56 protein-coding genes and 1 pseudogene are annotated in these 57,671 nt (G+C 43.7%); 13 read left to right on the forward strand and 44 right to left on the reverse strand.

From position 1 onward, the window contains the following. Positions 1-148: 148 nt before the first annotated feature. Positions 149-484: pseudogene (locus EZV76_RS07555) on the forward strand (zinc-dependent peptidase); the annotation flags it as partial. Between the two features lie 494 nt (positions 485-978). Here the strand turns inward: EZV76_RS07555 and EZV76_RS07560 are convergent. From EZV76_RS07560 to EZV76_RS17760, 44 genes are all read right to left on the reverse strand, one after another. Then, entirely contained in the window at positions 979-1,431 is a 453-nt protein-coding gene (locus EZV76_RS07560) for a pyridoxamine 5'-phosphate oxidase family protein (RefSeq protein ID WP_036378982.1), read from the reverse strand. A 178-nt stretch (positions 1,432-1,609) separates the two neighbouring features. Continuing rightward, entirely contained in the window at positions 1,610-2,791 is a 1,182-nt protein-coding gene (locus EZV76_RS07565) for a phospholipase D-like domain-containing protein (RefSeq protein WP_136565978.1), read from the reverse strand. 2 nt (positions 2,792-2,793) lie between these two features. After that, positions 2,794-4,053, reverse strand: a complete 1,260-nt coding sequence (locus EZV76_RS07570) for an MFS transporter (RefSeq protein ID WP_136565979.1) — start codon at positions 4,051-4,053, stop codon at positions 2,794-2,796. Then, positions 4,053-6,200, reverse strand: a complete 2,148-nt coding sequence (locus EZV76_RS07575) for a copper-translocating P-type ATPase (protein WP_136565980.1) — start codon at positions 6,198-6,200, stop codon at positions 4,053-4,055. The genes EZV76_RS07570 and EZV76_RS07575 overlap by 1 nt, the downstream gene beginning before the upstream one ends. Positions 6,201-6,212: 12 nt before the next feature. Further along, positions 6,213-6,944 (reverse strand): PPK2 family polyphosphate kinase, encoded by a 732-nt coding sequence (locus EZV76_RS07580; RefSeq protein WP_036378977.1) that lies wholly within the window; start codon positions 6,942-6,944, stop codon positions 6,213-6,215. Positions 6,945-6,955: 11 nt separating this feature from the next. After that, a complete protein-coding gene (locus EZV76_RS07585; RefSeq protein WP_036378974.1) occupies positions 6,956-7,249 on the reverse strand; it encodes a hypothetical protein in 294 nt (97 codons plus the stop codon). 3 nt (positions 7,250-7,252) lie between these two features. Next, positions 7,253-7,906 carry a hypothetical protein gene (locus EZV76_RS07590; RefSeq protein WP_051947118.1) on the reverse strand — a complete coding sequence of 218 codons (654 nt, stop codon included), beginning with the start codon at positions 7,904-7,906 and terminating at the stop codon, positions 7,253-7,255. After that, complete coding sequence (locus EZV76_RS07595) at positions 7,903-8,796, reverse strand: ribose-phosphate pyrophosphokinase (RefSeq protein ID WP_136565981.1); 894 nt, start codon at positions 8,794-8,796, stop codon at positions 7,903-7,905. The genes EZV76_RS07590 and EZV76_RS07595 overlap by 4 nt, the downstream gene beginning before the upstream one ends. An 8-nt stretch (positions 8,797-8,804) precedes the next feature. Continuing rightward, positions 8,805-10,307 carry a thymidine phosphorylase family protein gene (locus EZV76_RS07600; RefSeq protein ID WP_036378969.1) on the reverse strand — a complete coding sequence of 501 codons (1,503 nt, stop codon included), beginning with the start codon at positions 10,305-10,307 and terminating at the stop codon, positions 8,805-8,807. A gap of 3 nt (positions 10,308-10,310) precedes the next feature. Further along, positions 10,311-11,687, reverse strand: a complete 1,377-nt coding sequence (locus EZV76_RS07605; protein ID WP_036378967.1) for an MBL fold metallo-hydrolase RNA specificity domain-containing protein — start codon at positions 11,685-11,687, stop codon at positions 10,311-10,313. A 15-nt stretch (positions 11,688-11,702) separates the two neighbouring features. Next, a complete protein-coding gene (locus EZV76_RS07610) occupies positions 11,703-11,957 on the reverse strand; it encodes a hypothetical protein (protein WP_136565982.1) in 255 nt (84 codons plus the stop codon). A 27-nt stretch (positions 11,958-11,984) separates the two neighbouring features. Continuing rightward, a complete protein-coding gene (locus EZV76_RS07615) occupies positions 11,985-12,824 on the reverse strand; it encodes an ATP cone domain-containing protein (RefSeq protein ID WP_036378964.1) in 840 nt (279 codons plus the stop codon). Next, entirely contained in the window at positions 12,817-13,371 is a 555-nt protein-coding gene (locus tag EZV76_RS07620) for a potassium channel family protein (RefSeq protein ID WP_051947117.1), read from the reverse strand. Before EZV76_RS07620 ends, EZV76_RS07615 begins: the two co-directional genes overlap by 8 nt. A gap of 13 nt (positions 13,372-13,384) precedes the next feature. Further along, on the reverse strand, positions 13,385-14,215 hold the full coding sequence (locus tag EZV76_RS07625) for a universal stress protein (RefSeq protein ID WP_036378961.1): 831 nt from the start codon (positions 14,213-14,215) through the stop codon (positions 13,385-13,387). 25 nt (positions 14,216-14,240) lie between these two features. Beyond that, complete coding sequence (locus EZV76_RS07630) at positions 14,241-15,236, reverse strand: 2-hydroxyacid dehydrogenase (protein WP_036378959.1); 996 nt, start codon at positions 15,234-15,236, stop codon at positions 14,241-14,243. Between the two features lie 22 nt (positions 15,237-15,258). Further along, on the reverse strand, positions 15,259-16,539 hold the full coding sequence (locus EZV76_RS07635) for an MgtC/SapB family protein (RefSeq protein ID WP_236640884.1): 1,281 nt from the start codon (positions 16,537-16,539) through the stop codon (positions 15,259-15,261). Further along, on the reverse strand, positions 16,539-17,621 hold the full coding sequence (locus EZV76_RS07640; RefSeq protein ID WP_136565984.1) for a site-2 protease family protein: 1,083 nt from the start codon (positions 17,619-17,621) through the stop codon (positions 16,539-16,541). The genes EZV76_RS07635 and EZV76_RS07640 overlap by 1 nt, the downstream gene beginning before the upstream one ends. After that, positions 17,618-19,975 carry a hypothetical protein gene (locus EZV76_RS07645; RefSeq protein ID WP_136565985.1) on the reverse strand — a complete coding sequence of 786 codons (2,358 nt, stop codon included), beginning with the start codon at positions 19,973-19,975 and terminating at the stop codon, positions 17,618-17,620. The genes EZV76_RS07640 and EZV76_RS07645 overlap by 4 nt, the downstream gene beginning before the upstream one ends. A 7-nt stretch (positions 19,976-19,982) precedes the next feature. Continuing rightward, the gene (locus tag EZV76_RS07650; protein ID WP_036385910.1) at positions 19,983-20,951 is read right to left on the reverse strand and encodes a 6-phosphofructokinase; all 969 of its coding nucleotides are present in this window, start codon (positions 20,949-20,951) and stop codon (positions 19,983-19,985) included. Positions 20,952-21,077: 126 nt separating this feature from the next. Beyond that, positions 21,078-22,376, reverse strand: a complete 1,299-nt coding sequence (locus EZV76_RS07655; RefSeq protein WP_136565986.1) for an acetate/propionate family kinase — start codon at positions 22,374-22,376, stop codon at positions 21,078-21,080. A gap of 14 nt (positions 22,377-22,390) precedes the next feature. Continuing rightward, positions 22,391-22,612, reverse strand: a complete 222-nt coding sequence (locus EZV76_RS07660; RefSeq protein WP_036378951.1) for a hypothetical protein — start codon at positions 22,610-22,612, stop codon at positions 22,391-22,393. Between the two features lie 24 nt (positions 22,613-22,636). Beyond that, positions 22,637-25,177: an alpha-glucan family phosphorylase gene (gene glgP / locus EZV76_RS07665; RefSeq protein ID WP_136565987.1), complete on the reverse strand. Its 2,541-nt coding sequence runs from the start codon at positions 25,175-25,177 to the stop codon at positions 22,637-22,639. Between the two features lie 43 nt (positions 25,178-25,220). Continuing rightward, on the reverse strand, positions 25,221-26,117 hold the full coding sequence (locus tag EZV76_RS07670; protein ID WP_235855480.1) for an alpha/beta fold hydrolase: 897 nt from the start codon (positions 26,115-26,117) through the stop codon (positions 25,221-25,223). Positions 26,118-26,160: 43 nt separating this feature from the next. Continuing rightward, a complete protein-coding gene (locus EZV76_RS07675; RefSeq protein WP_201741840.1) occupies positions 26,161-27,855 on the reverse strand; it encodes an alpha-amylase family glycosyl hydrolase in 1,695 nt (564 codons plus the stop codon). A gap of 7 nt (positions 27,856-27,862) precedes the next feature. Further along, positions 27,863-29,233, reverse strand: a complete 1,371-nt coding sequence (locus EZV76_RS07680; RefSeq protein ID WP_036378947.1) for a dicarboxylate/amino acid:cation symporter — start codon at positions 29,231-29,233, stop codon at positions 27,863-27,865. Positions 29,234-29,249: 16 nt separating this feature from the next. After that, positions 29,250-30,311, reverse strand: coding sequence for a class I fructose-bisphosphate aldolase (locus EZV76_RS07685; RefSeq protein WP_136565988.1), 1,062 nt, complete (start codon positions 30,309-30,311; stop codon positions 29,250-29,252). 9 nt (positions 30,312-30,320) lie between these two features. Continuing rightward, the gene (locus EZV76_RS07690; protein WP_036378943.1) at positions 30,321-31,334 is read right to left on the reverse strand and encodes a type II glyceraldehyde-3-phosphate dehydrogenase; all 1,014 of its coding nucleotides are present in this window, start codon (positions 31,332-31,334) and stop codon (positions 30,321-30,323) included. Beyond that, the gene (gene nhaA / locus EZV76_RS07695) at positions 31,331-32,641 is read right to left on the reverse strand and encodes a Na+/H+ antiporter NhaA (protein WP_231562577.1); all 1,311 of its coding nucleotides are present in this window, start codon (positions 32,639-32,641) and stop codon (positions 31,331-31,333) included. The genes EZV76_RS07690 and nhaA overlap by 4 nt, the downstream gene beginning before the upstream one ends. Before the next feature lie 22 nt (positions 32,642-32,663). Further along, the gene (locus EZV76_RS07700; RefSeq protein ID WP_051947539.1) at positions 32,664-34,028 is read right to left on the reverse strand and encodes an NAD(P)/FAD-dependent oxidoreductase; all 1,365 of its coding nucleotides are present in this window, start codon (positions 34,026-34,028) and stop codon (positions 32,664-32,666) included. 119 nt (positions 34,029-34,147) lie between these two features. After that, complete coding sequence (locus EZV76_RS07705) at positions 34,148-34,606, reverse strand: universal stress protein (protein WP_036378941.1); 459 nt, start codon at positions 34,604-34,606, stop codon at positions 34,148-34,150. A gap of 28 nt (positions 34,607-34,634) precedes the next feature. Next, complete coding sequence (locus EZV76_RS07710) at positions 34,635-35,348, reverse strand: lycopene cyclase domain-containing protein (RefSeq protein ID WP_036378939.1); 714 nt, start codon at positions 35,346-35,348, stop codon at positions 34,635-34,637. A gap of 4 nt (positions 35,349-35,352) precedes the next feature. Next, complete coding sequence (locus EZV76_RS07715) at positions 35,353-36,147, reverse strand: AlbA family DNA-binding domain-containing protein (protein ID WP_051947114.1); 795 nt, start codon at positions 36,145-36,147, stop codon at positions 35,353-35,355. Positions 36,148-36,293: 146 nt separating this feature from the next. Continuing rightward, a complete protein-coding gene (locus EZV76_RS07720; RefSeq protein WP_036378938.1) occupies positions 36,294-36,569 on the reverse strand; it encodes a DUF5676 family membrane protein in 276 nt (91 codons plus the stop codon). 74 nt (positions 36,570-36,643) lie between these two features. Beyond that, complete coding sequence (locus EZV76_RS07725; protein WP_036385892.1) at positions 36,644-37,090, reverse strand: hypothetical protein; 447 nt, start codon at positions 37,088-37,090, stop codon at positions 36,644-36,646. Between the two features lie 39 nt (positions 37,091-37,129). Continuing rightward, complete coding sequence (locus EZV76_RS07730) at positions 37,130-37,345, reverse strand: SHOCT domain-containing protein (RefSeq protein ID WP_036385890.1); 216 nt, start codon at positions 37,343-37,345, stop codon at positions 37,130-37,132. Between the two features lie 39 nt (positions 37,346-37,384). Continuing rightward, positions 37,385-37,603 (reverse strand): SHOCT domain-containing protein, encoded by a 219-nt coding sequence (locus EZV76_RS07735; protein ID WP_036385889.1) that lies wholly within the window; start codon positions 37,601-37,603, stop codon positions 37,385-37,387. A 27-nt stretch (positions 37,604-37,630) separates the two neighbouring features. Then, on the reverse strand, positions 37,631-37,846 hold the full coding sequence (locus tag EZV76_RS07740; protein ID WP_036385886.1) for a heavy-metal-associated domain-containing protein: 216 nt from the start codon (positions 37,844-37,846) through the stop codon (positions 37,631-37,633). Positions 37,847-37,860: 14 nt separating this feature from the next. Next, positions 37,861-38,124, reverse strand: a complete 264-nt coding sequence (locus EZV76_RS07745) for a hypothetical protein (protein WP_081894146.1) — start codon at positions 38,122-38,124, stop codon at positions 37,861-37,863. A 30-nt stretch (positions 38,125-38,154) separates the two neighbouring features. After that, positions 38,155-38,667 carry a hypothetical protein gene (locus EZV76_RS07750; protein ID WP_136565989.1) on the reverse strand — a complete coding sequence of 171 codons (513 nt, stop codon included), beginning with the start codon at positions 38,665-38,667 and terminating at the stop codon, positions 38,155-38,157. A gap of 24 nt (positions 38,668-38,691) precedes the next feature. Then, entirely contained in the window at positions 38,692-38,964 is a 273-nt protein-coding gene (locus tag EZV76_RS07755) for a cytochrome c (RefSeq protein WP_036385885.1), read from the reverse strand. Between the two features lie 65 nt (positions 38,965-39,029). Beyond that, on the reverse strand, positions 39,030-40,187 hold the full coding sequence (locus tag EZV76_RS07760) for a putative porin (protein WP_136565990.1): 1,158 nt from the start codon (positions 40,185-40,187) through the stop codon (positions 39,030-39,032). Next, the gene (locus EZV76_RS07765) at positions 40,184-40,591 is read right to left on the reverse strand and encodes a c-type cytochrome (protein WP_136565991.1); all 408 of its coding nucleotides are present in this window, start codon (positions 40,589-40,591) and stop codon (positions 40,184-40,186) included. Before EZV76_RS07765 ends, EZV76_RS07760 begins: the two co-directional genes overlap by 4 nt. Positions 40,592-40,666: 75 nt before the next feature. Next, on the reverse strand, positions 40,667-41,248 hold the full coding sequence (locus EZV76_RS07770) for a helix-turn-helix domain-containing protein (RefSeq protein ID WP_136565992.1): 582 nt from the start codon (positions 41,246-41,248) through the stop codon (positions 40,667-40,669). A gap of 166 nt (positions 41,249-41,414) precedes the next feature. Continuing rightward, entirely contained in the window at positions 41,415-41,834 is a 420-nt protein-coding gene (locus tag EZV76_RS17760; RefSeq protein WP_439107732.1) for an HYC_CC_PP family protein, read from the reverse strand. A 550-nt stretch (positions 41,835-42,384) separates the two neighbouring features. Between EZV76_RS17760 and EZV76_RS07775 the strand changes: the two genes are divergently transcribed. The 12 genes from EZV76_RS07775 to EZV76_RS17060 all read left to right on the forward strand — a co-directional run bounded on the left by EZV76_RS07775 (position 42,385) and on the right by EZV76_RS17060 (position 57,651). Then, on the forward strand, positions 42,385-42,801 hold the full coding sequence (locus EZV76_RS07775; protein ID WP_036385878.1) for an HYC_CC_PP family protein: 417 nt from the start codon (positions 42,385-42,387) through the stop codon (positions 42,799-42,801). Positions 42,802-42,905: 104 nt separating this feature from the next. Beyond that, positions 42,906-46,742, forward strand: a complete 3,837-nt coding sequence (locus EZV76_RS07780) for an efflux RND transporter permease subunit (RefSeq protein WP_136565993.1) — start codon at positions 42,906-42,908, stop codon at positions 46,740-46,742. Position 46,743: 1 nt separating this feature from the next. Continuing rightward, entirely contained in the window at positions 46,744-47,967 is a 1,224-nt protein-coding gene (locus EZV76_RS07785; RefSeq protein WP_090294896.1) for a TolC family protein, read from the forward strand. Between the two features lie 4 nt (positions 47,968-47,971). Beyond that, the gene (locus EZV76_RS07790) at positions 47,972-49,813 is read left to right on the forward strand and encodes an efflux RND transporter periplasmic adaptor subunit (protein ID WP_036385873.1); all 1,842 of its coding nucleotides are present in this window, start codon (positions 47,972-47,974) and stop codon (positions 49,811-49,813) included. Between the two features lie 25 nt (positions 49,814-49,838). Next, on the forward strand, positions 49,839-52,295 hold the full coding sequence (locus tag EZV76_RS07795) for a multicopper oxidase domain-containing protein (protein ID WP_036385870.1): 2,457 nt from the start codon (positions 49,839-49,841) through the stop codon (positions 52,293-52,295). Then, a complete protein-coding gene (locus tag EZV76_RS07800; RefSeq protein WP_136565994.1) occupies positions 52,296-53,603 on the forward strand; it encodes an APC family permease in 1,308 nt (435 codons plus the stop codon). 131 nt (positions 53,604-53,734) lie between these two features. After that, positions 53,735-54,364, forward strand: coding sequence for a DUF3347 domain-containing protein (locus EZV76_RS07805; protein ID WP_119618909.1), 630 nt, complete (start codon positions 53,735-53,737; stop codon positions 54,362-54,364). Further along, positions 54,365-54,823 carry a heme-binding domain-containing protein gene (locus tag EZV76_RS07810; RefSeq protein ID WP_036385864.1) on the forward strand — a complete coding sequence of 153 codons (459 nt, stop codon included), beginning with the start codon at positions 54,365-54,367 and terminating at the stop codon, positions 54,821-54,823. 339 nt (positions 54,824-55,162) lie between these two features. Further along, the gene (locus EZV76_RS07815; RefSeq protein WP_136565995.1) at positions 55,163-55,660 is read left to right on the forward strand and encodes a YybH family protein; all 498 of its coding nucleotides are present in this window, start codon (positions 55,163-55,165) and stop codon (positions 55,658-55,660) included. Continuing rightward, a complete protein-coding gene (locus EZV76_RS07820) occupies positions 55,660-56,361 on the forward strand; it encodes a PepSY domain-containing protein (protein WP_067035945.1) in 702 nt (233 codons plus the stop codon). The genes EZV76_RS07815 and EZV76_RS07820 overlap by 1 nt, the downstream gene beginning before the upstream one ends. Before the next feature lie 303 nt (positions 56,362-56,664). Next, the gene (locus tag EZV76_RS07825) at positions 56,665-57,222 is read left to right on the forward strand and encodes a helix-turn-helix domain-containing protein (RefSeq protein ID WP_313790835.1); all 558 of its coding nucleotides are present in this window, start codon (positions 56,665-56,667) and stop codon (positions 57,220-57,222) included. A gap of 204 nt (positions 57,223-57,426) precedes the next feature. Continuing rightward, on the forward strand, positions 57,427-57,651 hold the full coding sequence (locus EZV76_RS17060) for a heavy-metal-associated domain-containing protein (protein WP_161594393.1): 225 nt from the start codon (positions 57,427-57,429) through the stop codon (positions 57,649-57,651). The last annotated feature ends 20 nt before the right edge of the window (positions 57,652-57,671 follow it).

The raw sequence follows: 57,671 nt of genomic DNA on the forward strand, positions 1-57,671 counted from the left end.
TTTTAACAAAAAAAGCACTTAGACTTTTTACAGATAGATCTAATCTAAAGGTGGTCCACTTTGGCCCGGCGCGGGTGGGTCACTTTCGTCCGGCCAGCTATGGTCACTTTAACCCGGCGAGGGTGGTATACTATGTCCGGCGTTTCCATTATACCATGGTTTTGTGAACCAAAGTGATAAAAGCAATACCGGCATACACGAATTTGTACACCTTTTAGATAAGCTTGATGATTTTGCAGATGGTATTCCGGAAAGATTATTAGAGCATCAATATACCATACCTTGGATAAATTTGATCCATAAGGAAATGGAAGCGATAAACAGTGACCATTCTGATATTCGAAAATATGGTGGAACAAACGCTGTTGAATTTTTTGCAGTTGCTTCAGAGTATTTTTTTGAACGTCCAGATTTACTCAAAAAAAAACATCCAGAACTTTATAACATGTTGGTTGTGTGCTTTATGCAGAATCCTGAGGCCTGAATTCATAATTGAATTATATCATTTGCAATTGATCAATTTTAAAAGCTGATTCGTAGATGCCCCAATCTTTTTATGCTTACCTCCCAAACCAGGATCGTTTAATAGTATAATAACCTTAATTTTAAGCAGCAAGGGCAAATGTGATTAACAGTTAAGAGTGATTTCTCTAAATTTTGCGTGAATTTGGGTTCTGTTTGTGGTTATGAATCCTTTCAGGAGATAATAGGTCAGATTTGGTGTCGGGATCCAATATAATGTTCCGATCTATTGCTTTAGGGTCATTAAAATGTCCCAGAATGGTTTTGCCACAATACGCCGTGAGCTTAATTTTCTTCAATTATTAGATTAGAGATTACTTAGACCTTAAAAATCGTATTCCAATTTTAAACGAATTTTGGCCTTGTTTAATTTTTTTTAACCACGTTAAAATCTTTTCGTTTCTCATTTCGGAATCCTATGATTCAAAAAGATGGTCTCTTTTTGAAATCTATCTTTTATTTTTTTCTTCTTTTACCCGACATTTCTAGTATTTTGATTTGAAAGACGACTGGAATGCCATTAGCAGATGATTTACTGGAAAATTCATTGATGAACCCTACCTCTCTGTTTTCTTTTCTACGGATAATGTCCTTCACGCCTTCGGTGAATAGATGTAATTTTTGTTTGGCACTACTGCCTCGAATTTCTTCGAATGTACCTTGTAACATGACCGATTCCCAATTGGATATGGATTGCACTTGTTCGACTTGAACGGCAACCGATTTGTTGGCTCGCATCGCATCGATTTTATGGCCTTCCGAGGTATAGCTAATGATCGTATTGTCCGTAGGGTCAAAATAATAGGTAAAGGGAATCACATGGGGCTTCCCTTGCCATAGATAGGCCAAGTGGCCGAGGTAATTGTTCCTGAGTATGCGTTCGATCGCGTTTGGTGTTAAATCTGTCATTATTAATGTATTTCAATATTACTAATCGTTTTATATGTATGGTGCCTAGCGCAGTTACAGTTTGCATTCCGCCACTGATTGTATATTTCCTTATTTTAGGTTCTTGTGCCGTATGGTTTGCTGCTCGGGTCGTAAAGACAGATAAACGAGCCCAACCATTTAACCACTTGCCAACATATTATAACCTATAATTTTTCAAAAACCTTAAATGCGGAAGAAAGGTCAGAAAAAGCATAATCGTTCGTACCATTTGGTAAAAAATCCAATTACCCAACTTATTGAATATACCGGCTCTTTGTCTTAGACTCCCCTTTGTAATTTCGCTACACTCGCTTATAACTATTTCAAAGTCAGCCCGAAGGTTTTCGGCAAATTCTACTGAGTGAACCTCTACGTTCATTTCAATGCTGCCATAGCAACTAAGACTGTTCAAGTTAAATGAGCCTATGGTAGACCATTTGTTATCAACCACCGCAGCTTTACCGTGTACTACGGATCTGTTCCATTCAAAAATTCTCATATGATGGTCCAAAAAGGAGGAGTACAAATGTTCGGTTGCCCGCCGCACCAACGGCACATCGCTAATACCCGCTAAGATCACCGTTGTTCTTATTCCTCTTCTACAGGCCTTTTTCAAAGCCTTTGCCAATCTGCTTCCAGGCAAAAAATACGAGCCCACGATTACTATTTCCTTTTCGGCATGAATGAAGGCGTTCGTGTAGGCATCACAGACTTCTGTTTTTCGCTGCAGCCAGTCGTTTTGTAAAATTCCCACCAGTGCGCTACCGGCCGAATGTAACACTGGCGGTATTTTTTTTGAACTCCCCTTTTTGAAAAAGTAATCGCTACATAATATTTGTAGATTTTCAGCTGCCGGGCAGTTCAACTGAACGGCATAGTCCAACCAAGGTTCCGAACCTGTCGTTCCGTGGTATTTATCGGCAATATTGATTCCGCCTATCAATGCCATTTTTTCATCGGCGACCACAATTTTATGGTGCATCCGCCTACCGATATAAAAATTGTTCAGAGAGAATAAAGGCGAAAAAAAACGAAGTAAAATACCATGCTGCACCAAATCTTGGGCAAAACTATTGGGTAATGCAGCGCTACCATAGGCATCCAATAAGACATATACCTTTACCTTTCGTTGAGCGGCTTTCTTCAAACAGGAGGCTATACGGTTTCCCGTATCATCGTTTTCAAAAATGTAGGTCTGTATATGGATTTCTTTTTCTGCCTTATCGATTAGCTTTTCCAGCCTTAAAAAATAGTCTTCTCCCGAACGAACCAATTCAACATATTTCGAATTGTCAGCAGCATTTTGAAGTGCTGTTTTACTACATTTTCTATGATCCATCCCTATAGTTTTTTATGCTGGTCAGCCAATAAGGGCGCGTCAATCCCTTTATTTGGTCGCTTCAAAAAGTAAACCAGTCCCATAGCACCAAAAATGGTTGCACCGGCAATAATAAAAGGGTAATAAAACCCACCAGCTATCAGCCAAGTCCCCAATACCGGGCCCAAAATCTGTCCGATGCTGTTCGTGGAACTTTGAATGGATATATTCCTTCCCGTATTATCCCGGGAAATCAAAGAAACTGCCGAAAGCAGGTTTGGTGTCACCATGGCTCCCCCAGCTGCGAAAATTATTATGGTACCGTAAATGTATAGTTCACCGCTCACAAAGGGGAAGACAATTAACGAAACACCGGATATTAATAACCCTAATGTTATTTGCTGTTTTGAGGTCAGCATTTTTTCGCCATAGGTCGCGAACACAGGCTGCAAAATGGCCATTACAGAACCACAGAGCATAAAACCGATACCCACCTGATTGGTTGTAAATGCCAACTCATCCTTCCCATAAATTGAAAACACGGTCTCAAACAGGGTAACCACAAACTGTATCGCAAAGGATAGGAGCAACAAAATGATAAAATAGTTACTCAGGGAAAAACTGAATTTGACCGCCTCAGAAACAATACGTTTTTTTATTTCGGTATTCTTCAGCCATTTTATGATTATCAGTAATACCACAAAGCCCAAAAGAGCGGCCAAAATAAAGGGAACCGAAAAACGGTCTAAGTGGAACACCCCAAAAGAGTATGTATAATGTAGGTTCGTTTGCGACAGAAATCCCCCCAGAACAGGGCCAAATATCACCCCGGAACTGATAGCGACCCCAGACCAGGCCATTATTTTGGTCCTTCGCTTTTCAGAGGTAATATCACTTAAATAGGCATTACTGACCGGAATGACCGCTGACGTAAAGATGCCCCCTATGATACGGCCTATATATAGCATCGACAGAGAAGTGGCAAGACCGGTTAGCAAGTTCATCACGACAAAACCTACAAGCCCCAATAGTATTATAGGTTTACGGCCGTGTTTATCGGAAAGCTTGCCCCAGACGATAACGAACAAGAGCTGGAACAACGGATAAATACTGGTCAACATTCCGATATGGAAGTTGATAAGGTCCGTATCCAGATTGTCTTTTAAAGCCAGCCTTTCGGTATAATATGGGAGGGTAGGCAATAAAATGCCGTAGCCCAACATCACTACGAACAAACTCAATAAAACTAGGAATATTCTACCGAGTTTTTCTTTCCTGTTCATCAGTTGCTTCCGATTTTTCTTTTTAACAATTGAGCGTTTATGGCAACAATGATGGTACTCAAGCTCATAAATACGGCACCTACTGCTGGCCCCAACACAAATCCTGAAGAATATAAAACCCCAGCGGCCAACGGTATGGCCACAACGTTGTAGCCTGTTGCCCACACCAAATTCTGGATCATTTTGTTATAGGTGGCTTTACCGAACAATATCAGATTGGCGATATCTTTTGGGTTACTGTTTACCAAAATGATATCGGCGGTTTCCGCGGCAACATCGGTACCGGAACCAACAGCAATTCCTACATCAGCTTTTGCCAATGCAGGTGCGTCATTGACCCCATCTCCCGTCATGGCCACAAACTCTCCTTTGCTTTCCAGCTCTTTTACGATTTCCACTTTTTGATGGGGTAGCACCTCGGCATAATACCCATCCAAACCAAGTTTGTCACTCACAGCCTTTGCGGTTTTTTCATTATCGCCCGTAGCCATTAAGACTTTGATGTTATTCTTTTTGAATACTTTGATGGCATCGGCAGATTCTGGCCGTATTTCATCGGCCAGTGCAATATATCCTGCTAATTTTCCATCTATCAGAACAAAAACTACGGTCTCTGCGGCATCACTATAGGCATCTTCGGTAATTTGGATTTTTTCATCCCGAAGATATCCCGGACTTACTACCTTGACCTTCTTACCCTCTACGATTGCCTCTACACCCTTGCCCGTTATGGCGTTGAAGTTTTTGGGCTTTGGAATCTCGATGTCCTTTTCTTTGACCTTTTTGATGATCCCCACGGCGATGGGGTGTTCGGAGCTTAGTTCCAGAGCACTGGATAACCTCAGAATTTCATCTCTGGTGTACAATTCGTTCACTGATTCAATTCGGGTCACCCCAAAATCACCTTTGGTCAATGTTCCTGTTTTATCAAACAATAAAGCCGATATTTTTCGGGATTCTTCAAAGGCCGTTCTGTTCCGGATCAATAAACCATTTTGGGCAGATACCGCTGTAGATATAGCGACAACCAACGGAATGGCAAGACCGAGCGCGTGTGGACAGGCAATGACCATGACCGTTACCATTCTTTCCAATGCAAAAACAAATGGGAAACCTAAAATCAGCCAAACCGCGAGTGTCCCAAAGCCAATGGCCAATGCAATATAGGTCAGCCATTTGGCCGCCCGATCTGAAAGGTTCTGCATCTTCGATTTCGTGCGCTGTGCCTCATCGACCATCTTGATCACCTTGTTCAGGTAACTGTCCTTTCCAGTATGCTCTACCTTTACCCTTAAGGTACTATTGCCATTTATGGAACCTCCGATGACCTTATCCTGTACTTCTTTTTTTACCGGTTTTGACTCGCCTGTCAGCATCGACTCGTTCAGGTAGCTAGATCCTTCGGTGATGATGCCATCCGCGGGTACTTTCTCGCCGGGTTTAACCAATATGATGTCATCTTTTAATAAATCCTCTAGTTTTACATCTTGAATTTTATCACCCACAACTTTATGGGCCTCAGCGGGCAGCATACTGACCAAAAGTTGGAGTGCCTTGGATGCGCCCAGCACCGATTTCATTTCCAACCAATGTCCCAACAGCATGATGACAATCAAGGTGCTCAGTTCCCAGAAAAAGTCCTCCCCAGGGAGTCCGAAAACTGTAGCGGCACTATAGAAATAGGCCACACTTATAGCCATTGAGATTAGGGCCATCATGCCCGGACCCTTGGATTTTATTTCATTATAAAATCCCTTTAAAAATGGCCAGCCGCCCCAGAAATAGACAAATGTTGATAGTGCAAATAGGATATACGGATTTCCGGGGAGCAATAGGTCATACCCAAAAAACTCCTGTATCATTGGCGATAAGAACAATATTGGGATGGTAACGATTAAAGATATCCAAAACCGTTTTCTAAAATCCTTGACCATCATTTTATGGTGGTCGTGCCCCATTTGTCCGTGAGCGGGGTTATGGCCCGAATGGTCTCCACTTCCGTGATCCATTTTAGAATGGTCTTCTCTTTGGTGTTGCTTTTTGGAGGAGTCCATCTTAGCATGGTCATGGTTACTGTGATCCATTTTTGAGTGATCCATCTTAGAATGGTCCATTTTTTTGTCCTTGTGCTCTTTGTGATTGTCCATAGTGTTCTATTTTTAGGTATTTGGATATGTTAAATTATGTTTTTTAAGGTGTTCCAATACTATTTTGGCAACGCAATAGTTGCGGTACCAACGTTTGTCGGCTGCAATAATGTGCCATTGAGGGTCGTTGCAGTTGTTCATTAACATATTATAAGCCTCTCTGTAAACTTCCCATTGGCTGGCCGCTTTTTCGTCTTCGGCACTATATTTCCAGCGTTTATAAGGTTTGGTCTGTCTTTCTTTGATACGTTCTTTCTGTTCTTCTTTGGAGATATGAAGAAAAAATTTGAGTACATGAATGTTATTTTGCCTAAGATGCTGTTCCATATATTTTAATAGCTTGCAACGGTGTTCAAGTATTTCTTCTTCGAGGGAATTGGTAACCTTGGGTACCAGGATATCTTCATAATACGAGCGGTTAAAAACTTGTATCATGCCCTTTTGGGGAAAGTGCGGATAGACCCTCCACAGAAAGTCGTGCCTGAGCTCCTCTTCGGTCGGCTTTTTGAATGATTTTACATGAACACCCTGTGGATTCATGCCCTTAAGCGCATTACGAATCGTACCGTCTTTTCCAGAAGTATCCATTCCCTGCAAAATAATCAACAAGCCAAAGCGCCCATCGGCATAAAATTTGTTCTGAAGCTCAAAAAGTTCTTCCCGTATCCCTAACAATCTTTTTTTGGATTGTTTTTTTGAGCTACCTGCGGGAGGAAGGGTTGAAATTGTATTTAAGTCTATCATAGGTTACAGTTTTATCGTAATTTTCTTCGCATTGCTTCCGAGATATTTTCAGCATAGACCCCATAGGCATCTACCAAAAGCCCCTTTATACCATCTTTTGATGAAATGGCATAAAGAACACTGTTATCGTCTGTACTGCTCATACCTTCAAAACGATGGGTTTCATCCACATCAAAATCTTCGGGCTGAATTTCCATTTTCAGTGAGGCACATTGCAAGCATTCTGGTTTCAAGTTGAAATCATAGGTATATCCCCTGATCTGTAAATCATTAATTGCTTCTGATAGGGTGTCATAGTTTCTCATAATTTATGGTTTGTATGTCATCGTAAAATAGCTGCCGTCTTTCTCGGTAAATTTCTGGAATGATAACAAGTTCTCATTTGTAAGTTTTTCACTTGCAACATAGTCCAATTGTTTAATTCGTATACCAATGGCGTAGGCTTTAATATTGATTTTGGATTTGATTGTTTTCCCATTACCATTGGATTCCAACACCCGGTCATAAATTTTTATTTTGCTGTTAGAACCAAAGAAATTCAACAATCCGGAGTCGAAACTCATTTCGAGTTCGACACTATCCAAGTTCGACAGATCATAGAGTTCCTTGAAATTTTCAGAGGTCGTACTGATTTCGGTTTCCTTGGATTTTGGGTTCGAAAACGGAAAGGCCATTACCATTATACTGGCTTCATCGGGCTTGCAGCGATACGTCATGGTGTATTTGTCAGTAGATTTTTTGTCCTTGTCAAACAGTTCGGCAACCACTTCAACCTCATAATATCCATCGACTTCTTTTAGCTTTCCCGCCTTAAAGGTCTGCTTGTTCAGAAAGTCTCCATTTTTATTAAAACTTTCCCGTTCCACCCATCTATCGGACAATTGTCCGATCAACATTTTATTCTGTGCATATGCAGAAACGACCATAAAAATGAATACTGTAAAGTGCAATCCTATTTTCATTGATGGTGCATCAGTTCGTTTACTTCCTTGGCTATGGTATCGCTTAAATCAATTTTATTTGACTGATGTGGAATTGTATTGCAGGTAATGATATCCTTGACATGGGCATCCCAGAGATCTTGATAGGCATTCCCTGAAAATACGGCATGAATGCCAATGCATATTGCAGGTTTCATTCCCGTACTCTTCAAATGCTCCGTAGTATCTATCATGGTACGGGCCGTAGAGATGATATCGTCCACCAAAACAGGGGTCGCGTCCTTAAATTTGTCAACTTCAGGCACGGAGACTTCAACATCACGGTCACCATGGCGAGTCTTTTGTAAGACCGTGAAAGGTGCTCCCGCTTTTTTTGCCACATCTGCAACCCACTGCTCGCTTTCCGAATCGGGCCCGATCAGTACCGGATTATGGATATTTTCCTTGATGTATTTTGAGATTTCGTCAGCGGCATGGATGACTCTGTTCGGAATTCTATATACTTCGCCCAACGAATGTATCCGATGCAAATGGGGATCAATGGTGGTGATGCTATCTGCGAAACCCGAAATCAATTTCCCAAAAAAACCAGAAGTTACACCTTCACCTTCATTAAAAATCTTGTCTTGCCGCATATAGGCAAGATAGGGTGCTACCAAACAGGTACACATCGCACCAAGTGATTTTGCTGTTTGGCTTAAAAAATAGAGCGGTAATAGTTTTTCATCTGGTTCGTGTAAGGTACAGACCAAAACTACACATTTATCTTTTACATCGGAAAGTATGCGTGTATAGGATTCACCGTCCGGAAATTTTCTTATGTTGCATTCCCCGATTTCCGCTTTCATTTTTTTAACCAACAACTCGGTGAGTTCCTGATTTCCGGGAAGACTGAATAATATAGTTTTCATTTTGTTTTTTATTTAATGGTTATGATATCGTTATGGCGATTTTTGTATTCTAAAGCATAGTTTAGCTCACCTTGTGATTCTGCAAAAAGCGTGTATAGTAAGCCGTCTTTTTCAACTTTATCATTTAAATGGACATTCAATGAAATTCCCGCAGATTTAGATTGGGGTGCACCTGAAAGTTTTGCGAGCTTCGCTATCTTTCTATTGTCAATACGCTTCAAAATCCCCGAAGTCTCCGCTCTGATTTCTGTTTTAAAAGGTGCCAAAACAGGTTGTGTAAAACGCCCCTGGGCTTTACAAATGGCAAGAAATTTTTCGTAGGCCTTACCAGATATAAGTACCTCTTTGGCGGTTTCCATTCCTTTTTCTTTTTCGACCTTTCCTGAAAGTTCTAACAGTTCTCCAGCCAACAGCACAACACGTTCCTTTAAGTCTTTGGGTGCATCTTCTTCATTTTTTAGCACATTCAATATGTCGATAGCTTCCAATGTTGGGCCGATGCCATAGCCTACAGGTTGAGAGCCATCTGTTATGATTGCTTTTACCTTCAGGCCGACAGCCTTACCGACATTTTCCAAATGATTTTTCAGCTTTTCAGCCATTTCCATACTACGAACTTTGGCAGTTTCACCTACAGGGATATCGATAACAACGTGAGTAGAACCAGCTGCAGCTTTTTTTGATAGTACGGAAGCTATTAGCTGCCCTTCACTGTCAATATCCAATGCTTTTTCAATTTTAATGAGCACATCATCTGCGGGACTTAGTTGGGCAGTACCGCCCCAAACAAAACAACCACCTTCTTGATTTACTACGTTCTCTATCTCGTCAGCAGAAAGCGCAACGTTGGTGAGAACTTCCATTGTGTCCGCCGTACCTGCTGGTGATGTAATGGCTCGGGACGATGTTTTGGGCATTGTAAGCCCGTAAGCGGCAACTATAGCCACTACCAAGGGGGTGGTTCGGTTTCCAGGCAATCCACCAATACAATGTTTATCCACAACTATTTCTTTGTTCCAGTTTAGTTGCTTTCCTGAAGCAATCATAGCTTTTGTTAGGTCGGATATTTCATCAATATCCATTCGGTCTCCTGCACAGGCTGTGATAAATGCTGAAAGATGGATATTTGAATAATCTCCCTCCACGATGTCTTTTATGATCTGATTATAGGCATCGTAATTGAGCTTTTGATTATAAATTTTTGCCCTTACGTGACTCAACGATTCAATAGGTTCCAAATGGGAAACATACAGCATATCATTTGGGGAAACATTCAGTTTTTTTGCAGCAGCGTCTGATAGACCTATCTCATTGGGCAACAGAATATCTGAATTTATGACGTTGAGGCTTGCCACTATTGAACGGGTTACTTTAGCAACCCTTATCCTTGTGAGTGCCTCAAACCCTTCCGAAATACACACGAGGCAATCATCACGCATATATACCACATTTTCGTTTTGGGTATAGATACCAAGATGTTTATATTTTAAAATATTTGAATGTTGTTCCATGGCCTATACTATTTCTTCAATGCTGTATAATTGCGGTATTTCTGCTTTCCAGCTATAAGTTCTCTCAATGTCGTTTTTCAATGCCTTTGCACCTTCATTTTCACCGTGTACAATAAAAATCCGTTCAGGCGTGTTCTGTATCTTACTCATCCAACCCAAAAGTTCTTTATGGTCTGCATGCGCTGAAAGCCCTTCAATTTCAACAACTTCCATGTTAAAAGGAACCCATTTTCCATAAACTTTGAGTTCCTTGTCACCTTCCAGTAACTTCCTGCCACGTGTACCTTCGGCCTGATAACCTACAAATAGAAGGGTATTATTGGAGTTTTGAGCTTGGGTTTCAAGATAGTTAAGCATTCTTCCTCCAGTAAGCATTCCGCTTCCGGCAATGACAATTTTTGGTTTATTATCAGTCCGCAATTCCATAGTTTCACGATAACTGCTTACAACGGTAAAGTGCGAGCACATTTCATCACATTCATTGTCTTCTAATCTGTGCCAATCCCTTGTGCGGTGGAATAGTTCTAGTACATTAGTCCCCATAGGGCTGTCCATTATCATTTGCACTTTTGGTATTTTATTTTCCTTGAGCAATCTCCAAAAAATAAGCATCATAAGTTGGGCACGTTCTACCGAAAAGCTTGGGACAAATAGACTGCCACCTCTATCAAGGGTGTCATTGACCAGTTTTTCAATCTGTGGAATGGCTTCTTCTTCCTCTGGATGAAATCTTCCGCCATAAGTGGATTCAATAAACAGTACATCGGCCTTTTTCGGGTTTAATGGTGGGTATAACAGTAAATCATGGGTTCTACCTATATCTCCTGAAAAGACATAGCGTTTTCCATGTACATCCAAATCGATATAAGTTGCTCCCAAAATATGTCCATTGTATTGGAAACGGGCTTTTACGCCATCAAACAATGGAATCCATTGTGATTGCGGAACGCCCTTAAAATGTGGAACGGTTTTTTCAACATCCTTTAAATCGTATAGTGGCTCTGCTGGGCTGTGCTTGGAATAACCTTCTTTATTGGCACGTTCGGCTTCCTGTTCCTGTATTTTAGCACTATCGTTCAGAATGATTTTGGCAATATCCAAGGTTGGATTTGTACCGTAAATAAAACCATTAAATCCTTGTTTGACCAATCTTGGTAGATAGCCTGTGTGGTCCATATGGCCGTGTGTGAGCAAAACCACATCAATCTCTGAAACGTTCACAGGGAGATATTCCCAGTTTTTGAGACGTAACTCTTTTAAGCCTTGAAACAATCCACAGTCAATCAGTATTTTTTTGTTTCCAGTATCCACTAAATATTTGGAACCGGTTACTGTACCAACCGCTCCCAAAAAATGGATGTTTATTTTATTATTTTTCATTTTTATAATATTTTTTTAGTGGCCACCACAGCAAGAAGGTGTGTTACTTTTGTCTTGAGTCGATTTGTACAACTCTACTATTTCATTATAAAGATTTCGCGAATCCTCTTTGATAAAAAGGGCTAACTTTTTAATGGATGAAGGTTCAAAGTTTACCATTTCCAATAGTATTTCCAAGGCTTCTTCAAGCAGTTTTGGGTCATCTTCCAATGCTTCGTAAAATGGTTCTAAATCAATACTCTTTTGTTTCTTTAATTCTTCTGTTTTCATGATAGTTATTTTTAAGATTTTATTTTTTTAATGGTTTTTGCACAGTGCTTCGGAATCCTCCAAAATCTTTTTGTGCCTTGTTTTATCTATTCCGATTTCATTTAGCAAAGTAGGTGTTTCGTGAAGCTCTTTGCAGAGCACAATGCCTTTATCCAATAATTTGGATTTCTCGGCCTTCGTCAAGGTTGTTAAAGAGGTTAAGGGATGTAGGCCGGATTTGTCTATGCGTTCTTTCAGACCGTTTCCTTCCGGATAATCCCAACTTGTAAGCATCAGCCCAACACAGGTGCCATATTGTATAGCATCAGTTGTAAAACGGGTGTTGGTGTACACTCCACCCTGATGAAACTTTGTTTTGTGGCCTTGCTGTTTTTCCCATTGTTTTTCGACATCCAAAAATCTTGAATGTATATATAGTGGAATCTTGACATTGCAAAACCTGCCTTGGTCGCTATGGTATTTGCATTCAATCATATAATGTTTCTTATCCTTTTGGGCAATGACATCTACTTCATGGGTCACACAGCTTCCCTGTATGATGCTACTGACTTGTGTCTGAAATCCTTCGTGTTCCAGCAATTTGCCGACAAACTTTTCAAAGGGGTAGCCTGAAGGCCCCAGTTCCATCAGCGCTTTTTTGAGTTTGTATTTTGATGCGCTTACCCGAGATTTCCTTTTCAACATCTTAAAGGCCATTTGATATATCTTCTTGGTGGTCATTCCGTCGAAAACGATGTCCTCAATATTTTTGACAATCTCATTAATTGTTATTTCATTCGCACCGGCCCGTTCCAATGACCGCCTTACTTTTTCCATTTGAAAAGGTGCCTTCTCGCCGCTTGCTTTTATAATTGTTATCTTATCCATTAATGTGTATTTTTTTAATATTGGCCAAAGCAAAGACGACCAAGAAAAAGCTTAGGAATATTTCGAGCATGACAACAAATCTGGCTACGTCTGAAGTAGGAACAATATCGCCGTAGCCCACCGTTGAAAATGTGATCACACTGAAATAAAAAAAGTGATACAAATTGTAGAGATACGAGTTCGAATAATCAGGAACGCCTTCAAATGTGGTATGGTTAAATTGGAAAAGACAAGCATAGTCGGTCGCATAGGAGAAAATGCTAATGATGATAATCAATCCAAAAACCCAAAGCAATCTCTCCAATGAATGACAGATCTTGATCAATTTTGACAAGCGTTTCAGGGTAGTTGCCGTTATCACAATGGTCTTTCCAAGTGCTGCCGCAACGATAATTATGTGGAATGGAAAAGAGGGGTGGTCTATCATCGACATCAAAACGACATACAGGATGCCTATTCCCAAAATGGTAACCAGGGGCAATACCGTTCTGTCCAACAATAATTTGTAGAAGGCTATTTCTCGTATTTGACCTAAGCTATCGGACATAGTGTTATACTTTTCAAATTTTGATAGTCATTACCGGCAGTGATGAATGGTTTGCAACCCCTTCAGCTATACTTTTTGAGAACAAACTCAAAAAACCTGTATTGCCATGTGTGCGCATGGCGATCAGGTCAGCTTTGTTTTGCTTCAAATAAGTGTTGATGCCCGTCTCCACCGTCATTTCGTTATAGACGTTCATAGAGAAATTCTTGAGTTTGGGAAAACCCTCCAAAAACTTTCGAATAGGGTCTAGGCCGAGGGCAATACTGTTACGGTCCGATTCTGTATTGATGCGCAAAAGGTGAATTTTTGCATTGCATTTTACTGCGATGGATAGTACCTCTTTAAAGGCATTGCCCACATCCTCCACAAAATCTGAAACGAAGACGATATCCTTGAAAGGAAACCTTACATCATCTTCTTTTACCACAATGACCGGAACATCAGATCTTCTTACCAAACGTTCGACGTTGCTTCCCAAAAGTTCCCGTACAATGCCCTTGGTGCCACTACTGCCCGCAATAATGAAATCATGGTCATAATGGCCAGAATGTTTCAGTATGTTTTCCTGGTCCACCTGAAATTGCAAAAAGGTCTGACATTTCAGGTTTTCTTGTTCGGCCTTTTTTTCCAATGCACGTAATGAGGCTTTTGCTGCCCCAATTTTTTTGAGGGTCTCCGGATATCGCTTTTCTTTTTGCTTATCCAATTTTACCCAATCCACCGGTGTTTTCAGCAAATGGAAAAAATGGATTTCTGCCTCGAAGAGCTTGGCCATCTTGATTCCAAACTCCGCCGCCTTATTGCAGTTCTCTGAAAAGTCTGTGGGTACCAATATGTTTTTCATCTTAACTATGATTTTATGGGTTGTTTCACTTCGTTTTTATTTCATTTCCTGAAACGGTTCCATTTTCGAAACAATCAATGTTATAAATGGTGGTTTCAGCAATGTTGGTCAAAGCCGTATTGGTCAAAAAAGCCTGGTGACTGGTAATCAAGACATTGGGAAAGGTCATTAATCGGGCAATTACATCATCTTGTAAAATCTCGTCGGAGTGGTCTTCAAAGAACAGCCCTTCTTCCTCTTCATACACATCAATACCGAAATAGCCGATTTTCCTTGATTTCAGTCCCTCTATGACCGCTTTGGTATCGACCAGCGCGCCCCTGCTCGTATTGATAAGCATTACCCCTTTTTTCATGCGTTCGATTTGTTCGGCACTGATGATATGCCTCGTTTCGGGGGTTAAGGGAACGTGGAGGCTTATGATGTCCGATTCGCTGCAGAGTGTTTGGCAGTCAGTGAATCGTACACCATACATTTCTTTCAATTCCTTATCCTCCTCTAGGTCGTATGCCAGTATCTTACAGCCAAAACCATATAGTATTTTGACCAGGACCGCACCAATTTTTCCCGTGCCCAATACCCCGACCGTTTTGCCGTTCAGGTCGAACCCTGTGAGTCCGTTCAGCGAGAAATTCATATCCCTGACCCTATTGTGGGCCCTAACCAGTTTTCTGTTCAATGCAAGTATCAACGCTATGGTGTGTTCGGCAATGGCATAGGGGGAATAGGCAGGAACCCTAGCTACTTTTATGTCCAATTCGGTAACTGCTGCCAAATCAACATGATTAAAACCAGCCGAACGCAATGCGATATTTTCTACGCCAATGACTTTTAGTTTTTTTAGTACATTCTTTGAGGCATCATCACCTGTAAATAAGCTAACTGTTTTAGAACCTTTAGCTAGAACAGCCGTTTCTTCTGTCAATCGAACATCAAGTAGTATTAATTGATGTTTATTATTATTTGCTTGAATTAGATAATGTTCTTCAAACTTGTGTGTGCTATATACTGTTGTGTTCATTTTGGTTTCTGCTATTAAAATCTCAATTTATCCAAGAATTAAGTACAATATAAAGGATGCCAAGAAGGACGACCGCCCCAAAGGCATAGCCCACTAGTCGCCCTGTTTTTTGAGAGCCTTTGAAAAAGGCAATGCCCAATTTCACGGTCATATTGCTCAGGGTCGCTGCAATGATGACATTCGATGCCAAAATCAGCTTTTCATTCTGCAAGGCAAATTTTGCCATACTGATGGTTATGGCATCGGTATCGGCCAAACCTGCTATCAATGCCGAATAATAAAGACCACTTTCGCCAAAAAATTTGTTTCCATAAAAAACCGAGAACAGGATGGCCACATAGATGCCGCCAAAACCGATCGCATTCCAGATGTTAAGTGGATTTCCCAAATTGATGTCGGTGTTCGGCTGATCGTCATCCTTCCGTATCAAAAGCAGGGAAGCTACGAGACAGACCACCGTAAGCAGGGCAAAGGGAATTGTAAGATAGCTCAGGATAGCAATATTGAAAATATAGGCAAGAGCCGCAAGTCTAGGGAACATAATCGCCGATGCTATAATGATACCCGCTGCGTATTTTTTTGAAAGCTCGGGAGACTCCTTACTTCTGGAGGCATAGATCCAAGCTACCGCCGTACTCGATATTAAACCGCCCAGAATAGCCGTCAACAAGATTCCCTTTTTTGATCCAACATATTTGACCAAAAAGTAGCCGATAAAGTTCAAAAAGGAAACAATGACTATAATAGCCCCTATCTCAAAAGGGTTCAGAAGGCCCTCTGGCCCATAATCCTTATCGGGCAGAAACGGTAATATCAAAAGTGCAATGATTGAGAATTTGATAAAGGCAAACAGTTCTTCGGATGTGATATTCTTTATGAACGAGCGGAAGGTGGTCTTTAGGGATAACAACGTAACCACAATTACGGCCGTGGCAATAGACTCTTTGTACAAATGGCCCGAAACCATAACACCAAGAATAAATGTGGCAATCAAAGCGAGATTTGTGGTATTACCGGTCATGGAATGTTTCTGCACAATGGACAAATGGCTGATGGCAAAGAACAAAATAATGGTCGCCAAACTAACAATGACAAGCCAAGAGGTATAAGTCTCGTTCAAACTGCCCAACATAAAACCGATTATGGCCGTTATCGGAAATGTTCGAATACCGGCAAACCCCTGCTCATCCTTTAGCTTGTCATATTCCCTTTCCAGTCCAAGGATAAGACCTATACCCGTGCTTAGGAGTACCCCCAGAATGTAGGGGCTTAATAGCTCACTTATGTTTTGATGTGTTTGCATTATTTTTTTCTTTCCCTTGTAACTATTATCATTTCATTAATTCCTTTCAGGGTCACAATTCCTTTCAGCTGCCCGTCATCCAAGACCGTGGCAAACTGGGAATTGTTAGACATGAGCTTTTCGTACACCTGCTGTAGGGGCATATTTGTGTCTACTGTTACAAAATCTTTTCTCATAAGATCGGATACATAGGAATCATTGCCATATGAGGAAAGCCCCTTGATCAGGTCCTTTCGTGTCAGCACGCCATGCACATGATTATTTTCTGTGACCAAAAAAACCTCTTCTTGGGTACTTTGCAATATCTGCACCAGGTTTCCCAAGGTTTCCGTGGGCGATAAACAGGTATATTGTGCAATCAAAACATCCTTTACGGTAAATCCGACCAGAGCAGATTTGCCACTTTCGTGCATTTGCTCGACTCCGGCACCTAGATAGATGAACAGGCCAATAAAAACCAACCAGAAATTAGAGAAAAAACCAAGAAAAACGAATACTATGGCTAAAAACTGGCCTACCCGTGCGGCAATGGTCGTTGCTTTCAGCTTATCTAACCTGAATGCCAATAGTGCCCTCAACACTCTTCCACCGTCCATTGGAAAAGCTGGTATCAAATTAAAGACCGCTAGGATCAAATTCGCAGCCATGATGTTAAACCAGAAATCTTCACCGCTCATGTGGTCTATTTTCGAAATTGGCAACAGTTCATCGTTAACGTAGAGAAGAACAAAAAGGGTCCCGGCAATCACAATATTTACTACAGGGCCGGCCAGTGCCACCACCAGTTCCTGGGCAGGTTTATCCGGCATTCTATTGAGACTGGCGACGCCACCAATGGGATAGAGCGTAATATCACGCGTTGGGATATTATATTTTTTGGCCGCGAGCGCATGGCCAAATTCGTGTAGGACAACGCAGGCAAAGAGAACGATGATGAAAAATGTTCCCTTTATGCCTTCTGTCCAACCATGGCCCATTTCAAAATGCATCATGAATATCCATCCGACAATGATCCAAAACGTCCAGTGGACGAAGACCTTGATGCCCGCATAGCTTCCAATAAAGAGGGACCATTTTTTCATGTGTTCTGTATTTTAAGGGTTTTTGATCTGTACGCCAGCACTATCACCAAACCGTATCCTAACAGGGCAAGAAGGAATACAAATCTATAACCGTAAAGGATGGAAATGACAACGGCAAAGATCGAGGCGGCAACGCCTGCCACGCTTGATATACCCAATAAATAGGGAATGCTTTTCTTCTCTTTCAGGGAGGAGGCCTTTTTCAGCAATACCGGAAAAGGGATTCCTATAAAGAAAGACGGAAGCAGCAAAAATAGGGCGATCCAGAATTCAGATAGTTGTTTATACCATATAGGGAGCAGTACGTAAACGGTTAGTAAGGAAAACAAAATAACCAAGACCGTGTATGTGATGAGCTTTCGGGAAAGATTTTTTTTGAAAGCCCCCGTCACAAGGCTGCCCAAGCCATTGCCCAACAAAAATGTAAAAAGCAGCAATGAAAAAGACTGTGATGGATTGGAAAGTTTTAAGTTGAGTACCTGAAAAAGATATCCCTGTACGAGGATATATGAGAACCCCAACAAAAAGGAAACGAGTGCCCAGGCCCTAAATTTTCTTCGTATATATAAAGAGGTGCTTTCTGAAAAAGAGACCGATTTCCATCCGTTCATATGATTGAAAATGAACCACCCGATGATGAACAGACCAAGCCATAAAGGGGTGGTCATGGCATCGGGTAGGCCATTGTTGTAATTAAAAAAATAGGGGGAATCATCGGAAACCGGACTCAAGTTTATGGAAGCGGCTTTCCAAAGTTCATCATACGCATAAGATCCGTTGGAGATATCGTACAACAGTTTGTCGAACATGAACCATTGATAGTTTACGTTCTGCACGATGGTGTCCAAACTTTCCTGTCTGATATACGGAAAATAAAACGGCTCCTTGTCCAATCCATAATAGTGTGCGGTATTATGTGCCTCCTCCATTGTTTTTTGTTCAAAAGGGTTCTTTTTAATGACCAATACAGGGTTCATTTCGTCGGAATAGATATACACCTTTTTTAACGCCTCTATTTGATTGACCCCCATCCGATCCTGGAGCTCCAAAAAGTTCGCCAACATTTTATATACCTCCTGCCTTCCGTGCATCGTAAAATAGATGGCCCCGTCTTCCGTTAAACCATCCAAATAATCGGCAAGTGCCTCCATGGTGAACAGATAGTTCTCGGTAAGTCCATAAAAATCGGTGCCCCTTGAACTTTTGGTCACCGGAATGGTCAATATGATGGCATCAAATTTTCCCTTGTTCTCAATTATGAAATTTCTTCCTTCGTTCACATGTACCTTTATGTTCTCCTTATCGAGGAAGGTAGAGGGATTGTATTTTTCCATCAATGCTACAAAGGAAGGGTTGACCTCTGCTGCCTCGATATATTTAAAGCCCATGAAGTATGTTGTGGCAATATCTATTCCACCACCGGGACCTATTATCAGCACCGAATCCTTTTCCTTTTCGCTTAAAAAGTTCAAAGCAAATACGGCCGGAAATCCGGATAATACTTTTCTCATTTTAACAGTATCCTTTGCAAGTTCATCGATATCGATAACTTTGGTTCCCGCAGCAGCATCTATAAACATTGATTTGGACACGGTACCATCAGGATATGTGAACTTTACAAGATCCGTCTGACCAAAAGCACTCCAGCGGCTTTCGATTTTTTCGCTTTTAAAAGCGGGGTTGGCCATCAATCGGTACAAATCCTTGGACGGGTCTTTGGCAACGGGTATAGTGAAGTTCAGGGCATCTTTTGCAAATCCCATTAGAAAAATAACGCCAAGCACTAAGGGGGCCAGTATTTTTGAATAACGGTTCTTGTGTGCTATCAAGGCTACTACCAGGGCCAGCAGCAGTAACCCTATAGCAATCGCCACCACCTGTGCCAAGCCAAACGTGTTGAGCAAAAAAACGGAGGTGAGTGCACCTGTGGCCGCCCCTATAAGGTCTAAGGCATATAAGGTTGACAAGTGCCGATTATCCGTTTCAAAAATATGGGCATAGACTATTCCGATGGCCATGAACGGAATAGTTGACAAGAATATAAAAATGGGCAGGCCAAAATCAGTGGACGACGAAACGCCCAGTTGTGAAAGGCTGAGCAAAAGGGCAAAACTGAGAAACATCGTGACGGACGGTAGTGCCATCCACCAAAGCCATGAATGATTAATCATCTTGGAATATTTGGCATACGTGATCTGGCCAATACCCAAACCCAGTATGGAAAATGCAATGATAATGAGGACGAAATGAAAACTAAGAAGGTACGAGAACAGTCTTGACAGACTTATCTCGAAGACTATGGTAGCCGCAGTCAGCAAGAAAATAATCGCTATGTTGGTCGACGCTCTTTTCATTGTAATTTTAGCTTCCGAAAATTTTCAAGAGACTCCGCAGTTCATCGTTCACTTGATGTTCCTTTACCACTTGGTCAAACGGGGTAAGGCTCAGTTGGTTGTTCAAGATTCCCGCCATGACATTCTTTCTTCCATGTAAAAGTGCCTCTACGGCAGCAGTGCCGAGCCGTATGCCCAACATTCGATCAAATGCCGAGGCGTTTCCACCGCGTTGTACATGGCCCAGTTTGGCAATGCGCAAGTCCACTTCAGGGTTTATTTCCTTTATCTTTTTGGCTGCCGGCTCGACCCCTAGTTCATCCCCTTCTGAAACAATCACAACAAAGGCCTCTTCACGATCGTAGCTTCCCGCCTTTTCCAACAATTGAGTAAAGTCATGCCCACTTTCAGGTATCAAAATGGCATCTGCACCCGTACCCAATCCGGAATGGATGGCAATATACCCGCAGTCCCTGCCCATTACCTCTATCAGAAATATTCGATTATGGGACTCCGCCGTATCCCTGATCTTATCAATGTTTTCAATTGCGGTGTTCACTGCAGAATCGAAACCGAGTGTAAAATCGGTACCTGCCAGATCATTATCGATGGTGCCGGGAATGCCCAAGAACGGCAGGTCACAGATTTCTGAAAATGCCAATAGCCCTTTGAAGGTGCCATCACCACCAATAGCAATCAGGGCATCGACCTTGTTCGTTTCAAGAATTTGCATAGCTCGTTGTCTTCCCTCCAGCGTCAAAAACCGCTTGCTCCTTGCTGTTTTCAACAATGTGCCGCCTCTGTGAACGTTCTTTTTCAGTTGACTGGAATCCAACTGTACTAGGTCACCGTCGATTAGGCCTTCGTAACCTTTTTTAAAACCGCTGAGCCTTAGGTTGTTCATCTCAGCCGTTTTGGCCACCCCGTGCAAGGCGGCGTTCATTCCCGGGGAATCGCCCCCAGATGTGAATACGCCTATGTGTTTAATAGTCTTCATACTCTTATTCTTCATAATTTTTTACAGGTATATTACAAGAAAATCACCCAGCCCGGTTTTCAACGCTTCGTTCTGACAAACGGATATTTAGCACCGGACCGGAACAGGGAAACCGGAATATTCTTTTTACCCATCCCATATGGTGAATTTGTCAATATTTTTTCGAGTGGAAACCCTTGGCCTTTTTTGCCCTCCCCTCTTTTGGGGTGAAATTACTTTATCATAACTTTTATCTTTAAAATATTGATTGGCCAAGCTCTCTGCAATAACCAATTCTTCATCGGCATGAATTACCATGACCAGCACTTTACTTTGCTCTTTAGAGATTTTAGATGAATTTTTTCTGTTTTGTCCCTCATCGAGCCCAATACCTAAAAAGTCAAGTCCTTGACAAATCCTGGATCGTATTATTGGGGAATTTTCACCGATGTCACCCGAGAAAACCAGCACATCCAAACCGCCCAAGACAGCGGTAAACGCCCCGATCCACTTTCTTACTTGATAGCAGAAGGAAGTTACAGCTTCCGCTGCCCTTCGGTCAACATCTTCTTTTAAAAGTAAATCAAGCATATTCGTACTTGTTTCGGAGATTTTTGGCGAACCGCCCTCATCATCTGTTAAGCTGTTGGGCTGTTTTGACCCCATCCGTTCTTTTTTCAGTAAATGCGCAAAATCGCCAAGATCTAAATCTCCGCTTCTTGTACCCATGACGACCCCCCCCAGTGGTGTAAACCCCATGCCGGCATCTATGCTCTTGCCCTCCTTGACGGCAGTTATACTGGCCTCTTTGCCAAGATGTGCAAGAATGAGCCTTCCATCGGCTTTTTGAATACCTATCCTTTTTTTAAGTTCCATCATGATATGGGAAAACGATTGCCCATGAAAGCCATGCCCGTGCGTGCGTGCCCGTTCAAAATGCCTTGGAATGAAAGGGGGTATCTTGGCAGCCTTGGGCAGGTTCACCAGAAAACTGGTATCAAAAAAAGCTACCTGCTGTAATGCCGGAAATCGCATTGTGAACGTTTCAACAATCTCAATCTCAGTTGAAAGACAGTTAGGAATATTATAGTCGGCAATCTGTTTCAGTTCGTTCAATAGGGCGGTATCGATTACTTTCGGCCCAGGATAGTTCAATCCATATGTTATCTTGTGTCCTATGTAACCAATACGATCGAAGCCGGGTTGGTTTTTTAGCCAACCTATTAAAAAAACGGTCGCTTGATAAAAGCCAGGAGCGTATATCCGTGAATTTTCCCTTTCATTGCCTTTAACATGGGTAACCCTGAAAACCTCTTTGCCGGATCCGAGGTGACGAATATCACCAAAAAGTTCCTTCACGGGATTTTCTGCCATTTCATACATTGTGAACCTAATATTTGATGGTCCGGCACTGATTGTTAAAAGGAGTGGGTTTTGCAGGTACATTTTAACTTGTGATTTTATTGGTTATCGTTATCTTCAAAAGCACAGCTCTTGTTTTCCATAAATTCGGCGGCCATCTTTTTGTATTCCTCGCCAAGGTGCTCTCCGCACCATTCAAGAAGGGCCGGCTGTTCGAAAGACGTGGTATTGCGGACCGCCTTTTTCAGTTCCATCCTCAACAACCTCTTGTCGAAGCTGACTTTTTTTAATATGGTTTCGTGATATTCCAGTGTTTTCATTTGTCCGATTATTTGAAATTTGATTTAATGCTGCCATAATATCAAGTTATTCTCCAACGGTACGGATACACCTTCGTAGTTCGGTGCAATACGAACCGTGTAGTGATCAATTGGCCGGTCAGTAATTACCTGTGCGTAAAAGTTATGTTGCCCTTCTTCGCCCATCCAATCAAATTTCATCGTGTTTCTTTCGGGCGTTTTGCCGTTAACACCTTCTGCGAAAAGTTCTACCTGAATATGCTTGGGGTCAATACCATTCAGCCAAATGGGTGCTCTAACATGATGTTTATGGCGCTCACTTTCAATCTGAACTTTTCCGAATTTTATGGTATCCCATCTTTTCATAAGTTCGTTTTGCGTGTCTAAAATCCTTTTTCCAGCAGCTCCCTTTTTTGCCGCACGCCTCTTGTATTTTTCTGCTGCAGGCAGATAAAATTGTTCTGTGTACTCCCTTACCGTTCGATTGGTCGAAAAACGGGGCGTTAGGGTCGCCATACTTTTTCGCATTCTCCCTACCCACTGTTCAGGGATGCCTTTTTTGTTACGTGAATAAAATTCGGGTACTATTTGTTGCTCCAGAATTTCATATAAAGCTATCGCCTCGGCAGCATCCAAAGCAGGGTCATCACCATGTTCTTGTCCATCACCCAATGCCCAGCCCACTTCTGGGGTGAATGCCTCGGCCCACCAACCGTCCAGTTCCGATAAGTTGAGGCCACCGTTTACAAGTACTTTCATGCCACTGGTACCACTGGCTTCCCAGGGCCGTCTCGGGGTATTGAGCCATACATCAACGCCCTGGACCAAATTTTCCGTCAACAGCATGTCATAATCACTTAGAAAAAGGACATGCCTGTACAAATTATGTTGTTGGATGAACTGCGCCCACTTTTGTATCAACCCTTTTCCCGCTTCATCAAATGGGGGCGCTTTGCCGGCCAAAACCAATTGTAACGGATGTTCCGAATTGGTCAGAATTCGGACCAAACGTTCGGGATCGTACAATAAGAGATCCGGTCTTTTGTAAGGCACAAACCGGCGGGCAAAGCCCAAGGTCAATGTGTCCGGGTCAAGAACTTGGTCGGCGATTTCGACCACTTCAGATGGTAGGCCCGAGACTATTGCCTGTCTCTCAAACCTTTCCCTTATAAAATCGACAAGACGATTTCTGGATTGGTTCCTAAACTCCCAAAGTTTTCCGTCGGATAGCTTAGAAATATGTGCCGAATGGTCATCGAGTTCGCCCCGCCAGCGATCTTTTCCGCAGGCTGCTGTCCATACCTTGTCCGCATATTCAGAATCCCAAGAGGGCATATGAACCCCGTTGGTGACATGGCCAACAGGTATTTCTTGTATCGGCCATCGCTTAAAGAGATTTCGAAAAAGATTTCTGCTAACCTCGCCGTGTAAACGACTGACGCCGTTCACCGCACCGCTACCGCGAATGGCCAGATAGGCCATGTTGAAGCTCTCCCAATGATTATTGGAATCTGCCCTGCCCAAGGCCATCAGGTCATTGAAATCGATACCCAATTCGTTTTTGGCGTATTGGCCAAGAAACTGTTCCATTAGCATTGGACTGAAATGATCAAAACCGGCAGCAACCGCTGTATGGGTGGTAAACAGGTTGCCTGCCCGGGTAACGGCAAGTGCCCGTTCAAAAGAAGTTCCATTCATCTTCATAAAATCGCTGGCACGTTCCAGCACGAGAAAGGCTGCATGGCCTTCGTTCATATGGCACACTTCTGGCTGGATATTCAGGGCCTTAAGTAATTTGTAGCCCCCGATACCCAGAACAATCTCTTGTTTTATGCGATGGTCGGGGCCACCTCCATATAGCTCGTCGGTAATACCACGATGGAGGGGCAAATTGGCGGCATCGTTGCTATCCAATAGATATAGCTTTGACCTTCCTACCTGTACCTGCCATGTCCTTAGCCATAGCGGGTGACCGGGCAACGATACCTTTATGCGAAGCCACTCCCCGTTGGGTAGGCGTAAGGGCGTAACGGGCAATTGCCCTGGGTCATTGTGCGGGAACAAGGCATTTTGTGAGCCAAATTTGTCGATTTCCTGACGGAAATACCCTTTGGCATAGAGTAGCCCCACGGCCACGACCGGTACGCCCAGGTCACTTGCCGATTTCAACTGATCTCCGGCCACGTTGCCCAGGCCGCCTGCATAAATGGGCAGTGCCTCGCTCAGCATATACTCCATGCTGAAATAGGCAACACACTTAAGCTGGGTCTTGGCATAGTTTTGTTGAAACCAGTTCGGGGCCGATAGTGCTTTTTCGTTCTCATTCAAAAGGCTTTTGATTTTCGCCCGGAATTCTGGATCGTTCAAATGCCCCTCAAGCCGGTCGCGTGAAACGGTCTGCAAGATTACCCATGGATTTTGGGTAAGTTTCCAAAGTTCGGGGTCTAATTGTTGCCATAGTTTATCCGAGGCATGGTTCCATGACCAGCGAATGTTCAGGGCAAGTTCCAAAAGGTCATCGATTCCCTCGACATCAGTGTGTATCAATCCGTAGAGTTGATCAATATGATTTTTTTGTTCTTTCATTTTCATTTTGTCCTTACATTTCTTCCAATATTGTTCATTGCGGTTAATGATCAAAAAAATCGCTTATCGCTTTCCAAACCTTAAAGGGCTCTTTTAGAAAGAGTTGGTGGTCACCATTCTCCACACGCATTAACTTACTCTTGGTAAATAGACTTGCAAAATTCTCTACATTTACGTAGGGTGCCAATTTATCGACTGTGCCTTGGATAAAGAGGATCTTCCGGTCACGTATGTTTTTGGCAAGTACAAATAAATTTGTGTTGAGAATTACTTCGTTCAACGAATTGTAATAGCTCTGCCAAGTATGTTTTTTTGAGTCCTTAAAAACGTCATCGGTCAGATTTTCGGGCTTGAACCATTTAACAATGTATAAGGGGTGTAGCATACAGAACAATTTTCCATATCGGCCTACGGCGAGCGTATCAAAATAAGAACCATCGGGCATCTGTTCCAAAAATTGATCCCTGCTTTCAAAGACGGGAAAGCCGATTACGGTCGCTCCCTTAAACCAGTTAGGATGTTTTTCGAATAATGCCAGCGATATTATGGCTCCCATGGAATGACCGACAATAAGGCTCCCTCCTTTGTCAAACCCCTCTGCCGAGATGACCTTTTCAAGGGCCGTAAGTTGAATTTCGAGGGTATATTCGCTTTGGGGCTTGGGAGAGTCGCCAAAGCCCAACAAATCGACCAAAAGAAGTCTATGCGTTCCGGTAATTTGTTCCAAACCCCTTTTCCAATAGTTTTTTGAACCTGCCAGACCATGGATCAAGACCATGTTTTTATCTCCCGAACCCACTATTTCATAGTTCAAGGGCATGGTTTCTGGATCATATTCAGGAGCTACGGCGACCGTAAGGTATTGGTATCCCGCTACCGACATGATGAGTGCCACAATCGCCAATACTGCCCAAAAGGTCTTTTTCGCTATTTTCATCATTGCATGTTTCATTATCCTATGTCGAACCCGACCTCGTTTTTTCTTACACCCAATTGTTCTTGAAGATCAAAAACTCCATGGGTCTTAGTTTTACCTTGATGAAAAGGCGATCGGTTTCTAAAGCTGTGTTTTTTTCGATTTTGACTTTTTTCTTGTTCCCATAGATACATTCCATTAGAAGATTTTCTTTGTTGATAGCGTTATCTATGGTTACGTATCCTTCTTTGGTATTCTTTGGAGAAGAATTATAGACGACAAGTATCTCGCCCTGATAAAGGATCCTTGAAAATGCCAAAAGACATTGTTCACAATCTGGAAACCGAAAATCGAGCCCATTTTCTGAAGTTTCCCTAAAATACATTCTACCGAATTTTAGAATGGCTTCCCTTTGCCTAAGATGTGCCAAGAACGAAATTCTCTTGAATAGCCATGACCCTTGGTTCAATACGTTGGTCTCCTTATCATCGGGATTGAACATGCCCTCCCTGATATACCGATCATCAGTACCGTTGCCCTCAAAACCTTGTTCGGTACCGTAATAAATACATGGAGCGCCAAGGGCACAAATGAGAAAGCCCATGCCCGCAACAATTTGCTCGGGAGCGGCATTGTGGCCAAAGCGGTGCTTAAAATCCATCCCAACCTGGTCGTGGTCGTCGATATAGGTCACCAGAAATTCGCCATACTCGCCACGGTGAAGGGCATTCTTTCGCAGTTCTTCATAGCGCCGTATCAATAGGTTCGGTGATGAATTGCCCTTTATCACTTCCGCCAGGACACTGTGCAGGGGGTGATCTAAGATAGAATCAAGCCCATAATAGATGTTACGGTCTTCAGGCAGTACTTTAGGGCCTATATAGGGATTGCTCATTTCATCGTTGCCGATAATTTCACCGAACAGGAAAAAGTTTCTTTTGCCCAAAGAGTAAGCATATTCCCGAATCCTCGAACAAAAACGGCTGGTATCCTGCCCTTTCATATGTTTGACAGCATCCAAACGAAAACCATCAACATCCACCTCACGTATCCAGTAACAATGGATTTTGGCCAGTAGCTCCTGTAAGTCTTCACTGGCGGGGGAACCATCGTTCCGAAATGTTTTTAAGGTAAAGAAGTCGCCTTCCTGGGTCTCGGGATACGCATCGAAATTCTTGATCTGCCCTTTACGGTTATACATTTCGGGATTTCTCAGTTCAAGGGGTATCGGTCTGTCCTTTTCTCGCCAATCACCCAACGGAAAACGCTCTCCTTTGAAATAATAATAGCTGTAATCAAAGGGATAGGACCAATTATCGCCAGAATGATGCAGAACGATATCCAAAAAGACCCGTATATCAAGCCCGTGTGCCTTGTCAACGAGTTTTTCCAAGTCTTTCTTTGTGCCCCAGCGTTTGTCCACATCCATATAATTCTGAATGGCATAGCCATGGTAGGACTCTGGATTGTTTTCAAACACGGGGCTTAGCCAGATGGCCGTACAGCCCAAGTTTTTGATATAGTCAATGTTGTTGATGATCCCCTTAAGAGTACCGCCAAAGGGCTTTCGCAATTGATCTTCATTCCCGAAACCAGGGTGCCGGATATCGAAATTCTTTGAGTGCCGTGCATTGCTATCATGAAACCGGTCAACCATAAGAAAGTAAATGATCTCCTCACGCCATTCCCTATGGCAGTTTACCCAATATTTCTTGTCTGGGCGTGGTGAAAGTTCTATTTCCTCAATTGATTTTAACATCATCTCGTTTTTAAACATTCACATTGGAATATGGTGTATTTGTAGTTATATCTACCTCTTTGCTTTCTTGTGATCTTGCTCCATAAAAACGGTTGAAAACCATACAGGCCGTTAGGTCACCGGTAACATTGACCGCAGTTCTGAACATGCCGAGCAAGCGCTCCACCCCTATAATTATGATAATGCCTTCAGCCGGTATTCCGGCACTTGACAAAACGGAAGCCAAAATCACCACACCGCCACCGGGTATGGCAGGGGTGCCGATGGAGGCGGCAACTATGGTGACCACGACAACAATAATATTCAGAAGGCCCATTTCAAGGCCATAAGCCTGAGCGATGAACAAAGTCGTTATGGTTTGGTAAAGTGCTGTTCCATCCATGTTCACGGTAGCCCCTATCGGAATAATGAAATTGCTGATGGAGCCGTTCACTTTGAGCTCTTCTTCCGCTGTTTTTAAGGAAAGGGGCATTACTGCGGCAGAACTCGTGGTCGAGAATGCCAATAGTTGAACATCCGTGATCTTTTTCAAAAATTTAAACGGATTGCTCTGGCCCAATAGACTTACCAATAACAGGTAAACACCGACCAAAAGGAATAACCCTATCAGTACCACGAGCACATAAAAGCCCAAACCTGAAAGGGAGTTTAGACCAACACTGGATGTAAGTTGCGCCATTAAACCAAATACTGCGATGGGTACCAACAACATGGCCCATTTGACCACGGTCATGCAGATTTCCTGTACGGCACCCAAGAGCAGCTTGACAGGTTTGAGCAAATCGTCAGGCAGCGACAATACGGCAACCCCGATTATAATGGTAAAAATCACAATGCTCAACATTTCACCACTGACCATCGAGGCCAATGGGTTTTCAGGCAGTAGATCGGTAATGACATTCGGTATATCGTTTATTCCAAACGACAGTTCCGTACTTTCGTCCGTATTGGCCAAAGCATTTGCATGATCGACTTCCGCCTGTTGGTGGAGAAACTTTCCCGGTCTAAAGATCAAGGCCAGAACCGTACCTATGGTTACCGATATAATCGTTGTCGATATAAAATATAAGAGTACGCCCCCGCCCAATCTTTTCAGATTTTCCTTGTCGTTACTCGCTATGCCGGTGATGATGGAGGCCACGATCAGTGGTATCATGATCATCTGGACCAATTTCAAAAAGAGCATGCCCGGCAGGGCCAGCCAATTCCCCAGAACATCGGCGGTGCTTTTGGTGATCCAACCGTTTTGGGGACTTAACAACAGGCCTACTCCAACACCAAGAAACAAAGCAATGATAACTTTGAGCCAAAGCCGGTTCTCAACCAACCTTTGTAGGTAGTGGTTTAATGATTTTAATGATTTTATTTCCGTATCCAGCATTCTTTTATCAGATGACTTATGCTATTGTTATTCTTTCTTCAAGGTAAACGCCCTGCACGGTATGCAATAATTCCACACCGTCCTTAAAAGGTCTTTGAAAGGCCTTTCTCCCTAAGATCAATCCTGCTCCGCCTGCCCTTTTGTTGATGACCGCAGTTCTGACCGCATCCGACATATCTGACTCGCCTTGTGAACCGCCACCTGAGTTTATCAAACCTATTTTGCCCATGTAGCAATTGGCCACCTGCAACCGGCATAGATCTATGGGGTGCTCCGTGGTCAGTGTTTCGTACATGGCATCATCAAACTTGCCGAATTTCAGGTTCTTGAAACCAAAATTGGTCGTGGGCAACTTCTGTTTGATGATATCGGCCTGTATCGTTACCCCTAAATGGTTGGCCTGACCCGTTAAATCCGCGGCGGTGTGATAGTCCTCTTTGTCTGTTTTGAAAGCATCGTTGCGGGTGTAGCACCACAAAATTGTGGCCATACCAAGGCTATGGGCCTCGGCAAAGGCTTCCGCAATCTCCCTTATCTGTCGATTGCTTTCCTGGGACCCAAAATAAATGGTAGCCCCGATTGCAACCGCGCCCATGTTCCACGCTTCCCTGACTTTTCCGAACAGGTTCTGGTCATAAGTGTTGGGATAGGACAATAACTCATTGTGGTTTATCTTGACAATGAAGGGGACTTTATGCGCATATTTCCGAGAACAAAGGCCCAACACCCCAAAAGTGGAGGCCACACCGTTGCAACCGGCTTCGATGGCGAGCTTTACAATGTTCTCGGGATCAAAATAATCGGGGTTTTTAAAGAAGGAAAAAAAGGCACTATGTTCAATGCCCTGATCTACGGGAAGGATGCTCAGATACCCTGTATCCTTTAGATTGCCATGCCCGTACAATTGGGCAAGGCTCCGGAGCACTTGTGGGCTTCGATTACTATTGACGAATACGTTGTCCACAATATTCTTATCGGTCAACCGCAGTTCATCCTTGGTGACCTTCTGGCTTACATGATCTAAATAGAAAGATGCTTTGTCCCCTAAATGCGCGACTATGTTATCATACGTTTTCATAATGAAATTTTATCCGATTCCTAAACTTGCATTGGTTTTTTCGATGGATCTGTGTGCATCGGTCTCAATACCCGTGAGGGCCCGAATGGCATCAATGGTCTCAGGGATTACAATCGCTTGGTTATCGACCACGTAGGCATAAAAAAGTTCATCGCCCACAACCTTGAGCATGTCTTCCCATAGGGCCACCTCGTACATATCGCCCCAAGGCCTACCCATATCCAAAAACATTTCTTTGATGGTATTGTTGGAGACCAAGCCTTGATCATAGTGAATGAACTTGATTCTACTTGAGGTTTTGAGGGCGTTCAACACCTCTTCCTTTGAGGCTTTTTTTCGTAGCTTAACGTTCCAGTAATGCATATGGCTCAAAGTCTCGGGAACTTTGACCGCAGAAGTAATGACATCCAAATCCGGATCGACACTTTGCGCGTCGGGACCTTGATGGCTCGGGATGTCCTTTTCCGGCACCATGGTGTTCATGATGCCGCCCAAGTGGCTTTCCCATGGGTCGGTCGCCCTTCTTAATAATGTTCCCCGTGCATAATCCAATAGATCTGCCTTTTTTAAAGCGGTCAATGTCCTTAAGATAGATGTGGTGTTACAGGAAACCACCCGGGTAGCATCTAGATTTACCGCAGTGCTATAATTGTTCTCGGCACTAAAGGAGTGGCCTGTGGTCTTGTGTTTTTCACCTCCCTGTACGATAAACTTGATCCCTTGCCCTTTGTATATTTCCACATTTTTCGCGGCGATGTTCTTTGGCGTACAGTCCACTACAAGATCTACTTTTTCTAAAATGTCTTGCATACTTCCTTCAATGGCAATATTGGCTGCTTTCATTTCTTTTTCGGCTTCGGGTGTGGCCGCATAAACTGCATACCCTTTTCGCACCGCATTTTGTATGCGCCAATCGCTGATGACATCACAAACCCCAATAAGGCTCATATCATCTTGTACATTAATGGCATCGGCCACTCTTTTCCCGATAACTCCGTATCCTACTACTGCAATGTTTTTCATGTTCTTTTATGTTTAACTGTTCTTAATTGTTTTCTGTTTCTGTATAATAATAGAGCACCCATTACCCCCGCTGTCAATGAAGCGAATAGGATGCTTACCTTGGCCGTAAATATTAGGGACTCGTCCGTAAAAGCCAGTTCGGTTATAAACAACGACATGGTAAAACCGATACCGCCAAGAAAACCTATACCATAAATCATTTTCCAATTCACGTTTTCCGGAAGCTTGGCGAGTTTAAATGCAACGAGTAGTCTTGAAAAAGCAGTAATACCGATAAACTTGCCAAAAATGAGACCTAGACCAATCCCCAAGCTAACCGGGCTGGATAGTACTTTCAGCAAATCTCCATGAAGATGTATTCCTGCATTTGCCAAAGCGAACAAGGGAAGAATTACAAAGCCCACTATTGGGTTTAAAGTCCTTTCCAATTTTTGGAGTGGAGTTTCGGCCTCGGAACTTGCAGTCTTTATATCCTCCAATATCTCCAATTGCGTTTTTGAGATAAGCGTCCCCTTTATGGACTTGGTTTCTTGAAATCTCTTATGTAAACGGTCTAAACGCTCTAAAAAGGTAGTCTCCTTAATTTTTACCCTACCAGGAATGGCAAATGCGGTCAGAATCCCGGCAATGGTTGGATGTACCCCTGAAAAAAAGAAGGTCAACCAAACACCACCGATGCCAATAATGGCATAGAACCATGTGCTTCTTACTCCCGCATAATTACCAATTATCAAAGCCGCGAAGAACAATAGTCCATGGAGTAGATCCATCTGCGAGATACCTGAGGTATAAAAGAGGGCAATGACCAAGACACCACCTAGATCATCCACAATAGCCAGTGTAATAAGAAAAACCCTCAAGGTCGAAGGAAGTCTTTTTCCGACAAGGGCCAGAACCCCTAATGAAAATGCAATATCCGTGGCCATGGGAATGCCCCAACCATTGGAAGCCTCGCCCGAGTTGTTGAACATAAAATAAATAAGGGCAGGGAGCACCATACCACCTATTGCTGCACCGATGGGCAGTATTGCATCCTTTGGGGACGACAGTTTACCACCGATTATTTCACGTTTCAGCTCTAGACCGACTTGCATAAAAAATAGTGCCATTAAGCCATCGTTGATCCATAACAGTAGCGACTCAGATAGCTGAAATGTACCCACACTAAAGGCAAATTCGGTTTGCATTAGGCCGACATAATATCCCTTCCATGGCGAGTTGGCCCACACCATAGCAATAACAACAGTGATAAAGAGCACAATGCCATAGTTGTGCAGTCTTTTGATCGAGCTGCCGAAGAATTTCATAATACTGTTATTTGAATAATGGCTAGGCATCAATGCTGGATTTTTTGGGATTTACATCCTTTTCCCATTCATTATTGGAACTATATTTTAAGGAGGCTTTCATATAAGCATCACGTTTGAAACTTCTTATGATTACCCGGTTGCTTTTTTCGTAGGTAAAATAACTGATGGCCCAATTGAAGCCCACCAAAAATTTGTTTCGAAACCCGCTGATGGAAAGCAAGTGAACCACGGACCATAAAAGCCAGGCAGCATACCCGCCGAAGTGGAGCTTTCCTAAATCAGCGACCGCTTTTCTTTTGCCAACTGTGGCCAATGAACCTTTATCTTTATACCTAAATGGTTTGGAAGGCATTGATTGAACGGTGTTCAATAGCACTTTGGCCAAATGACCGCCCTGTTGAATGGCGGTTTGGGCTACCTGTGGATGGCCCTTAGGGGTCTCGTCGGTGATTACCCCGGCAATGTCCCCAATGGCAAAAACATTATCCATGCCTTCCACTTTTAGATGGGTATCCGTTTTTAGACGGTTCCCATTAATTATATGTTTTTGATTGATGCCCGCTGGAACCTGGCCTGTTACACCTGCCGTCCAAATCAGGTTTTTCGCCATGATTTTCCTTCCGCTTTTGGTAGATACCACATTACCGTCGTAACCGCTCACGGCCTCGTTCAACAACACTTGCACATTTAGATTTTTTAGATACCGAAGTGTTTTTGTCGAGGCTTTGTTGGACATTGAGGCTAATAGTTCGTCCGATGCTTCGATCAGGTAGATGTTCATTATGCTATTCGGATACTCGGGATAGTCTTTTGGAAGGATGTACTTACAGAATTCCGCCAAGGCACCTGCCATTTCGACACCGGCCGGGCCACCGCCCACAATCACAAAATTGGTCAGCGCATCGCGTTCTTCATCATCACAGGTTATGGCTGCCTGCTCCAAGTTTTGCAACATCATATGACGTATGTTTAGCGAGTCCTTGATGTCTTTCATACCAAGACTGTTTTGTTCCACCTCTTTCATGCCGAAGAAATTGGTCTTGGTTCCGGTGGCCAAGACCAGATAATCGTAGGTGAGCTTGCCTTTGTCTGTTACAACTGTGTTGGAAGCGGGTTCGATTTGCGTCACTTCGGCAAACCTAAAGCTCACATTACCATAGCCCTTGAACTGTTTTCTGAAGGGAAATACGATACTGTCCGGTTCAAGACCGCTGGTGGCCACTTGATAGAACAAGGGCTGAAATTGATGGAAGTTGTTACGGTCTATCAGCACGACCTGTACCTCCTTGTTTTTAAGGCCTTCTACCAGGGCCAGCCCTGCAAAGCCACCACCCACAACCACTATACGCGGCAAAAATGTTTTGGGCAAACAAACAGACTCCATCACTTCACAGTTGGCATCGGTATTGTTCTTTGATATGCAGGTATTCTGATTTCCCATGATCTGCTCTTTTATTTTTCTACGGACAAAATTTATCCTGTCACATTGTAAGTGGCCATATTTTATTTTTGATGTTTTTTTCTGACAATCAAAACAGAACAATGCGCGTGCATGGCAATGGATTGGGCGACCGAACCAAGCAAAAAGCGCGAGAATGCGCCATGGCCTTGTGATCCCAATACGATAAGATCCACCTCCAAATCAGTTGCCTTTTCCAAGATTGCATTTTTGGGAAACCCTTCTACAATATTGGTCGTTATCGACAACTTGCCGTTCTTTTGTTTTAACGACTTTGCAGCATTGTTAACGATGGTTTCAGCCGATTTTTTCGCATTTGACATGGCTTCTTCTTTATAATGGCCGATACCACTTAAGGGGAAAGCCCCTGGTACAGTTAACATTGGATTTTCATAAACATTTAGAACATGTATTTTAACTAATTTTGGCAGCGACATTGCCGCTAGTTCATCGATGGCATCTTTGCTGAATTCAGAGCCGTCAATTGCGAGTAATACTTTCATCTTCTTCGTTTTTATTTATAGACTTAACTTAAAAATTTTGATTCAAAACAATTGGGTTGATTAATTTTCTCCAATACAAATGCTCATAGAGGCCTGACCAATACATGCCAAAAGTGAAAGCGAACAAAAGCTCTTCGATTGGTATGCCGGCCACTAGAATATCACTCAGGTTTTCCAGATTCCAAAACAATGTTACGTAGTCGGGGTAAAACGGGAGAATACTTCCAAAATAAACAAAGTACAATGCCGTGAACAGAAATCCACTTATCCAGATTTTGGTCTTAAGGTCTGGGCGGCAGTATAACGTGGCCATTCCACCCAAGAACATGGCCAATATTCCACAGTAAATATGGTTCATGGGAGTGAAAAGGGCCAATATCAAAAACACGACCGCCGGTACGAAAAGGATATATAGATGCAACCTATGTCTATAATGGTTACGCTCGGTATGCGGTATTTTAACATACCTTCGCTTGAAAATAAGATTGTAAAGTACGGTGCCAATACCCCCGATGGCAAAAGAGAAAATGATGCTTTCAATATCGAACCCGGTCTTTATCGCCAAATCGAAGAGCGATGGCGGGTGCCAATATTCGGGAACGAACAGCGGCTCGGTTAGCCCAAAGGGCATGGTTATCCAACTCATCCTCAACATTTCTTTACGGGAATCCTTCTTCAAAAGATAGACCACGCCCCAAAGGGCCAGTATGATAAGGGACCATATAAACCAAACGTATTGCATAAGATTATAATTTTCTGGTTTCTAAATAATCAACCGCTTCCTTGACCGTCAAGGGGTAGGTGGCATTCCCCGTTCTGACATAAAAGGTTGTATTTTCGGTATCGCTGACATAGATTGGTTTTTTAGAAGGTTCGACAGCTATTACGCACACATCTTCACCATTTAATTTGTAAAATGAAATGTGATTGCTAAAACAAGCCTCGTGACCTAACTGTGTTGAAATTATCCTGAAAATTTCACGCTCATATCCATCTTTGTTCTTGTGCTTTAGGGTCTTGAAATCTTTTTCAAGGCCCACAATGTTGCCATCATCGTCAACGCCAATGATCAATTTTCCACCTTTTGCATTCATAAAACCAGTGATGGTCTTGGCAATGACTAGTTCCAGTTCGCGGTTCGTGGTTTTCCTAAAATAATCGTAACGAATAGATGACTTGAATTCTACCCGTTCATTCTCACCCGCCTCTATCAATTCTTCTAAATCACGCAGTAACAACTGCTGTTGTGTGCCTATAAGCTTGTTCTTTCGCCTGAGGGTTATGAAAAATAGACCGGAAACTATCCCTAGGAAAATGCCAAGGATTGTAAGCGAGACGCTCATCCCTCTCATATCAAAAGTGAAAGATTCTAAAAACTGCGACTTTAAGACGTCCCAAAACAGGGAAAATGAAAATGGTGTATTGCTAAATTCAAACCAATAGAGCACCATGGTAAAAGGATGGACAAGGAAATAGAAAATGCCCCCCCATATTGCCGTTTGGGTGAAAATTGTTTTGATATTTCTTGCAGTACTATTCACTTATTCTACTTTATATGGTTGTACTCTAGGTTCAATTCCGGGATTCTATTGTCAATTGCTCAGTTCTTTGGCACTTTCCGCCAACAAATTGCCTGTGGTCGATGCGACACCGGTTCCTAAAAAGTCTCTCCGATCTTTTGTTCAGATTATCTACTCTTAATCTGTGTGTTGTAAAATGCTGCAATCAGGGCACCTGTGAGCCAAGCAATGATAAATGTCTGGACAATGCCAATAAGTGCCTCCCAAATTGGCACGTCTACCCGTATTATACTGGTAGTGTCCAAGCCGTGCAGCAGGCTGTTGAAAAAGGTTATGCTTCCTTCTTGTCCTGCTGTCGCCAAAACAATCATGCAGCCGGCGTAGAGGATTGCAGCGGTCAGCCCCATGGCAAAACCGAATTTTTTTACATTGATACGATTCATGATTCTTGTTTTAATGTTTATTGTTGTTATTATTCATTTATGAGTTTGTTCATGTGCAAAAACCAAAGTTGGAGTCAATGGTTGCGCTCAAGGCTCTTTTTGTATTCCATTTTATTGTGCATGGCCTTGGCGAGATCCTCGTGTTCTAACGTGTGATCACAAAAAGAATCGGTCAAAAGGCTGTCCGAAGCAATGACCGGCATAAAATGGTGGGTGGTCAGTAGCATAAGGTCAGGATATCTAGTAATCATATCGCTCAATTTGTTCGCTAGTATGGTATCCTTTGCTGCTGCTTTTACGAGTTCGTCCACCATCATTCCCATGGCATGGTCGTTATCCATCATGTTGGCAATGTATTTTTTGCCCAGATCGTGATTTTCGACAAGTGCGGACAATACCTCTTCTTGCTGAGAGTGGTCCTCGAGCATATCCTTTACAGAACTACCCTGTTTTTGTGAGCAGGCCGAAATGAGTAAAGTAGCCAATACCATTATGCCTGTCTTATAAACTTTTATCTTCATTTTGACTTTTTTTAGTAATTAATATTTGCCCTACATTCCTTAATTTGATTTCAAGATCTTTTTTGATTCTTCATATTCCTCCTTAGAGATTTCGCCATTGGCGAAGCGCTTTTTTAGAACTGAAAGTGGGTCTTCCTTCTTTGATTTTCTGTAAGGGATGTCATATGGCACCAAGAATATCCATATCAAGAGGATCAACCATATGACCCACCAGATGACGTGCATGCCGCCCCAATGTCCGTCGAAAAAATGCATAGTTTTAGTTTTAAAGGTTATACATTACTTGTTTTCGGACTATTTGTCCGATTGTAAAAGTTTCTTAGATTGCTCGTATTCTTCTTTGGAAATCTCGCCCTTCGCGAAGCGGATTTTGAGCAACATTAGTGGGTCATCTCCCTCAATCTCTTCATAGGAGGAACTGGTTGGGGCAAAGAAAATCCAGCCCAATGCCACAATCCAAATGGCCCACCAGATCAGGTGCATGCCCCAAAAAAATCCATCTTTGTAAAACATATTTTTAATTTGAAGGTTTTTATGATTTTAACTAATCTCTGCTATGGTATAGCCCTCAAGTTTGTTGAGTTGCCCTTGCAGTTCTTCTACCGTAAGCTTCTTGTTCATTGTTACAATGGTTGCGCCCATAGGCTGTAAAAAAACTTCTACTTGCTCTACTTCAGGATGTTCTTCCAAGGTCTTCTTGATTCTTGTGATACAGCCACCGCAGCTTATTCCGTTAATTTGATATCTGTACTTCATTTCGAAAGTATATTTTAATGGTGCCGATGCCCCCGGTGATCTTCTTGGGTCTCAGTGGAATCTTGCTCTTTGTCATGATCATGGTATTTACTGTTATCAGATTTTCCATGATCACCATGCCCGTGACCACCGTGAGGTATGAAAAGGTGTATCAAAAACATCACGATGATAAAGGAAAAAAGCCCATTGTACCCTGTAATGCCAAATGCAGGCGCAAAAAAAATCAACAATAGCGGGAGACCACAACCGATGACCATCCAAATCCAATGTCCTTTCATGATTTTTATTTTTTCGTTACCTATTATGTGTTAATGGTGCTCAGAATGGTCATCTCCTTTTGATTTCATTGTACCATCATCCATCATTCCCATTCCTTCCATATCCATTCCCTTTTCCTTCATCATATTCATGCACGACTCCATACAATCATTGCTCATCATCCCTTTGTCTTGCATCATTTGCATCATTTCGCCCATCATCTCGCCATCCTTTATCATTCCGTTCATCATGGAATGCATCATTTGTCTGTTGCCCATCATTTGGTTCATCATGGTGCTGTCGCCCATCATCATTTGCATGCCTTGTCCCTTCATCATGGTGCCCATCATTTTTTTGTTTCCCTGCATCATTTGCATGGCATGGTCGCTCCCTTGCATCTGTTCCATGAATTCCATCATATAATCATGGTTTTGTACCAGATCTTTAAGGATCTCGCTTCTGGTTTCCTCGTTTTGAAGCAAGGTTTGTACATCGGTTGATTGTTTGCAACCGTTCAAGGACAAAAGCCCTATCACAGAAAAAATAATTACTAAATTTCTCATTGTATATGAATTAAGGATTAATCGTCAATTGGCTGATTTCAGAAAGGATTCGATTTTGGTGATCTCCTCTTCCGTCAGATTGGCCCTAACCCGCATGTGCAGGCTTATGGTTTCCCAATCGGTATCGTTGTAATCCGCGGGTGAAGGGGCAATATGACATCGGTTGCACACCTCGCCCCAGAGCTGCGCCCCGGATTTTTCAATTTTGAAATCCACTTCACTCCCCGCCACCTCGGTCGCGGTATCCGTCGCAATGGGTTTTTTATTGGAGGAGCAGGCGACCATGATCGATGCCATGACGGACAGGATTATTGCTGCTTTAAAATTCGTTGTTGTTTTCATTTCACTTTCTTTTTTTGATTTTAAAATCCAATGGCCCAATGCACAAACAATCCATTGGTACGGGTCGTGCCATCACTGTCATGACCACCTTCCATCTTGGTGGTTTGATAGCTGAATTTGACCACGGAACGCCAACTCAGCCAATAGTTCAAACCAAAAGCGTACTGCGTTGACTTCTCTTCCCACTCCGCTCCTTCAGGTGCGTTGAAATCGGAATATCGACCCACAAATTCGAGTTGCTTTATAAAGTCGCTTCCCGACATGATGGGGCTATAGCTCAATTGTGTATAAAAGGAGCTGCTTTGGTTGTCAAAGGAGTAAGGTTCAGAAATCCCATCTTCGATTTCATAGTAGGTGGCGGTATCCACATTGGAACTGTTGTACTGGGCCTTGATGTCCACAACCCCTTGTAAGGGGGTGATCGATTTTACATAGGAAAGATCCAACGCCCAAAGAAAGGCACCCACATCCTTGTAATCTGAGTCCTCTGCACCTGTACTGTTGGTGGTATAGGCGGAAATCCCCCATTCCATGGATGAATCCGAGAGCGGGAGTAGGCCGATCCTGCCACCCAAGGCCTTGGCCTTGTTCACATCTTCATAATAACCGAAATCCAGCATACCTGCTTCTTCAGGCTCCTCACTTCCATCTTTGATGCGCGGACCGTTGGTCACATAAACCGCATAGTTCAATTTGGGACCGCCCAGATCGAATGCCCCCCTGAGTTCGACGCCGATATCGGAGGCCGGTGCAATACCGTCGTGACCAAATCCAAGGGGTCTGCTTGGAAGTCGGTTGATCCATGCAGGGTGCAAACGCTCCATAAAGGTTCCAAAGGGAAGCAGGAATTTACCGGCCCTTACGGTCATGTGCTTGTTGAGCACATACATCACATCGGCATATTCCAGTCCCGTTTTCAATTCATTTCCTTCGAGCTCAAACTCCAGTTCGGCCTCGAACATGAGCTTGTCGGAATGCTTGTAGAGGAATATAGGGGCGAATGTGGCCCCTAAAAAGGTGGATTCTTGTTCACCACCGGTATCCAAATATTCAAATCCGGTGTGTCCGTAACCACGCAGCATGAACTGCGTCTTACTGGGTTCAAAGGTGTTGTAGGTCTGGGCCAAAGCCGAAGATCCCAACCCTAAGATAATTAGGGTCATTAGTAGTTTTTTCATTTATTCAAGGTTCTGATATAGTTGATCAATTCCCATCTTTTGTTTTCGGGAAGTGCGGTTTCATAGGAAGCCATTGGGGGCTTACCATTGGTCAATTTCCAGAATAGGGCACCATCCGTTTGGGACTGCACCTCGGTACTGGTCAAGTCGGTGGGTTTTGGGGTCAATCCGGCTCCGCCCATGCCGTCCCCTTTGCCCTTGGCCCCGTGGCAGATCACACAGAGCATTCTAAAGGTCCGTTTGCCGCTTTCTGCCGCCGTGGCATCATTTTTTAAGGGATTGTTCAAATTGTCCGCACTGGCCGGGGCTTCCCATTGGGTCTGTGCTCTGGTTACCTGTAGAGCCAAAAGAGTCATTAGGAACGTTAGCATTATGGGTATCGATTTTTTTTGTGTAAGTTTCATTTTATTATTTATTAGGTTGTTGCGTTAAAACTACTGTTTGACCTGACAGGCCATCTTCATAATATTCCTGGATTTCTATATAATTTCGTCAAGAAAATCCCTTTGCCACAATTGTCCGTTTTTGTAATCCGTCATGCTCATCCCCATAATTTCCTTGAACTGTCCGGATAAATGGTTGACGCTGCTGTAATCGAGCATATAGGCGATATCGGAAAATGAATATTGTCCCAGTTGGATGAGCTCCTTTACCTTTTCGATCTTGAGCTTGATAAAGTACTTTTCGATCGTGATGTTTTCATTTCTGGAAAAAACCTTGCTCAGTACTTTGTAATCGCGATGCAATAAATCGACAAGGTAATCCGAGGTGTTCCCTTTGTGGTTAATCGGGACGTTGGTCACTAAGGAAATCAAGCCTATCTTGATTTTCTCAACGATCATTTCCTCTTCGCTTTTGGCTATTTCAAAGCCATTGGAATGTAGGACGTCCACGACTTTTTGGTCAACTTCGGCAATCCCTATTTCAGGAGCATTTACCGTAAGTTTTCCGAGTTCAAGGGATAGTACCTCAATGCCCGATTCATGCAATTCTTGTCTTATGACCTTGAGGCATCGCCTACAGACCATATGCTTTATCCAGTATTCCTTTTTGGAATCCATGGCGCCTGAGTTATTGTTAAGCGTAAATAATATCGGGTCAAAACCCGATAGGAGAATCGATCAGGATATGCCGTCGTGGAGATAGCACACGACAAAAAAGGTCAATTAGTGGCCATGACCAATGTGAAGAGCGAACGATTGCATTGACGTTCCGCCAGTGTAAAAATCAAATTAGGAAAGTTTCATGAAGGACAAGGAGATCCTGTTCGATCCACGGGGGATCGTAGTCTTTAAAAGGGATTACGTTTTCCTGTAGCCCTTCGAAACAATCGATATGGTAAAAGATAAAGGCATTAAGAAATACAAGTGTGCCGAAATCAAGGTCGAAGGAATGCACCATCAGGTCATCCTTGCCAATATTGGCATACGTATCGGTGCTGCAGCAATCCTTTTGCTCCAAAGAACACTTCCTTGAGGTGTCTTTGGGATTTTGAAGCTTTTGGTCGCAGGGTTTTGCCTTGCCGGTCACAGAAAAACTGACCAACTTGTTACAGCAAAAATGGGCACTCGATGCAAAGGAAGTGATACTGATCAATACCGAACAGGCCAAGAACAGAGACAATATTTTCGAGACGACTTGCTTCACTTCCTAAAGTTACTAAATTTTGTTTAACCTTCTAAAAATAAAACGGTTATTAATAACGCAAATATCTATATTATAACTGTTTGTGTGCAATTTCAGAAGGATTCTGTTCCAAAAGTAACGTATGGGATTCGGAAAAAACATGACAAATATCAGGTTTTCCAAAAGTGCTATACTTGGGCCATTAGAAAGAACAGAACATGGTACCGGTATACAATAAATGACCATCGGCCGTCCAACCATCGGATTCGGTATTGGGCAATTTTAGGTCCATTAGGGTTTATTTAAAGGCAATGGTTCCAAATTTGATCGGGTTGAAAATACAATGCTATTGGTCAGGGATTCATCCGTTGCCAATAAGGAGGGCCTTCGAACCACGATGTGCTTTATACCGTCCCGGACCGGATACGATGGTCGTATAAATGATTGATGGTCAAAAGTATGGGGTGCCATGGTCGGTACTTTGAAAAGCAGGGGCTTTATGCGGAATCCTTGTATAAATTGTGTTAAATTTAATGAGGTTGTTAAAATTTTTGTAGTTTTGTAACCGCTTATGAGAATATTTTGGTTCAAAATATTATCTTGTTTTATGGCACTCAACGTGCTGGCATCCACCTTTTCCTTTGCGGTGGCACAACACTATTGTGGGGAAGATCTTGTTGATTTTTCCTTCTTCGGTAAAGCGGAATCCTGTGGAATGGATATGCAGCAGCCATCGGATTCACACCAGCACAAGCTGCAGAAAAAACAGTGTTGCGATGACGAAACGCTTTCCGTACAAGGAAATGGGGATCTATTGCTTTCCGTTGAAAATTTAAGTGTTGGGGAGCATCAGTTCCTGGTTGCCTTCACGTACAGTTACATCAATCTTTTTGAGGGATTACAGGAAAATATAGTTTCTGTCGTACATTACCCTCCGCCCCTTTTGGTCAAGGATATTCAGATTCTTGATCAAACTTTCCTTATTTAAGAGCATATCGATGACGTTTGGCCGTGCTATGGTTTTTGGCATGGCCCTAGGTATTTATTGCCTTTGGAACATTTTCATTATTTCCAACACAATAAACTCATGATATGCTTAATAAAATCATAAAATACTTTTTAGAGAACAAACTGGTGACCGTTCTCGTTTTAATAACGTTGGTTACCTGGGGGATTGTCACTTCCCCCTTCAATTGGAATACGGGCTTTCTCCCAAAAGACCCGGTGCCCGTGGATGCCATTCCCGATATTGGGGAAAACCAGCAAATTGTTTTCACGCAATGGCCCGGGCGATCGCCACAAGATATCGAGGATCAGATTTCTTATCCAATGACGACCTATTTACTTGGAATTCCAGGGGTGAAAACGATCCGTAGTTCATCCATCTTTGGATTTTCCAGTATCTATATCATTTTTAATGATGATGTGGAATTTTATTGGTCGCGCTCCCGGATCCTTGAAAAATTGAATTCACTTCCCGCAGGGCTGTTGCCCGATGGGGTAACCCCGACTTTGGGTCCTGACGCCACGGCATTGGGACAGGTATATTGGTATACCCTGGAAGGAAGGGACAAGGATGGGAACCCTACAGGAGGATGGGATCTGCACGAAATACGGACTGCCCAGGATTTTTATGTGAAATACGGGTTGAATGCCGTGGACGGGGTGTCCGAAGTGGCTTCGATCGGTGGTTTCGTCCAAGAATATCAAGTGGATGTAAATCCAGATGCCCTGAAAGCCTATAATATTCCTTTATACAAGGTCATGGAGGCCGTACGGAAGTCGAACAGGGATGTGGGCGCCAAGACCATTGAAGTCAATCAAGCAGAATATTTGGTCAGGGGCTTGGGATATGTCAAAAATACGGAAGACATAGAAAAGGCCGTGGTTGACGTCTTTGACAATGTCCCGGTTCGGGTCAAGGATATTGGGGTGGTCAGCTTGGGACCGGCCACACGAAGGGGCGTGCTCGATAAAGGGGGCGCCGAAGTGGTAGGTGGCGTCGTGGTCGCCCGTTATGGTTCCAATCCTTTGGCGGTCATCAATAATGTGAAGGACAAGATCAAGGAAATCGCACCCGGTTTGCCCAAAAAGACATTGGCCAATGGTGTGGAAAGCCAATTGACCGTGGTCCCGTTTTATGACCGGACACAGCTCATCCACGAGACCATAGGTACTTTGGAAAATGCCCTGTCCCACGAAATACTGATCAGCATCATCGTTGTACTGGTACTTGTCCTCAACCTGAGGGCCTCTGTGATCATATCCAGTCTATTGCCTGTCGGGGTCCTAATGACCTTTATTGTCATGCAATATGCCGGGGTAGATGCCAATGTGGTGGCCCTTTCCGGGATAGCCATTGCCATAGGGGTGATGGTGGACGTGGGGATCGTGTTCGTCGAGAACATTATCCGTCATTTGGAAATGCCCGAGAACCATGGTGCCAAGGGCAAGGAACTCATTCAGGTAATATATAAGGCCACCGTGGAAGTGGCCTCGGCAATTACGACCGCATTGGCGACCACCGTCGTGAGCTTTGTGCCTGTCTTTGCCATGCAATCGGCAGAAGGGAAGCTATTTAGGCCCTTGGCCTTTACCAAGACCTTTGCCCTGTTGAGCGCCTTTGTGCTGGGAATCGTTGTGCTTCCGGCATTGGCCCATTTTGTAATGGGGGTGGATTATGACAAGAAACGGGTGCGACGGTTTTGGTCCATTCTATTGATATCCACCGGGCTTATTTTTGCATTTTATGCCCAGATGTGGTTGCCATTGGTCATTTCACTCATTGGGTTGAACAATTTGATGGAACCCAAATGGCCGGAGCACTATAAATCGTTTCCCAACTATATCAATTTGGGACTGACCGTTTTTATCGCTTCCTTCTTCCTGACCGAGGAATGGATGCCCTTGGGACCCCAAAACGGTATTGTGGTCAACTACTTTTTTGTGTTGTTCCTAGTGGGCATTATCCTGGCCGCTTTGATGGGAATCGTACATTTCTATACCCCGGTCCTAAAGTGGTGTCTGGAAAACAAAGGAAAGTTCATGCTCATCCCATTCGTGACCCTGTTTTTTGGGGTATTGGTTTGGCTGGGGTTCGATAGCACCTTTGGAATCGTGGCCAAAGGCTTTGAATCGGTAGGTTGGAAAAGTGTCAGACAGACCTCGGGATGGCAGGCAGCTTCCAAGAGATTCCCGGGAATAGGATCCGAGTTCATGCCATCGCTCAATGAAGGTTCGTTCCTGTTGATGCCGACATCCATGCCGCATTCAGGGGTGGAATACAACAAAAGGGTGGTTGGACAGTTGGATATGCTCTTGGGAAGCATACCCGAAGTGGACTTGGTTGTCGGTAAACTCGGTCGCGTTGAATCCGCACTGGACCCTGCACCCATTTCCATGTATGAGAACATCATCAACTATAAACCTGAATTCATTGTGAATGAAGACGGACATAGGGTCCGTTATAAAGTAGATCGAAAGGACAGGTTCATTACCCAGCATAAAGACACTTTGACCAATGAGGAGGCCTTGCAGTTAGGGATTGCCGAGAAGGACCTGATCGTGGATGAGGACGGTGAGTTTTTCCGAAACTGGAGGCCCCATATCAAATCCCCCAACGATATCTGGGATGAGATCGTAAAGGTCACCAAGATCCCGGGCATAACCTCTGCTCCCAAATTACAGCCCATAGAAACCCGGTTGGTGATGTTGCAGACCGGAATGCGCGCTCCCATGGGGATCAAGGTTTTTGGTCCCGATCTGAAGACCATCGAGGATTTTGGGATGCAATTGGAAGGTATCTTGAAGGAAGTGCCCTCGGTCAAGGCAGAAGCCGTATTCGCCGATAGAATAGTGGGCAAACCTTATTTGCACCTCAATATCAACAGGGACGGGATATCCCGATATGGTTTGAACATTGAAGATGTGCAGCAAAGCATCGAAACAGCGATCGGTGGGATGAAAATCACCTCCACCGTTGAAGGTAGGGAACGTTTTCCCGTGCGGGTGCGCTACCCGAGGGAATTGAGGGACGACCCGGAATCGTTGAAGAAAATTTTGATTCCCACACCGGTAGGGGCGCAAATTCCCTTATCCCAAGTGGTGGATTTTGAATATGTCCGCGGGCCTCAGGCCATCAAGAGCGAAAACACCTTTTTGGTGGGCTATGTGCTTTTTGATAAACGGGACGGTTTTGCGGAAGTCGATGTGGTGAACGATGCCCAGGAAGCCATCCAGAAAAAAATCGATGCAGGGGAATTAACGGTTCCCGCCGGAATAAGCTATAAGTTTTCTGGGAGTTATGAGAACCAAATCAGGGCAGTGAAAAGACTGTCCATTGTCATACCGATCAGTTTGATCGTGATTTTCTTGCTCCTGTTTTTTCAGTTCAAGACGGTCATCGCATCCTCCATCCATTTTTCCGGAGTTTTTGTTGCTTTTGCGGGAGGTTTCATAATGCTCTGGCTCTATGGTCAGGATTGGTTCATGAATTTTGCCATTTCAGGGGTCAACATGCGGGATCTGTTCCAAATGCACACGATCAATTTAAGCGTTGCGGTTTGGGTTGGTTTTATCGCACTTTTCGGTATTGCCACCGATGATGGTGTCATCATGGGTACGTACATCCACCAGGTTTTTGAGGAAAAGAACCCTCAAACCGTACCGGATGTAAGAGCGGCGGTTTTGGAGGCAGGGAAAAAAAGGGTCCGTCCCGCCATGATGACGGCCGCCGTGGCCATCATCGCCCTTTTGCCCGTGCTGACCTCTACCGGAAAAGGGGCCGACATTATGATTCCCATGGCCATCCCGACTTTTGGGGGAATGGCCATTCAGATCATGACCATGTTCGTGGTCCCGGTACTCCAAGCCTATTGGAGGGAAACAGTCATTATAAATCGCAACAAAGCATTGAAAAAAATACAGTAAAATGAAAAATGTATTGACCATCATATTTGTCTTGACAAGTATCCTTTCCAACGGCCAGACCTTGGAGGATTACTTTAAGGTAGCGGCTGAGAACAATCCAGGGTTGCTTTCACAGTACAAAGATTTTGAGGCGGCGTTACAAAAAGTACCGCAGGTGAAGGCTTTACCAGATCCAAACCTGTCCTTTGGGTACTTCATCTCCCCGGTCGAAACCCGGGTAGGGCCCCAAAAGGCAAGGTTTTCACTGACTCAGATGTTTCCTTGGTTTGGAACCTTAAAGGCCCAAGGTGATGCCGCTGCACTTATGGCAGAGGCCAAGTACCAGTCTTTTTTGGATGCCAGGAACAAACTTTATTACGAGGTTTCAGCAGCTTATTTTCCATTGTACGAACTTAAGGAGTGGGTACGGATCGAAGAGGACAACATTGCCATTCTGGAATCCTACAGGACGGTTTCCAATACGAAATTCAAAAATGGCTTGGGATCATTGGTCGATGTCTTAAGGGTGGACGTGCTTTTAAAGGAAGCCCGGACGAATCTGGGTATCCTTAAACATAAGGAAATCCCCCTTTTGGCGTCCTTCAATAAACTATTGGACCGTAAGGAAGATGAACAAATAAACATCCCTGAGACCTTTGGGGTCAATGTACTGCCCATTGATTATGTCAAAGATTCCTTGGTAGTGGACCATCCGCTCTTGAATTCCCTGGAATTAAAGGTCAAGGCTGCAGCGGCATCCGAAAGGGCAGCCCTTAAACAAGGCCTGCCAAAAGTGGGGGTCGGACTGGACTATGTAATGGTTGATAAGCGTACCGACATGGTGGTTCCCGATAATGGCAAGGATGTATTGATGCCCATGGTTACCTTGAGCCTGCCCCTATTCAGGGGTAAGTACAGGGCAGCCGAAAAGGAGGCCCAATTGATGCAGGAAAGTTATGCACTGCAAAAAAAGGAAGTCACCAATACATTGAAGACCAATTATGAAATGGCCGTTTTTGACATAAGGCAGCAGACGGATTTGATTTCCCTCTTTGATGAACAGATCATGGAATCGGAACAAGCACTCAATCTGTTGTTCACAGCCTATGGGAATTCCGGGAAGGACTTCGAGGAGGTGTTACGAATGCAGCAACAATTGTTGAAGTATACTAAATTGAAAATAAGCGCATTGACGCAATATGAAATAGCGTTGGCCAAGTTTAACTATATCACGGCAAAAAAATAATCAGATGAAATCAGAAACACAAAAAATAGTAAAAATAGCCTTGTCCACCTTGGTTCTTGGACTTTTGCTGGGATGGCTATTGTTCGGGGGCTCCAAGGGCAATGCCACAGAGGAACACCAACATACTTCGGAAGTATCGGGAGAAACCATTTGGACCTGCTCCATGCATCCCCAGATCAGACAGACGGAACCGGGAGATTGTCCCATTTGTGGGATGGACTTGATCCCTTTGGAAAATGACAACGGTTCGGAACTGGACCCCATGGCCGTTAGCATGTCGAAAACCGCCATGCAGCTTGCCAATGTCACTACGGAAATCGTGGGCAAGACCGCCCCGGTCAAATTGATCGATCTTAATGGCAAGGTGGAAGCGGATGAACGATCGATCTATTCCCAATCTTCCCATATTCCCGGCAGGGTGGAACGGCTAATGGTGAATTTTACAGGGGAGTATATCAAGCAGGGGCAGATCATCGCCTATATTTATTCCCCTGATCTGGTCACTGCACAAGAGGAACTTTTTGAAGCAAGAAAGGTGGCGGACACCCAACCGCAGTTTTTTAATGCCGCCAAGGAAAAATTAAAAAACTGGAAGCTTTCCGACAACCAAATCGCACAGATACTTCAATCCGGGACCGTTAAGGAGGAATTGCCGATACATGCCGATGTTTCAGGCTACGTTACCGAAAAAATGGTAAACCTTGGCGACTATGTCAACAAGGGCAAGGCATTATATCAAATTGCCAACCTGAACAGCGTTTGGGTACTGTTCGATATTTATGAGTCCGACATGCCCTGGGTAAGAAAAGGCGATGAAGTGGTCTTTACCATACCCTCGCTCCCGGGCGAAAACTTCAAAGGCAGGATTTCCTATATCGACCCGGTGATCAATCCCATGACAAGGGTTGCCAAGGCCAGAATCGAGATCGGGAACACCGGTTTAAGGTTAAAGCCGGAAATGTTCGCTTCCGGAACCGTAAAAGCAAAACAGCCCATTGCATCAGAAGCGATAACCATTCCTAAGTCGGCAGTGATGTGGACCGGGGAACGTTCTGTGGTATACATCAAGAATACCACATCCAATGGGGTGAATTTTGTGTTGCGCGATGTCACCTTGGGACCATCGTTGGGAAATGGTTTCATTGTCAAGGAGGGGCTGCAAGAAGGGGATGAGATCGCGGTAAACGGGACCTTTAGTATCGACGCGGCGGCCCAATTGGCCGGGAAACCGAGCATGATGAATCCTGAAGGTGGGCCCGCCATGACGGGACATAACCACGGAGGCATGAAGATGGGGGATGACAAGGGTACAGGCGGTAGCGATCATTCGGAAATGGATATGGGGGATCCCGGCTTGGAAAACAAAACAGACCATTCTGATATGAACCAGCGAATGACGGCGACAGCGACTTTTAAAAACCAATTAAAACAGGTGTTGAGCGCCTACTTGGAGTTAAAGGATGCGCTTGTCAATGATAATGCCGCCAAGTCCAATGCCGCTGCAAAAAAAGTGTTGTCGGCCTTGGAACATGTGGATATGAAACAATTGACGGACAAAAAGGCGCACGGCCATTGGATGACGATATCGAAGGAAATCTCCAATTCGGCGAATTCCATTTCAAAGATATCGGATATCAAAGCCCAACGCGATCATTTTAAACATCTGTCCGCCCATCTATCCAAAGGTGTCAAGCTTTTTGGGGTCGATCAAAAGATATACGAACAGTTTTGCCCGATGGCCGATAACAACAAAGGTGCCTATTGGTTGAGTACGACCAAAGAGATCAAAAATCCCTATTTCGGAGAGGCTATGTTGACCTGCGGTGAAATCACCGATGAAATGTAATTGAACAAATGTAAATGAATGAATGATGAAAATATTGAAATCTAAAATCTTGTTTTTTGTCCTAACTGCCTTGACGACCCATGTTTTTGGGCAAGTGGGGACAAATGGTGAGGACAGAAAAGAGGAAGGTAGACCCGTTCGGGAATACAATCTTGTACTGGAACAGAACAAATTGACCCTCGGTGGGGTCACTGCCGATGCAATGACCATCAATGGGAGTATTCCGGGACCGGTCTTGGAATTCAACGAGGGTGACTTCGCCCTGATCAACGTGACCAATAAGATGGATGTGGAAACCTCCGTACACTGGCATGGATTGATCTTGCCCAATTTTTATGACGGGGTTCCCTATTTGACCACACCGCCCATAGAACCTGGCACAACTTTCCAATATCGGATTCCGATCAACCAATCAGGTACCTATTGGTACCATTCCCACACCATGCTGCAAGAGCAAAAGGGGGTGTATGGCTCGATACTGATCCATCCCAAGGAAAAGACGTTGGACTACGATAAGGATTTGGTCGTGGTGCTCTCCGATTGGACGAACGAAAAGGCCATGAACGTGCTCCGAAACCTTAAACGGGGAAACGAGTGGTACCAGGTCAAAAAAGGGACCGCGGTGCCCTTGAGCAGGGTCATCAAGGAAGGTGCACTAGGTGCACAACTCAAATTTTGGCGAGATCGTATGGAAGGAGCGGATATTGCGGATATCTACTACCCCGCATTTTTGACCAATGGGAAAACATTGGCCGAATACCCTGATTTCAAACCAGGGGAAAAAGTGCGGCTCCGGTTCGTCAATGCCTCTGCCTCCACCTATTATTGGATGGATTTCGGTGGCGGTAACCCCATGGTGGTTTCCGGGGATGGTGTCGATGTGGAGCCTGTTTCCAAAAGTCGTTTTCTTTTTGGCATTGCCGAGACCTATGATGTCATCGTGACCGTTCCTGAAGGCACTTTGGAGGTAACGGCCACGGCACAGGACGGCTCCGGGCATACCTCGTTGCATTTAGGGCAGGGAACGCTTTTTCCCGCAACGACCATCGATAGGCCCGACAAAGTGGCGATGATGAAACAAATGGCCCAAATGGACATGAAAATGGGAGCTCCGGCAATGGCCGGCAACAAGAAGAAAAATACACCCGAATATTTGATGCAAAAGTATGGGATGCAGATGGACATGAAGGATGGCAGCATGGATATGGGTATGCACAATGGGATGTCGATGGATAAGACCGAAATGAGCGGTCAAAAGGATAAACCCATTGCGAAGATGGATGATAAAAGGCCTATGAATGCGAATGAAGATCATAGGCACATGGAGATGGATAAAAAGATGGGGGATATGGCAGGAATGGAAAAGGATTCAACGTCAATGAAATCCACCGGACATAAGGACAAGATGGAAAACCCTATGGTTCAGACTATGCCAATGATGCAGAAAGACACTTCAGCTTTTGATTACGATACCCGTAAAACGTATTTCAACTATGACTTCTTAAAAGCAAAGGAAAGTACTACCTATAATGCCGATCTGCCCGTCAATGACATTCTGTTGAACCTGACGGGAAATATGCAACGGTATATCTGGAGTATGAACGGTGTGCCACTTTCAGAAACCGATAAGATCAAGATCAAAGGTGGGGAAGTAACCCGGATCACCCTCAACAACCTGACCATGATGCACCATCCGATGCACCTCCATGGGCATTATTTCAGGGTCATCAATGAGAATGGTGAAAAGTCACCCTTGAAACATACGGTCAATGTGCCGCCCATGCAGAAAGTGGTCATCGAATTTTATAATGAAGAGTACGGGGATTGGTTTTTCCACTGTCATATCCTCTACCACATGATGGGGGGCATGGCCAGGGTTTTCAGTTATGATACCCCAAGGGATCTGAGGATGAAGGATTTTCCTGTTCAAAAGTTGGTAGATGAAACTGACCATTATTATGCTTGGGGTGCTGCCAGATTGGGTTCCAATTTTAATGAACTCTTCCTTGTTTCAAGTAATATCAGGAATGAATTTGGGGTACGGGCAGAATTTGACTACGACCAAAATGCCGAGGTGGAAGTCAATTATAACAGGTATCTCAATGACTGGGTACGGGTCTATGCAGGGGTAAACACGGAAACCTCCATCCCTGATTCCTATGACCGTTTCAATACAGTGGGACTGATAGGGGTCAAGTATTTTACCCCATACCGCTTTAATATGGATGTGAGTATGGACCACCAGCTGCGTCCAAGAATAAGGTTGGATAGGGAACTATTGCTTTTTCCCAGGATTTTCCTCGAGGGGGAATATGAATTTCGGGCCGATTTTGGATGGGTCAACGATTTGGGGAATTCATCCTATGAAAGTGAGACCCAATGGCTGGTAGGGGCCTCCTATATCCTTTCACGTAATTTTTCAATCCAGGCCAATTACAACAACCGATATGGTTGGGGCGGAGGCCTGCTAGCCCGTTTTTAAATGGCAGAATACAAAAAAAATAGCCTGAGTCTGACCAATACCATTGCTTTGGGAACCGGTGTGATGATCGGTGCGGGAATTTTTGCGCTCTTGGGTCAGGTTGCCGAACTCTCCGGCCAATGGTTTCCCTTTGCTTTTTTAATCGGGGCAGTCATCTCAGGTTTCAGTTCCTACACCTATGTCAAAATGTCCAATACCTACCCCTCTGCCGGGGGCATTGGCATGTACCTCAAAAAGGTTTACGGTAAAACGGCCTGGACCGCTACCGGTGCACTGCTGATGGCCCTTTCCATGGTCATCAATGAGAGTTTGGTGGCCCGGACGTTCGGGACCTACGTATTGGAGCTTTTTGATGTGGAGTCGAAAGGATTCTGGCCCCCGATCCTTGGGGTATTGTTGTTGATCACAGCCTTTATTGTCAATGTGATGGGAAACAAAGCTATCGGGGGATCGTCCTTGGTCATGGCCATACTAAAAATCGGCGGGATAGCGGTTTTTGCCATTGGTGGCCTTTGGGCAGCTGGATTTACCTTTGATCAGGTCGTTCCTTCCCAGTCCTTGACCGAGCATTCCCTGGTGGATTATTTGGGGGCATTGGCACTGTCGATATTGGCCTATAAGGGTTTTACCACCATTACCAATAGTGGGGATGAGATCGTCGATCCCAAACGTAACGTGGGACGGGCCATTGTCATTTCTTTGGTGATATGTACCCTGGTCTATCTCATGGTGGCATTTGCGGTCTCTTCCAATCTTTCCATCCAGGAAATCATTGCGGCCAAGGACTATTCGCTGGCCGAGGCATCCAGACCCGCTTTTGGAAAATATGGGGTCTGGTTCACCGTTGGTCTGGCGATCATCTCCACCGTTTCCGGGGTCGTTGCCAGCATTTTTGCCGTTTCCCGGATGACCACCATGCTCACTGAAAAGGAATTGATACCACATCGACATTTTGGGATTCCCGGGGACATACAGAAACATATGTTGGTGTATACCGTGGTGATTGCCATAGGGCTCACCATGTTGTTCGATCTGAGCCGGATCGCTGCATTGGGGGCCATCTTTTATTTGATCATGGATATCGGGATCCATTGGGGGGTCCTAAACAATCTACGAAAGGAAATCGGTGCAAATCCCATTATCCTCATTACGGCCCTTGTGCTGGATGTACTGGTGTTGGGCGTCTTTATTTGGTCAAAGGCGGGTAGTGACCCCTTGGTGGTCATCGTTGCCCTTGCATTGATGGTGCTTATTTTTTTCGGGGAACGATTTTTTTTGGGGAAAAAGCGTACGGTCGAGGAAGAATAAGGGCTGAGTGCCTGCGTGGGAGAAATGGAAAATTAGATGAAAAAATTAAAATAGTAACAATAATAGGGGATAATACAAAAATGCTTACCCCGGGCAATCAAAACGAGGAATTAATCTTAAAATCAATTACAATGAAAAGAACAACAGTTACATTAAGTACAATTGCCATTGCGCTTTTGACCATTACCGTGATTTCCTGTAAGGACGGTAAGAAGGAAACAAATGACAAGGAAGGAGCCCATATGGAGATGGGAACGGAAGAGGGCCATCACCATGAGAGCACTGCAGGGGAAATGGACCACGGGACCATGGACCATGATATGGGTTCGTCCGATGCACAGGGCACATCCGTGATCGACAGCTACCTCCAACTGAAGGATGCCCTGGTGGCGGACAATAAGGATGAAGCGGCCAAATCGGGCCAAGCCTTGGCCAGTGCCTTGGGCAGCTTTGATATCAGCGGATACGATGAACAGCAACAGAAGGAGCTGTCCGATATCATTGAAGTGGCCAAGGAACATGGGGAGCATATCGCCAAAAGTGATATCGGTCACCAACGGGAACACTTTGAAGGACTGGGCAAGGATATGGTCGATTTTATTGCGATAACCGGGACTTCCAAAACCTTGTACCAACAATTCTGCCCCATGTACAACAACAACCAAGGAGGAACGTGGCTCAGCGCAAGCAACGAAATCCAGAATCCATTTTTTGGAAGTAAGATGTTGACCTGTGGTAAGGTGCAAAAGGAAATCAATTAAATGAAAGTACTGAAAATCATAGTATTGGTAGTGCTGTTGGGATTTGTGGGCATCCAGTTTGTGCCCACAGATCCCAACTTGAGCGATGTGGTTCCCGATACGGACTTCATGTCGGTGAACCAGGTTGCCAAGGATATCGAACACGATTTGCGGGTATCTTGCTATGATTGCCACAGTAACAACACCCAATACCCGTGGTACAATAAGGTCCAACCCATCGCCTGGTTTTTGGAAGAACACATAAAAGAGGGAAAGGAAGAACTCAATTTCAATGAATGGGGCGACTATTCGGATCGAAGAAAAAGGAGCAAACTAAAGTCCATCGCAAGTCAGATCGAAGACGATAAGATGCCCCTATCTTCCTATACCCTGATCCATAAGGATGCAAAATTATCGGTGGAAGAGAAAGAACGGATATTGACCTTGGTAAATGATCTAATGGAAGAATTGGATAATTGAAAATGACATGGAAATTACCCTAAAACCGGGACAAACGATATTGCTATTGTTGTTGGTCATGTCCGGTTACTATGAATGAGGAAATAAAGTCCTGAAAGGGAGGGGAACACCCAAAGTTGATTGGTTGGTGAGTTAGTTAGTTAATCGTTCCCTTCCCTTGTCAGGCACTAATGGAAAAGAAGATGAAAGATTGTTGTCGTGACAATGGACCTGTCCAGCCGAAAAAGGCCATTTTAATAAAATGGTTGGCCCATATCCTGTATGGGATCGTCATTTCGATTGCCCTGGGAGCCTTTATCATACAATAAATACTAACCTAAACAATGCTAAAACAAACCAATGAAACGTATTACTTTACAGATTTTTCTAATGGCCGTATTTCTCACAGGGACAAGCTTTGGCCAAACAAACCCTAACAAGGAAAACCTAGACCAGGACAGGGCCGCTGTGCTGAGGATTTTGGAAAGCTATAAAGAAGCACTGCAAAATTTGACCACGGAAGGTACCTTGGAGCTTTTTGCGGAAGATTCCGAAGTTTTTGAATCCGGGGGCGTGGAAGGCACCTATCAACATTATCTCGACCATCATATAGGTCCAGAACTTGGACATTTCAACAGTTTTAGGTTTTCGGATTATACCATTGAAGTGAAGGTGGAGCTACCCTTTGCCTTTACTACGGAAAGCTATGTCTATACCATTGGCCTAAAATCGGAAAATGGAGGTGAGGGCAAAACGATCAGCAGAAAAGGGGTTGCCACCGCCATCCTTAAAAAAACGGATGGGGAATGGAAAATTGTAAAGATGCATAACTCCTCACGGAACAACGGGAAGAACTAATGGTCGGAAGAAAAACATCGATGAAGGTCAGAAAGATACATAGATATCTTGGCCTATTTATTGGGATCCAGTTCCTAATGTGGACCATCAGTGGACTATATTTTAGTTGGACGGACATTGACGAGATCCATGGAGATCAATTCATCAAGGAGCATCCGGACCAGTCAGAATTTGGGAATTTAATTGCTCCCAATGGACACGGGAACGTTAAAATCAAATCTTTGGAAATGAGAAATATAGGGGGAAGTCCCTATTATTGGATCAATGGTGGGGTTTTGATGGATGCACAAACGGGGGAGATCAAAAAGGGTATCGATGAACAACAGGCCTTGGCCGTTGCTTCACAGTATATGTTGCCCGAACTTAAGGTCAAAAGTGTCGAAAGACTCACCCAAACAGGTGGGCAGCACGAGTATCGTGGACGTCCATTACCGGCCTATGTGATCACCTATGAAACGGATGAAAACCTAAAAGCGTATGTCTCAGAGACCGATGGGTCGTTTCAACGTGTAAGGTATCGGTCCTGGAGATGGTTCGATTTTTTGTGGATGACCCATACCATGGACTATGAGGGACGGGACGATTTTAACACCATGGTTTTACGGATTTTTTCCCTGATGGGATTGATTACCGTTTTGAGCGGATTCTTGTTGTGGTATGTCAGCTCACCAACGATCAGAAAATTATGGAAAAGGCGATAGTTCAAACACATTGACATACTTATTTGGCAAAGGACTCCTGTTAGGAGCAAATAGTTGACTATTGTGCCAGTTGAACCATTTTGGGAAAAATGAGCGAACTTAGGAGGCAAAGACGAAAGAAAAAAAGGGATCTGGCGAAAAAGAAACGGGATCCGGCCAAGAAAAGAAAGGAAAAAAGAATGAAAATCCTTGGCATATTGGCCTTGATATTGATCATTATATTGGCAGTGGTCGTCATTTTTTTGAAGGCCCTGTGGAAATTCACTGCATGATATGGAAGTTGGGTCCAGTAAATCGAAAGATGTGTTGTACATCAAAAACATGGTCTGTCCGAGATGCATCATGGCCGTCAAAGGTATTTTGGACGATGAGGGCATTCCCTATATGAATGTGTCGTTGGGTGAAATAACCCTCAATGGGAAAATCACGCCTGAAAAACGGGAAGGTCTCAACGAACGACTTGAGAAAATTGGATTTACGATCATCAACGATCGTAAAGGTCAGTTGATAGAACAGATCAAAAACCTAGTGATTGAGGCGATACACTACACCGGACCCATGGAAAAGGTCAAATGGCCCGAATACCTTTCCGATGGATTGCATCTTGACTATAAGTATCTTAGTTCGCTGTTTTCCGCGGTGGAAAGCATTACCTTGGAGCAATATATCATCAACCAAAAGATTGAAAAGATCAAAGAGTTTCTTGTTTATGACGAATTGGGCTTAAAAGAAATAGCGTTTCAATTGGACTATAGCAGCGTTGCCTATTTAAGCAACCAATTTAAAAAAGTAACTGGAATGACACCTACACAATTTAAGAAAAGTGCCATTCAAAATAGAATATCGCTTGATGATATTTAACCTCTACCATTAAGGGCGCAATACCTTTCCAAGGAACCAGCTTCCTAAACGCTATTTAAAAAACACCTTTCTTCGCAAATGGGTCAAGGTTTGTTTTTTTTCAAACAATGCCCTTATACAGAAAGTGTTACTTTTCCCATACGTGTTGGAACCAACATTGTTGATTCTAGGTGTAAAATTGTTAAAATAAAAAATGATCACAACATGAAAAGAAGATACCAAATAGAAGGAATGACTTGTGATGGCTGTAGGGGGCACGTTGAAGAAGCTCTTTTCAATGTGGCCGGTGTAGCCGATGTAGCGGTCGATCTAAAAAACGCAGAAGCTACAGTGGAGTCGCAATTTGAGGTCCCCCTTGAAAAGCTACAAAAGGCATTGGAAAATAAGGGGGGTCAATATAAAATACAAGCGATGAACAAAGCCAATTGAACCGATATACGATAACTGGG

The sequence above is a fragment of the Flagellimonas alvinocaridis genome, assembly GCF_004916895.1.
In the GTDB taxonomy this organism is placed as follows: domain Bacteria; phylum Bacteroidota; class Bacteroidia; order Flavobacteriales; family Flavobacteriaceae; genus Flagellimonas; species Flagellimonas alvinocaridis.

What these genes read in the sequence shown, in the direction of transcription:
- EZV76_RS07625 (WP_036378961.1), bottom strand. Translation starts at nt 14,215, where the DNA reads ATGAAAAACATATTGGTACCCACAGACTTTTCAGAGAACTGCAATAAG.
- EZV76_RS07650 (WP_036385910.1), bottom strand. Translation starts at nt 20,951, where the DNA reads ATGAAGACTATTAAACACATAGGCGTATTCACATCTGGGGGCGATTCC.
- EZV76_RS07600 (WP_036378969.1), bottom strand. Translation starts at nt 10,307, where the DNA reads ATGGAACAACATTCAAATATTTTAAAATATAAACATCTTGGTATCTAT.
- EZV76_RS07820 (WP_067035945.1), top strand. Translation starts at nt 55,660, where the DNA reads ATGGTCGGAAGAAAAACATCGATGAAGGTCAGAAAGATACATAGATAT.
- EZV76_RS07580 (WP_036378977.1), bottom strand. Translation starts at nt 6,944, where the DNA reads ATGATAGACTTAAATACAATTTCAACCCTTCCTCCCGCAGGTAGCTCA.
- EZV76_RS07680 (WP_036378947.1), bottom strand. Translation starts at nt 29,233, where the DNA reads ATGCTGGATACGGAAATAAAATCATTAAAATCATTAAACCACTACCTA.
- EZV76_RS07655 (WP_136565986.1), bottom strand. Translation starts at nt 22,376, where the DNA reads ATGTACCTGCAAAACCCACTCCTTTTAACAATCAGTGCCGGACCATCA.
- EZV76_RS07765 (WP_136565991.1), bottom strand. Translation starts at nt 40,591, where the DNA reads ATGAAACTTACACAAAAAAAATCGATACCCATAATGCTAACGTTCCTA.
- EZV76_RS07635 (WP_236640884.1), bottom strand. Translation starts at nt 16,539, where the DNA reads ATGCAAACACATCAAAACATAAGTGAGCTATTAAGCCCCTACATTCTG.
- EZV76_RS07775 (WP_036385878.1), top strand. Translation starts at nt 42,385, where the DNA reads ATGAGAATATTTTGGTTCAAAATATTATCTTGTTTTATGGCACTCAAC.
- EZV76_RS07675 (WP_201741840.1), bottom strand. Translation starts at nt 27,855, where the DNA reads ATGATGTTAAAATCAATTGAGGAAATAGAACTTTCACCACGCCCAGAC.
- EZV76_RS07685 (WP_136565988.1), bottom strand. Translation starts at nt 30,311, where the DNA reads ATGAAAACGTATGATAACATAGTCGCGCATTTAGGGGACAAAGCATCT.
- EZV76_RS07620 (WP_051947117.1), bottom strand. Translation starts at nt 13,371, where the DNA reads ATGTCCGATAGCTTAGGTCAAATACGAGAAATAGCCTTCTACAAATTA.
- EZV76_RS07660 (WP_036378951.1), bottom strand. Translation starts at nt 22,612, where the DNA reads ATGAAAACACTGGAATATCACGAAACCATATTAAAAAAAGTCAGCTTC.
- EZV76_RS07565 (WP_136565978.1), bottom strand. Translation starts at nt 2,791, where the DNA reads ATGGATCATAGAAAATGTAGTAAAACAGCACTTCAAAATGCTGCTGAC.
- EZV76_RS07725 (WP_036385892.1), bottom strand. Translation starts at nt 37,090, where the DNA reads ATGAAGATAAAAGTTTATAAGACAGGCATAATGGTATTGGCTACTTTA.
- EZV76_RS07610 (WP_136565982.1), bottom strand. Translation starts at nt 11,957, where the DNA reads ATGAAAACAGAAGAATTAAAGAAACAAAAGAGTATTGATTTAGAACCA.
- EZV76_RS07780 (WP_136565993.1), top strand. Translation starts at nt 42,906, where the DNA reads ATGCTTAATAAAATCATAAAATACTTTTTAGAGAACAAACTGGTGACC.
- EZV76_RS07815 (WP_136565995.1), top strand. Translation starts at nt 55,163, where the DNA reads ATGAAACGTATTACTTTACAGATTTTTCTAATGGCCGTATTTCTCACA.
- EZV76_RS17060 (WP_161594393.1), top strand. Translation starts at nt 57,427, where the DNA reads ATGAAAAGAAGATACCAAATAGAAGGAATGACTTGTGATGGCTGTAGG.
- EZV76_RS07740 (WP_036385886.1), bottom strand. Translation starts at nt 37,846, where the DNA reads ATGAAGTACAGATATCAAATTAACGGAATAAGCTGCGGTGGCTGTATC.
- EZV76_RS07710 (WP_036378939.1), bottom strand. Translation starts at nt 35,348, where the DNA reads ATGCAATACGTTTGGTTTATATGGTCCCTTATCATACTGGCCCTTTGG.
- EZV76_RS07570 (WP_136565979.1), bottom strand. Translation starts at nt 4,053, where the DNA reads ATGAACAGGAAAGAAAAACTCGGTAGAATATTCCTAGTTTTATTGAGT.
- EZV76_RS07645 (WP_136565985.1), bottom strand. Translation starts at nt 19,975, where the DNA reads ATGAAAAGAGCGTCGACCAACATAGCGATTATTTTCTTGCTGACTGCG.
- EZV76_RS07745 (WP_081894146.1), bottom strand. Translation starts at nt 38,124, where the DNA reads ATGAAAGGACATTGGATTTGGATGGTCATCGGTTGTGGTCTCCCGCTA.
- EZV76_RS07700 (WP_051947539.1), bottom strand. Translation starts at nt 34,028, where the DNA reads ATGGAGTCTGTTTGTTTGCCCAAAACATTTTTGCCGCGTATAGTGGTT.
- EZV76_RS07585 (WP_036378974.1), bottom strand. Translation starts at nt 7,249, where the DNA reads ATGAGAAACTATGACACCCTATCAGAAGCAATTAATGATTTACAGATC.
- EZV76_RS07630 (WP_036378959.1), bottom strand. Translation starts at nt 15,236, where the DNA reads ATGAACACAACAGTATATAGCACACACAAGTTTGAAGAACATTATCTA.
- EZV76_RS07670 (WP_235855480.1), bottom strand. Translation starts at nt 26,117, where the DNA reads ATGATGAAAATAGCGAAAAAGACCTTTTGGGCAGTATTGGCGATTGTG.
- EZV76_RS07755 (WP_036385885.1), bottom strand. Translation starts at nt 38,964, where the DNA reads ATGGCATCGATCATGGTCGCCTGCTCCTCCAATAAAAAACCCATTGCG.
- EZV76_RS07790 (WP_036385873.1), top strand. Translation starts at nt 47,972, where the DNA reads ATGAAATCAGAAACACAAAAAATAGTAAAAATAGCCTTGTCCACCTTG.
- EZV76_RS07770 (WP_136565992.1), bottom strand. Translation starts at nt 41,248, where the DNA reads ATGGATTCCAAAAAGGAATACTGGATAAAGCATATGGTCTGTAGGCGA.
- glgP (WP_136565987.1), bottom strand. Translation starts at nt 25,177, where the DNA reads ATGAAAGAACAAAAAAATCATATTGATCAACTCTACGGATTGATACAC.
- EZV76_RS07595 (WP_136565981.1), bottom strand. Translation starts at nt 8,796, where the DNA reads ATGAAAACTATATTATTCAGTCTTCCCGGAAATCAGGAACTCACCGAG.
- EZV76_RS07735 (WP_036385889.1), bottom strand. Translation starts at nt 37,603, where the DNA reads ATGTTTTACAAAGATGGATTTTTTTGGGGCATGCACCTGATCTGGTGG.
- EZV76_RS07615 (WP_036378964.1), bottom strand. Translation starts at nt 12,824, where the DNA reads ATGGATAAGATAACAATTATAAAAGCAAGCGGCGAGAAGGCACCTTTT.
- EZV76_RS07575 (WP_136565980.1), bottom strand. Translation starts at nt 6,200, where the DNA reads ATGGACAATCACAAAGAGCACAAGGACAAAAAAATGGACCATTCTAAG.
- EZV76_RS07760 (WP_136565990.1), bottom strand. Translation starts at nt 40,187, where the DNA reads ATGAAAAAACTACTAATGACCCTAATTATCTTAGGGTTGGGATCTTCG.
- EZV76_RS07560 (WP_036378982.1), bottom strand. Translation starts at nt 1,431, where the DNA reads ATGACAGATTTAACACCAAACGCGATCGAACGCATACTCAGGAACAAT.
- EZV76_RS07800 (WP_136565994.1), top strand. Translation starts at nt 52,296, where the DNA reads ATGGCAGAATACAAAAAAAATAGCCTGAGTCTGACCAATACCATTGCT.
- EZV76_RS07705 (WP_036378941.1), bottom strand. Translation starts at nt 34,606, where the DNA reads ATGAAAGTATTACTCGCAATTGACGGCTCTGAATTCAGCAAAGATGCC.
- EZV76_RS07690 (WP_036378943.1), bottom strand. Translation starts at nt 31,334, where the DNA reads ATGAAAAACATTGCAGTAGTAGGATACGGAGTTATCGGGAAAAGAGTG.
- EZV76_RS07785 (WP_090294896.1), top strand. Translation starts at nt 46,744, where the DNA reads ATGAAAAATGTATTGACCATCATATTTGTCTTGACAAGTATCCTTTCC.
- EZV76_RS07750 (WP_136565989.1), bottom strand. Translation starts at nt 38,667, where the DNA reads ATGAGAAATTTAGTAATTATTTTTTCTGTGATAGGGCTTTTGTCCTTG.
- EZV76_RS07730 (WP_036385890.1), bottom strand. Translation starts at nt 37,345, where the DNA reads ATGCATTTTTTCGACGGACATTGGGGCGGCATGCACGTCATCTGGTGG.
- nhaA (WP_231562577.1), bottom strand. Translation starts at nt 32,641, where the DNA reads ATGAAATTCTTCGGCAGCTCGATCAAAAGACTGCACAACTATGGCATT.
- EZV76_RS07805 (WP_119618909.1), top strand. Translation starts at nt 53,735, where the DNA reads ATGAAAAGAACAACAGTTACATTAAGTACAATTGCCATTGCGCTTTTG.
- EZV76_RS07810 (WP_036385864.1), top strand. Translation starts at nt 54,365, where the DNA reads ATGAAAGTACTGAAAATCATAGTATTGGTAGTGCTGTTGGGATTTGTG.
- EZV76_RS07605 (WP_036378967.1), bottom strand. Translation starts at nt 11,687, where the DNA reads ATGAAAAATAATAAAATAAACATCCATTTTTTGGGAGCGGTTGGTACA.
- EZV76_RS07590 (WP_051947118.1), bottom strand. Translation starts at nt 7,906, where the DNA reads ATGAAAATAGGATTGCACTTTACAGTATTCATTTTTATGGTCGTTTCT.
- EZV76_RS07720 (WP_036378938.1), bottom strand. Translation starts at nt 36,569, where the DNA reads ATGAATCGTATCAATGTAAAAAAATTCGGTTTTGCCATGGGGCTGACC.
- EZV76_RS07640 (WP_136565984.1), bottom strand. Translation starts at nt 17,621, where the DNA reads ATGAAAAAATGGTCCCTCTTTATTGGAAGCTATGCGGGCATCAAGGTC.
- EZV76_RS07795 (WP_036385870.1), top strand. Translation starts at nt 49,839, where the DNA reads ATGAAAATATTGAAATCTAAAATCTTGTTTTTTGTCCTAACTGCCTTG.